Raw genomic sequence first — 46648 nt, 5'->3', positions numbered from 1 at the left:
AGGGCTTAAAAGTCTACAAGACCGTTATAAAATCTTGCGTCAATTATCTTAATTGAACCGCCGTATACGGAACCGTATGTACGGTGGTGTGAGAGGTCGGAGGTTAATCACCCCCTCCTACTCAATTTTGGCTGTTTTCGCAAACATTGATGCTTTCAAAGTGAATTCGTAAAAGTTGATTTCCTCTTCAGGTACTCGCTTTCCGCGGGGTGGGCGCTGAGCCTCCTCGGAGCATCCGCTCCTACGGGGTCTCAGCTGTCCCACACTTCCCGCTGGAGTCTCGCACCTTCCGCTCCAATCAACAACCTTTTTTGTCAACAGTATAACTTTTCACAACCTATACAAAAACAGCAATCTTCAAGAAAAGAGTCTTACTTTTTAATATAACCGCTTTGAATAGCTTTCTTCTAATGCTGCTTTTATGGTTTCGCTGTTGATATCTGGCATATTGATGTGGTCAGCTAGAATTTTTGGCGGATAGGGCAGGGCAGATTGTTGAAGCCAAGAATCAGGCTGCCATAGTTTGGAACGCTTAAATGCTTTTGCACAATGGATGTAGCATTCTTCGGCTTTTATAGCGATACCAAGTAAGGGCGTTTTTCCATGAGAGGTCATTTTTTCTAGGATATCAGCATCTTTGATAATCTGTGCCGTTCCGTTAATTCTCAAGGTTTCTTCTAGTCCTGGAATGACGAAAAGAAGGCCAATATGCGGATTAGCTACGATATTTCTTAGTGAGTCCATTCGTTTATTCCCAGGTCTTTCAGGAATGACAAAGTGATGATCATCGATGATATGTATGAAGCCAGGTTCATCTCCGCGTGGTGAAGTGTCGCATTGTCCGGTTGTGTCTGATGTGGAAATGAATACGATAGGAGACTTTGAAATAAATTCTTTACAGTGAACGTCTAAATGATGAATGGTTTTATTCGCTGCTGTTTTTCCAGGTGTGCCTAGTAATGAGCGAAGTTCGTCCTCGGAAGTAACTATCTGTTTAAAATGCATGGTTATTTCTCCTTTCATATGAATTAATGGATTTTTTTGCAAAAATTATTGCTAATGATTTGTGGTAGAAGTTGATTTCTGGGAAACTATTTCTTTATTACCTTATCATAAGAAAAAGTCAGTGACAAAATTCACTGACTTTTTCCTTAATTTCTATTATTCTCCTAAGTAGGCATTTAACATCCAAATATGCGTATCTAGTTTCACCAATAGTCCAACTGCAAGGTCATTGATGACGTCATTTTCATTTTGTTCCGCAAGCTCAGCTAGTTCTTTTAATTCTGCTTTTAGGTGCTTGTAGTCAGTGATCAGGCTTGCGACCATTTCATTCGCATTTGTTTCACCTTTTGTTTCTTCAATAGTTGCGATACTTAGATATTCTTTCATTGTTGCAACTGGCTCACCGCCAATAGCTAATAGTCGTTCTGCTACTTCATCTACGACACCTGCAGATTCATTATATAATTCCTCGAATTTTTCATGAAGTGTAAAGAATAATGGACCTTTTACAAACCAGTGATATCGATGCAATTTTGTATAAAGGACGCTCCAGTTAGCAACTTGTACATTTAATGCTGAATATAATTTTTCCATTCCTAATTCCTCCTCATATTATCTTTCTATCTCTATTATAACAAATATAATATTAAAATCAATACTTAATTATAATTATTATAATTAAGTATTTAATATAAAATAGATATTATAAATAATTTAATAATAAAAGCAGAGTAGAGAAAAATATCTTACAATAGAAAGAAAATGTACCAGGTTAGGAGTCCTTATGGAATTGATTTTATTTTTCTTATTGGGTGGATGTATAAGTGTCTTATCAGGCTTCTTTGGTGTTGGTGGGGGGTTCATTCTCACACCTATTCTAATGTTAATCGGCTTTTCACCGCTTGAAGCGATTACGACAAGCTTGTTATTTACAATAGGTACATCATTGTCTGGAATCATAGCGCATATTCGGATGAAAAATATCCTTTGGAAGGAAGGGCTTGTTCTTGGATTAAGTGGGATGGCAGCTACACAAATTGCCCGGCCATTTGTGCTTTTTCTAGAGAAGAATGGGTGGGATGAGTTAGCGATTCCGATCTTCTATATTCTTCTGCTTTCCTATTTTGCTGTAACAATGCTTAAGCAAGGAAAAAGAATGCACGCAAATGAACAGGCTTCAGAAAACTCGCCATCAATTTTTAAGATGATTCTTATTGGCCTGTCTGCAGGATTGATATCCACGACACTTGGGGTAGGCGGCGGTTTCATCATTGTGCCCCTTTCCATTGCCTTTTTAGGGATTATGCCTAGGAAAGCTGTTGGTACAAGCCTGTTTGCTGTATTACTAATTGTTTCTGTTGGCTTTCTTTCTTATATTTCTACAGTTACAATCGATTTCCGAATTGGCTTATTATTAGTGTTTGGGGGATTAATTGGCTCACAATTTGGGGCAAGGTTAATAAACTTTTATGAAAACAAGGAGATCAGCCTGCTGCTTGGTGGATTGTATATCGCAACATTAACAAGTGTAGCATTGAAACTAGTTGGTTTAAATTATGTAGGGCTCAGTCTCCTAGCTATTTTTATCGGGGTCTTTTTTATAAGGTCAATAATGAAAATCAGGGTAAAAAAAGCAGCAAAAAGTTAATCATTAAAAGGGGGCATCCGGTAGTCTATTTTAGACTATCGAATGCCCCTTTCCCTTTTGGGACAGGCTCTTTCTTAGCTAGACTTTTTTGCAACATAGTTAGCTTCGGAAGAAAACATATAGTTTTTCTGATGATATTTAATCCCAAATACTAGACCCATTGCCATCATATTTCCCATCAGGGAGCTGCCTCCATAGCTGATAAAGGGAAGTGGTATCCCAGTTATCGGCAATACTTGTATGGTCATCCCGATATTTTGGAAAACGTGGAAGGTGACCATGCTTATGATCCCAACACAAATATATGTGCTAAAGGGATCCTTCGTATCAAGAGCTGTTCTTGTTAAATGATAAATAAGCAGGAAGTACAAACTAATCACAATGCTGGCACCGATAAAACCATATTCTTCACCAATTACGCTGAAAATAAAGTCGGTATGGCTATCGGGGATATATACTTGCCTATCACCAAATCCTTTCCCAGTAATAAGCCCTGACCCCACAGCTAGTAATGAATTGTATAATTGCATGCCTGCATCCTGTTTATGACCAACCGGATCTAGCCAAGAATAAATCCGTAAGAATTTGTATTGTTCTACGCCTAAATACTTTTCCAAAATCTCTGGGGACCAGATAACTAAGGAAATTAGCGCTCCAGCCAGTACGCCTCCAAGTCCATAAATAGGGACAATAATTTTCCACGAGATCCCTGAAGCAAAAATCATTCCAGTTAGAATAGCAATAATAACCATAGCTGTACCTAAATCATCGACAATGATAAGACCTAGTGGAACGGAGGTTACGATCCCGAGTTTCAGTAATAAAAATAAATCGGATGAAGTTGTTTTTTGGACAAGTTTTTCATGATGATCCACAATTATTTTGCTAAGAGCGATAATAAGAAAAACTTTAACAAATTCAGAAGGCTGAATTTGTCCGAGTTTAGGAATGACATACCAAAGGGCGGCTCCCTTTTTAATTGGAACGATGCTTTCTGGCAGAACAAATAATCCAATTAATAAAAGGACACCCAAACCGTATAAAATCCAAGAAAGCCTTTTTATTTGCTCACTATCAAAATAAATCACAACAATAATAATAAAAATCCCGACAGCATAGTTTTTTATTTGACCTAATACGAAGTTTCCTTCGTATTGTCCAGAGGCTTGGCCACTATATATGGCAATACAACTAATAAGAAAAAATAAAAATAAAAGCAGACATAATGTCCAATCAAATCGTTCTGCAACTTTTTTGGGTTTATTCATTGACCATGCACCTATTTCTGTTCAATTCCTTTGTGTTTTCATCGTAACAAAGAAAAATTACCCTTTCAATGTATTTTCATCATCCTTTTAATTGCAAATATTTACACCTTATAAGACGTATAAAGCGGGTGAATGGTTTCTAAAAAAGCACGGATCATACATCCGTGCGTGCGTTACATTAAGTGGTTAATAAAAATAGTGGCAATGCCAAAATAGGTGACAAGGGAGAAAATATCATTCAATGTCGTAATAAGTGGTCCTGAGGCAACTGCAGGATCAATATTCAGGCGGTATAATATGAGTGGAATAATCGTTCCAGCAAGAGTCCCGATGATCAGGGTCAGAAAAAGGGAAAGGCCGACAACTGCACCTAAAACGGCATTTCCTTGCCAAAAGAAGGCAATAAGAGAAATGAGAATTCCGCAAACAAATCCAATTATTAAACTTACTCCAAATTCCCTCATTACTAGTCGCATGATCACTTTTTTATCAATATCATTGGAGACCAGTCCCCTGACAACGACGGCAAGCGACTGTGTACCTGTATTTCCAGTCATCCCTGAGATCATTGGCATAAAGAAGGCAAGTGCAACAACTTTTTCTAGCGTTCTTGAATAGCCGCTAATTATACTCCCAGATAAAATGCCGATGAATAAGAGTAAAATGAGCCATGGAAGTCTTCGGTAAGCTGCAACAAAAGCCTTCGTTTCAAAGTCAATGGATTTTCCTGTAGCTGAAAGCTTCTCAATATCTTCGTTCGCTTCTTGAATGACAACATCAATAATATCATCAACGGTAGCAATTCCCATTAAAACATTCTCTTCATTAACAACAGGGATAGCGAGAAAGTCATATTTCTCAACAAGTCTTGCAACCTCTTCTTGGTCTGTGGTTACAGTTACGGCAATAACACGTTCATACATGACATTTCTGATCTCTTCACCCGGTTCAGCTATCAAGAGGTCCCGATAAGAAACAACCCCTACAAGCTTTCGATCCTGGTCAATGACATACAAATAATTGATTGTTTCTGCAAATTCGGCAAAAGACTTCAACTTTCCAACGGCGTCGCTCACTGTAAAGTAATCCCTTATCCATACGAAACGGTTTGTCATGATTCTTCCTGCCGTTTCAGGCGGATAATTCATGATATCTTGTACAATAGCAGATTCGCTTTTCTTCATTCCGGAGAGGAGGGAAGTAATTTTCTCAGGTGATAGATCATCTAAGAGAACAGCTAAATCATCATTGTCCATTAAATCAAGGACTTTACCTGTTTTTTCAATCCCAAGTTTATTTAACACATCAAGCTGTATTTCTTTGTTCAGCTCTTCCAGCAAGTCTGCGAGCCGATCAGTATTCATAAAGAGCAGAAAGCGGGTTTTATGCTTTTCTGGCAGGTTTTCGTAAATATGAGCGATATCGTAGGGCTGCAATTCATCAAGAATTAGTTCAAAGTCAGTTTTTTTATTTTCTTTTAATGTTTTTATGATGTGAAGAGTAATCTGATTTTCGGTCATGCTTTGAATCAAACTTCTCACACTCCTTCCATCGGACTCTATATCTATATTATAATGCCACGATAATGATAAAAAATTTTGTGGCTGAACGAAATGTGTTATGGTTAATGTAAATGAAATAAACAGGAAAAGCTAGCAATACTTTGATATGATTGAAATAAAAGAACCAAACCAGTTATCTAATGTTCGGAGGTTTCACCATTGAAAAAAAGGAACCAAGTTATTCGTGATATTATTTATATTTATATAAATGAACGTGAGCACTATACGATCACATACGGAATTGAATTTGAAGAGTTTGCTCAAGCCTTATTCCAATCATTAAATCATCTTCTATTGTTGAAGCATCATTTTGAGGATGGTGATTTTAATAGGCATACATTGCATGAGTTTGTATCAAATGACAAGCTGAAGAAGCTTATGGATGATGATGTGTATGGATATGGTGATTTCTGCTGGATTGATTTTGAAGAGGAAGAGGCTTTAAATGAATTGCCAAGCCAGGCAATCGCGGAGCTGCTTTACTTAGGCCATTTGAAAGAGCACCTAAAGCTGCCTTTTTATAATCATCTAAGCAACAGGTATGTCTATTTGGCACATGATGATGGTTGGTTTAATAAGACATACTATCGTGATTTCAGTGATTTTTACCGGATGATGGGAGAGGTCATTCCAGGGAAATTGAGTCAGACAAAAGTTGAAAAGTCATTGCTTGGGATGAAGAAGAAGAGGACATATCCATCCATTTCAAGTGATATTCTTCGTCAGTTAAAACCATTGCTGAGGGAAGGCGTTATTCTCTCAATTAAAGATATTGAACAAAGCCGTACAAATATTGAAATCCCAATTTGGACGATTGGGGACTTTTCGAATATGGATGATATGTATGAGGAATACTTGAATATTATCAAAGAACCATGTGATGCGAAGCTTGTTATTGATAAAAAGTCACGAGAATGGAAAGTTTACGGCCGGTAAATGATAAATTATCGGCTCTTTTTTTATTTAATCCCCTTGCTATCAGCTGAATGATCAACTAAATTCACTAAGGATTACATACGTCCTCAGGTAGTATTGGACAAAATCTACATTTATACGTCAATCCGGAAAATATTAAATATGAATACTCCATTTTGAACATAATCGTGTATAATCGGAATTAGCGGAAAATTTCATACATATAAAGATTAGGTGTCTGACAAAAAGTATTTTTTTGAAGACTTAAAAAGGGAAGTTGGTGTAATTCCAACGCGGTCCCGCCACTGTAAATGGGAGCTAACTGCATTTGCCACTGTACAAGCATGTATGGGAAGGCGCAGGAAGGCAATGACCATAAGCCAGGAAACCTGCCAATCTTTACGCACCATAAACCTACGAGGATAGGAGGTGTTTGACTGGATTCATATTTTTTTTTCGAGCGTATGACTATTCAAACATCTCCATTTCAACTGTGGGGATGTTTTTTTAATTTAGGGAGGAAAGATAAGATGAAAAAATTATATTCATTATTATTCGCAATGCTTCTAGCTGTCGGTGTATTGGCAGGCTGTGGTGGAAATACGGAAGAGCCAAATGAAAATGCGAATACCAAAGATAAAGAAACGCAACAAGTCAAGGAAGAGTCTGCCTTTCCCGTTACAATAAAGGACGCTCTCGATAATGAGGTTATCATCGATGCAAAACCGGAGAAAATTGTTTCTCTTATTCCAAGTAACACGGAGATTGCATTCGAATTGGGATTAGGTGAGCAAATTGTCGGTGTAAATGATTTTGATAATTATCCTGCAGAAGCAGCTGACAAGGAAAAAGTCGGCGGACAGGAATTTAATGTTGAGAAAGTGATTTCATTAAGCCCGAATCTTGTTCTTGCACATGAATCAACTGCTGATGCTGTGGAAGTAGGGCTGCAGCAGTTAAGAGATGCAGGAATTGCTGTGTTCATCGTAAATGATGCGGAAAACTTTGATCAAGTATTTGAAACAATTATTACGATTGGTACGGCAACAGGAAAGAAAGAGGAGGCTGAGAAGCTAGCAGCGAACATGAAAGAAAAGCTTGAAGCAATTATAGCCAAAGCAGCAGATATTACAACAGAAGAACGTAAAAAGGTTTTTGTTGAAGTATCACCAGCACCAGAAATCTTTTCAGTTGGATCTGACACTTTTATGAACGAAATGCTCCACATCATTCATGCTGATAACATTGTGACTGAAGAAGGATGGGTGCAACTGGACTCAGAAGCAGTTATTGAGCGGAATCCAGATGTTATTATTACGACTCATGGGTTTTATACAGAAGATCCTATTGGAAATGTTCTGGGCAGAGATGGATGGCAAGACATCACTGCTGTGAAAAATAAGCAAGTGGTCGATGTAGACTCTGATATGGTTACCCGTACAGGCCCAAGGCTTGTTGAAGGAGTAGAGGAACTTGCAAAAGCTATTTACCCTGAAATATTTAAATAATAAAGGGATCGCCTATTTAATTGCAGCTATCTTTCTATTGGTTGCGATGCTGCTCGGGATATCAATTGGAACGGTTTCCGTTTCTGTTATAGATATTCTGAAAATAATTGGCGCAGAAATTTTCCGCCTGTCACCAAATGAACAGATTGATCCCATGTATACGAATATTGTCTTAAATATTCGGCTGCCAAGGGTTATTTTAGCAGGGTTAGTTGGGGCGTCTCTCGCAATTGCAGGAGCCGCCTTTCAAGGTTTATTAAGGAATCCGCTCGCAGATCCCTATACACTAGGTGTCTCTTCTGGTGCATCAGTTGGTGCGGTATTAACGATGTTTTTTGGTATTTCGATTCCTTTTGTTGGGCTGTTAACCTTACCATTGCTTAGTATCTTATTTGCTTTTATTACGATCTTTGTCGTTATGCTATTTGCCCGTCAAATCGATCGATCGATGAAAGTGGAAACGATCATACTAACAGGGATCATCTTTAGTTCCTTTTTAGGATCAATTATATCGATGATGATTGCGCTTACAGGAGAGGAGCTAAGACTAATTATTGGCTGGCTTCTCGGCAGTGTTTCAATGAGGGGCTGGGCATATATTAAAATTATTCTTCCATTCTTTATCATTGGCTCCTTTCTTCTTCTTATAAACACGAGAGAATTAAATGCGATGTCTTTTGGTGAAGAAAGAGCACAGCATATCGGTGTGAATGTCCAAAAGAGAAAGAAGATCATTCTAATTGCTGGTTCAATTTTGACGGGGGCGGCGGTTGCTGTATCAGGAACAATTGGCTTTGTCGGGCTCGTTATCCCACATTTAACAAGACTTCTATGGGGACCGGATCATAAGCATTTATTGCCGCTTTCCATACTAACAGGAGGAGGCTTTCTCATTTTGGCTGACCTAGTAGCCCGTACGCTTATTTCTCCTTCAGAATTGCCGATTGGTGTGATCACAGCCTTAATTGGTGCACCGGTATTCGGGATTATTTTAATGAATAGAAGAAAGGAAAGAAGAGGATAGATGATGCTAAGTGTACAGGGATTAACAGGCGGATATTCCGGGGATGCCATTGTAAAGAATGTCTCCTTTGAATTAGAAAAGGGTGAATTGTTCGGAATCTTAGGGCCGAATGGCAGTGGGAAAACAACCTTATTAAAAATGCTTAGTGGGATTCTTCCTTTTTCAAGTGGAGATGTTTTCTTAAAAGGAAAATCCCTGAAGATGTATACACCGAAGGAATTGGCGACAATCATCGCAGTTCTATCTCAGCACTCTTCACAATCATTTTCTTATACAGTTAAGGAGACCGTTTCGCTTGGTCGGTATGCCCATCAGAAAGGCTGGTTTCAAACATGGTCTGATGAAGATGACAGCATAGTCATGCAGGCAATGGAACAAACAGGGGTCGCTCACTTTAAAAATCATTATATTCATGAATTGTCTGGTGGAGAAAGGCAGCGGGTTTTTCTTGCACAGGCACTTGCACAGGAACCGGAAATCTTGCTGCTTGATGAGCCGACAAACCATCTGGATCTATCTTTTCAGAAAGAGCTGCTCGATTTATTGAAAAGCTGGACAAGGGGAAGAGGGCTGACCGTTATCTCCATTTTTCATGATTTGAATTTAGCAGGGCTGTATTGTGATCGGCTGCTTCTTTTGGAAAATGGCAAGATCAACATCAATCATATTCCGAATGAAGTCCTGCGCGAGGAAAGAATTAAGAAGGTCTATCATACGAAAATACAAAAGCAGCCACATCCAAAAGTGCCGGCGCCACAGATGGTTCTCCTCCCAGAGGCATTTGATGAAGAAACAGGGAGTCCTATGATTGATGAATCCCTTTTAACATTTACTGATGAGTATATTGCCCTCCAATGCCCGATTCCACTTCGTACAATGTCCTCAGGCGTTGTTGGTCCTGGAACAGGCTGGCATCAGATTTTTGTCAATCGGCATGTAAATAAGGATTATGATTGCAGCGACCATCGCAAGGAAATGGTGGACTATTTAAAAGATCACGGCTTTGAACCAGGTGAAACGGTCGGAATGATGACAGCGGTTGTGCTTGAGGATGTAAGCTTTCAACTTTATAAAGAGGAGGATTTCTCTGTCTTTATTGTTGTAACAGCTGGTGTAGGAAATGCGATTGATGCTTCTAGAAGTGAGGAGCATTCCTTTCAGATGACGCCTGGGACAATTAACACATGGGTGTTTATTAGTGGAGAATTAAATGAAGAGTCCTTCATTCAGAGTATTATGACTGCTACTGAAGCTAAGACAAAGGCTATGTACGACCTTGAAGTTAAGGATGCGGTCACGGGAACGATTGCAACAGGTACTTCCACTGATAGCATTCTAATAGCAGCTACTCAAAAAGGACAAAAGCTTGATTATGCCGGAACGATTACTCCACTCGGAAAAGTAATCGGCAAAGGGGTTTATGAATGTACGAGGGAATCGATCCAAAAGTCTAGAAAAAGGATAAAGAAATGATCATTCATCATCTTATTGCCATCACACTTGCCTATGTACTAGATCAAATGATTGGAGACCCTGAGAATTGGCCGCATCCTGTTCGATGGATGGGTTCATTGATTTACAAGCTTGAAAAAAGCTGGAATAAAGGAAGTTCTAAGAAAATTAAGGGAATAGGTATGCTTCTAGCCGTATTAGCTGTAGTCGGAGGAATTTCTGTACTAATTGTTGTTCTATTTTACCTGATTCATCCAGTGGCTGGGATTTTGGCAGAGGGGATTTTGATCTCGACAGCAATTGCACAGAAAAGCTTAAAGGAAGCAGGGATTACTGTTTATGTTCCATTAGAGAAGGGGGACATGGAAGAGGCTAGAAGAAAGCTATCTTATATCGTTGGAAGAGATACAGATCAGCTGGATGAACCGGAAATGGTCAGAGGAACGGTTGAAACAGTCGCTGAGAATACAAGCGATGGGATTACTGCTCCATTATTCTGGGCGCTGATTGGCGGAGCTCCTTTTGCCATGATGTATCGAGTGATTAATACTTGTGATTCAATTGTTGGTTATCGTAATGAGAGATATGAAGACTTTGGCTGGGCCTCTGCCCGTCTCGATGATATCGTGAATTGGATTCCCAGCAGATTGACATCCCTCTGTATGCTGGCAGGGAATCGACCTGAATATATACATATGTCTCAGGCATGGAGAGTTGTTTGGCGTGACGCGAAGAAGCATCCAAGTCCGAACAGCGGCTGGGGAGAAGCAGCTGTAGCAGCCATCCTCGGTGTGCAGCTTGGTGGAATTAATTACTATAAAGGCATCATTTCTAACCGGGCGACGATGGGTGACCCGCTCGTTCGTTTAGAAAAAGGTCATATCCTTAAAACCAATAAAATTGTGACTCGCACGATACCTATTTTTCTATTATTGCTATGGTTAGGAGGAATGCTCATTGAAATGGCCAGCACATGGATCAAATCCGCAATATTTATATGAGGCGATGGAAGTCACGATGCCAGACAATAAGGTTGATTTCAGTGCGAATATCAACCCGTTAGGTCCTCCGCCATTATTAAAAAAGAATTGGCATCAGCTTATGGAAGTAATCTCAGATTATCCAGACCCGAAAGGCGAACGATTAAAGCAAAAGCTTGCTAAAAGGGAGGGGATCTCTAAAGATCAAATCCTTATTGGAAACGGCGGGGCAGAGCTCATTTCCCTGCTAGGCAGAATGCTTGCTGGAAAAAAGGTCTTGATAGTCCAGCCAGCCTTTTCAGAATATGAAGAAGCGTGCTGGATCAACGGTTGTACAATCGATTATCATCAACTAGAGCCTGATAGCTGGGAATGGGAGGATGATGGCTTTTTAACCAAGCTTCAAAAGGCAGATGCCCTATTTTTCTGCAATCCGAGCAATCCAACAGGTGTTTTTTACGATCAATCTTTAGTCTTCCATCTCCTGCAAGCGTGTAAGGAAAATGATTGCCTTATTATCATAGACGAGGCTTTTTATGATTTTCTTATCGAATATGAATCAATCGTTCCATACATAGAGAAATGCTCCCAATTGGTTATTATTCGATCAATGACAAAAATGTTTGCCATTCCAGGCTTGCGGCTTGGCTATATAATGGCTCATCCGTCAATTATTGAACAGATGTCAGCACTCCAGCCGCATTGGAGTATTAATGCCCTTGCATTAAAGGCTGGTGAATGGTGTCTCGAAAGCAAAACATATATAGATGAAACAAGGAAACTTATTCAATCAGAAAGAGAAAGGTTATTTATTTTCTATAAAGAGTGGAATTTTCAAGTTTCTCCATCCCAGATTAACTTTTATTTATTAAAGGACCCATCTTTAAAAGATCAGCTGCCATTGTTTCAATTTTTAATCGAAAGGGGCATCATCCCTAGACATACGATGAACTTCAGGGGACTTGAAGGCGGATGGCTGCGCTTTGCAATTAAGGGGCCAGAGGACAATGATCAATTGATGGAGGCGATGACGGAATGGCGAAAGATCAGTCGTCTCTCATCTTTATAAGTGGGGGCGTTCGCAGCGGGAAAAGCAGTTTTGCGGAAAAGCTTGCTGCAGATATGGCAAGGCAGACGTCAGGAAATCTTCATTATATAGCTGCTGGTCAAGCAAGTGATACTGAAATGAAGGAAAGAATTGTCCGTCATCAAAAGGATCGCTTGACGAGTGGCCTTCGTTGGAAAACATGGGAACAGCCTACAGATATCATGGCGCTTTCTGAGGCTTTTGGCAGGCAGGATATTGTTTTGCTAGATTGTTTAACGACACTATTAAACAATGAATTTTTCGCTGTGGATGGACAGTGGAAGATGGCTAGCTTTCAGGAGCAGGTTATGTGCTCAATTATGAAGGGAATAGAACAAATAACTAGGTGCTGCCAAGCCTTAATTGTAGTAAGTAATGAAGTCCTTTATGAATCAATTGGGGAGAATGAGCTTGTATTTACATACAGCAGAATGCTGGGGCAGCTTCATCAGCATGCAGTAGCAAATGCAAAGCAAGCTTATCTCGTTGAAGCTGGGATTCCTATATTAATGAAAGAAGTGGATGTTATATGTTAGGAATCATGATACAAGGGACGGCATCCGATGTAGGGAAAAGCTTGGTTGCGACCGCCATTTGCCGGGCTTTTGCCAATGAAGGAATTCGGGTTGCGCCGTTCAAGTCACAAAATATGTCCAACAACTCCTATGTCACTGTAGATGGAAAGGAAATTGGCCGAGCACAAGGCATTCAAGCAGAAGCGGCAAAAACAGCAGCAACTGTTTGGATGAATCCGATTTTGCTAAAGCCAAGGTCTGATCAGCATGCAGAGGTTGTTTTATTCGGCAAAGCGACTGAGACACTGTCTGGAAAAGGGTACCGGGATTCGTTTTATGAAAAGGGGCTGGATGCGATTCAATCGGCCCTCGATCAATTAAGTCAGGAATTTGATGTTGTTGTCATGGAAGGTGCCGGGAGTCCGGTAGAGATTAATTTGAAAGATAAAGAGCTTGTGAATATGAAGGTCGCCCAAATGGCGGATATTCCTGTTATTCTAGTAGCGGATATTGACAGAGGCGGCGTGTTTGCTAGTATTGTTGGCACATTGGAGCTAATGACCCCTGAGGAAAAGTCACGAGTAAAGGGGCTAATCATTAATAAATTTCGAGGGGATCTTTCTCTGTTTGAGGATGGGATTAAGTGGATTGAGGAGAGAACGGGAATTCCGGTGCTTGGCGTCCTTCCTTATATCGATAACCATATGATTGACGGAGAGGATTCATTATCCATGCCTGCCTCTTCAAGAAAAAGGGGAGAGAATCTTCTTGATCTTGTTGTCATTAAACCGCCCTACATATCGAATTATAGCGATATTGAGCCTTTTTACTATGAACAGGATGTCTCCGTTCGGTGGGTTAGCCATCTATCAGAAATGGGAGAGCCAGATGCCGTGATCTTGCCTGGTACAAAAAGTACGATTAAAGATCTGCAGTTCTTTAAAAAGGCTGGATTGGCTGAATGGCTGCACACATTTGCTGATAAAGGCGGTCATATTGTCGGGATATGTGGCGGGTACCAAATGCTTGGCCAGTTATTAATTGATCGAGAAGGCTTTGATACTGGTATTTGTCATACAGAAGAAATAGGTCTCGGTCTCATCCCAGGAACAACTACGTTTTTGCGAGAAAAGGTTACAGTTCGGGTTGAAGGTAGCTTGCATCCAAGAACCGGCAGTCAAAAGCCTGTTAGCGGCTATGAAATTCACTTAGGTGAAACGGCTCTGGATGAAGGGAGAGAAAGTAGTTTTCTTCTTTTAAATAACGGCGATGAGGAAGGCTATTTTGGAGAGGGCGGCAAAATTATCGGTACGTATTTGCATCATCTTTTTCATAATGATGAGTGGAGAAGCGAGTGGTTGAACGGATTACGGCAAACAAGAGGACTTCCCTTACAGGAAACTGTCCATATTAGCCGTTTGAAAGATCAGAAATATGATGAATTGGCTGCACATCTGCTTGCACATCTTGATTGGGGAAAGCTGAAGGAGATTACGTTTAACTGGGGAGCACATCATGAAATGGCTTAAAGGTTTATTAATTAATCTGCAGTTTTTCACTGCAATCCCAGTGCCAATGGCTTTGCCAATGGATAAAGTACATCTTGAAAAGGCAATTAAGACCTTTCCGCTCTTAGGCTTGCTGCAAGGTGGAATATACGCGTTTCTCTTTTATGCGTTCCTTCATTGGACTCCATTCTCTGCCTTAACGGCTGCTTTCGTGCTATGGCTGGCAGGAATTATTTTAACGGGCGGGATTCATCTTGACGGCTGGATGGATGCAAGTGATGCCTTTTTCTCTTATCAGGATCAGGAAAAAAGGCTTGAAATTATGAAGGATCCGCGAGCAGGTGCTTTTGGTGTTCTCTCAGTCATTGTATTGCTAGGTACGAAGTTTTTCTTTATATATGAAATCACTCAAATGGTTCATTCAACTACTCTTCTTTTTATTGCGGTTATTCCTTTTTTTAGCAAAATGATTATGGGTGTTCTGCTGTTAAGGGTAAAGGCGGCTAGAAAAGAAGGGCTAGGTACATTATTTAAAAACGCATCGAATGAGCGAACGCTTATTATTTATCCCGTTTATGTGATCTTACTTCTTGCTGCAGCTGGCATATGGTGGAATCAAATGCTAGCAGGGGTGATTGTTTTTATTATCGTTTCTGTATGTGCCCTATTTATTTTGCCGAGAAAAATCATCAGCTGGTTTGGCGGCATGACAGGGGATGTACTTGGTGCGAGTGTTGAAGGGATGGAGCTCTTGCTATGGATGACACTGTGGTTATTGCATTATTTCGCCATGGGCTGACAGAGGCTAATAAGCGTCATGCCTATCTCGGCTGGACGGATTCACCGCTTTGTTCTCATGAAAAAAAGAATGTCGTTACGTCAGAGAGCTATAAACGTATCTTTTCAAGTGATTTAGGCAGATGCCTTGAAACGGCCAAAATCCTTTTCCAAAATGATGAACCAGAACAATTAAGTGAGCTGCGTGAGATGCATTTTGGTGAATGGGAAGGGAAAACCTTTGATCAATTGAAGGGGGATACACTCTATCAGAGTTGGCTAGCTGCTCCCTTTGCAGTTAAACCGCCAATGGGGGAGTCCTTTTCGGAGTTTTCACGGAGAGTGGATAGCGGATGGGAAAAGGTCGTAGCAAGAATGGCAGAAGTAAATATCCGGAGTGCAGCAGTTTTGTCCCATGGAGGGGTTATTCGTTATCTATTAACAAGATATGCCTCTCATGTGAAAGACTTCTGGGATTGGAAGACTCCACATGACAAAGGCTATGAGCTGGTTTGGCATTGGGATGGATGGAGGAGGGGTGAGCGATGCACTTTGTTACGGGAGGTGCCTTTAATGGCAAATCCAGATGGGTTAAAGAATACTACGAACTAAATGAAACTCCATATTTATGGATTTCTGCCTATAAGGGGGATTCTGTTCCCGAGCATACAGATAACTGGATGGACGTCATGATTCTTGAAGGGCTTGAAAAATGGGTTCAAGAGTGGAGCAGTCAATTAGATAGTCATGAGATAAGGGAAAAGTGGCGCAGATTGTTGTGTAGTTGGCTAAAGTGGGAGAAAGAAGCAGGGCATAGAAAATTAATTTTAATTGGAACGGATCTATCAAAAGGAATTGTGCCGATGCGTGCCGAAGAACGTAAGTGGCGGGATATAACTGGCTGGACCTATCAGGATGTGGCAGGCATGGCAGAGAAGGTTGACTTAATCTGGTATGGAATCAGCCAAAAAATAAAATAAAAGGGGATAAGACAAATGAAAATTTATACACGAACTGGAGATAAAGGAAAAACAAGTATTATTGGGGGAAGAGTGGATAAGGATGATATTCGTGTTGAAGCATACGGGACAGTTGATGAAGCAAACTGTTTTGTTGGGCAAGCGATGACACAATTAGATCCAGCAACTTTTCAAGATGTTCTTGAGGATTTGGAGAAAATCCAGCATGAGCTTTTTGATTGTGGCGGCGATTTAGCGAATGTAACAAAAAATCGTCAACTGAAGTTAACGACGGAAGCAGTGGAGTATTTAGAGAAGAGAATTGATCTTTTTACTGAAGAGGCTCCAAAGATTGAAAGATTTATTCTTCCAGGTGGGACTCCAGCATCTGCTTCTATTCATATTGCCCGAACAGTGACTAGAAGAGCGGAAAGATTGATTGTTTCCCTAGTAAAGGCTGATCCTGAAGTTTCTGAAACATCGTTAAAGTATATTAATCGCTTATCTGATTACTTCTTTGCTCTAGCGCGAGTGATTAACTTCCGTATGAATCAAAAAGATGTTGAGTATATCCGCAGTGCTAAGGTTTTTCGTGAGGAGAAGCGTAAGGAGGATAAATAAATGAAATCAAAGAAAATGGCTTTTATCAGCCTGCTCGTTGCGCTGACAGCCATTGGAGCTGCGATAAAAATTCCGTCTAACATCGGAAGTGTGGCATTAGATGCGTTCCCAGCTTTGCTTGCGGCTGCTTTATTAGGAAGCCAAGCCGGGGCAATTGTCGGGGGAATGGGGCATTTGCTGTCTGCACTTCTAGGCGGCATGCCGCTCGGTCCGCTTCATTTTGTAGTAGCCATTGAAATGGCGTTTTTAGCTGTTGTCTTTGCTCTTCTCTATCGAAACGGGAAAAAGTGGCAAGCGGGGCTTCTTTTTGTGCTGGGGAATACATTCGCTGCACCACTGCCATTTTTATTTTTGATGGGGAAAGCCTTTTATTTGTCGATTGTTCCATCGCTTTTTGTTGGTTCAGTTATAAATACGATCATTGCTTTAGTTATTATTCCGCGTCTATCATCAGTTGTAGAATTAATGATTTCTAAGAAGAAGGCGAGCCGATGAGGGATGTCCTTCATATCCCTTTTAATAGGGAGGAATCCATTGTCATTGCGAGTGATAATAGCGGGGCAATCGGATTGAAAGCTGAAGATGTTGTAAGGGTGCCATATGAAATGGTTTCTTATTACTCTTTTCGAGTGGCAGTAATGGAATGTATGGCAGCGGGAGCGGAGCCGTTTGCAGTTACATTGCAGAATTTTTGCGGGGAAGAGGCCTGGCAGGCGTTGATAGATGGGATTGAGAATGGACTGGCTGAACTCGGACTGGATGCGGTTTCTATTACTGGGAGTACAGAAAGTAATTTTTCATTGAAGCAGTCAGCGATGGGGATTACAGTTCTCGGGAAAACTAGGGGGAAAATGAGTGAGCCTAAGTACTCAGATCAAACGAAGATAGCTGTAATCGGTGTTCCATTAGTAGGGAATGAATTAGTTGAAAGAGAAGAGGAAGCTGCGCCATTGTCGTTGTTTAAGCAAATTTGTTCACTGACAGATGTTGTTACAATACCTGTCGGGTCAAAGGGAATCTTATCCGAATTGAATGGTTTATTTTTGAATAAAGTGTTTAGTGCTTCTGAAATTCATACGAGCTTGGACCTTCTTAAATCGTCTGGTCCATCTACTTGTTTTATTGCAGTTTATCCTGATGGGAAAAAAGATAAAGTGATGTCTCTAGCGGGTCGACACTTTTACGAGTTAAGAGGTTAGTATGCTACATTTATATATCATTAGGCATGGCGAAACAGAATGGAATACAGAAAAAAGAATGCAAGGGCGTCTCGATTCGGATTTGACGGAGAAGGGCAGGAATGCTGCGCTGTTATTGGGCGAAAGGCTGAAGGATACGGTCTTCGATCGGATTATTTCATCGCCTAGTCAGCGAACGATGGATACAGCACAGCTTGTTCGTGGGAAAAGGCCCATTTCGTTCGAAACGGATGAGCGGTTAATGGAAATTGCTTTGGGTGATTGGCAAGGAAAAACCGAAGATGAAATTAAGGCACTATTTCCTTCTCAGTATGATCTTTATTGGAACCATCCAACTTTGTATGAAAATCCTGAAGGCGAGCGATTTATAGACGTGATGGAACGGGTTGCTAGCTTTTTAGAAGAACTAGTAAACACAACTCCATCAGGCAATGTGCTGGTGGTTACACATGGAGTTGTGCTTAAAACACTCTATCTCCTCTGCCGGAATGCGCCGATTGATCAGCTCTGGGATCCGCCTTTTATGCATGGAACAAGTCTTACTATAGTTAAGCTTCATGAAGGAAGGAAAGAGCTTGTTCTGGAAGGGTGCATGGCTCATTGTCGTTAGACTCCTCGTTAGTAAGGCGAGTCTTTTTTTTTATAAAAACTGTTGGCGACCGGCGAAAGGTAGAGAAGGGAGTTGCGGTAGCCAATAGAGTAGATTGCCTCCCGTAAAAGTAGAAAAAGAGAAGATGCGGTAGACAATAGGGTGGATTGCCTCCCGTAAAGGTAGGAAAAGAGAAGATGCGGTAGCCAATAGAGTAGATTGCCTCCTGTAAAAGTAGGAAAAGAGAAGTTAAGGTCGCCAATAGAGTAAATTGGCGACCTTAAAAGTAGAAAAGAGAAAAAGCCTTATCTAATGCAGGAATTTAGTTTGATGTCTGCAGTGTTCATTGGAAAAGGTAATTATCTCTTTTCTATATGCAAAAACAATCTATTCAATCAATTGTGTTACTCTTCCCATTCCTCTCTCAAAATCCCCATTCGAATAGAATCATAGTATTCTCCATCATACAAACGGCATTTTCTCAGGCGGGCTTCAAGCTTCATCCCGATTTTTTCAGCTGCGCTCATCATTCTTTTGTTGCCTGACCATGTCGTAAGCCCAACCCTTACAAGTGGAAGTGAAGCAAAGAGGTGCTGAACCCAGAGGGTTAGGGCATCCGTTCCGTAGCCGCCATTCCAATACTGTGGATCATAAATAACAATTCCTACCTCCAGCCAATTTGATTCACGATGCTCCCAATAGTAGCCAATTGTTCCAATCAATTTTCCACTGGCCTCTATCACCATTCTTGATACTGGATCATCATTGTCAGGATGCTTAACAAAATCCTTTTTAAAAACTTCAAATTCTTTAAAATCTAGAGGGAAATAGGGGGCATCCCACTTTTTCCATTCTGGATTCTTTGTTCCATAAATATAATCCCATATTTGCTTTAGATCATCATCCAAAATAGGACGAATCGTTACTTTGTTTCCTGTAAGCATTTTTGTCATGTAATCTCTCCTATTATTTTGTTTGTAAACCTATTATATCAACATTTATTTGAATGTTATAAATATTTATATCAACTTCTCTTTACCGAACATACATTCCTATGGTAGTATAGAGAGTATACATAGACATAGGAGGAGTTTTTATGAGCTCTTTAAAAGAAGTTGACTTGCAGCTTTATAAATCTGAGTACCTTGAATCATTAAGTAGATTTGAGTTGCCTGAAGATCAGGAACAATTTACTGCATTGCCTATTCATTCGCTAGAAATGACACATGAAAGGCATCCGATTGTTATTTTAAGCAATAATGAACCAGTTGGATTTTTTGTACTCCATTCAAGTGAACGGGTAGAAGAGTACTCTGATAACTCGAATGCCATGTTACTTACGGCATTATCAATTAATTATTCGCAACAAGGAAAAGGGTTTGCGAAAAAGGGAATGGCGCAAATAAAGGATTTTGTAATTGAGACTTTTCCGGAATGTAATGAGATTGTACTAGCAGTAAATAAAAGAAATATTGCTGCCCAAAAGCTGTATGAAAAGGTTGGTTACAAAGACACTGGCCGCAGGAAGATGGGGCGGATGGGAGAGCAATTCATTTTCAGCTTTCCGGTTATGAGGTGACAGTGTGAATGTAAAAGGATTGAACCATTTACTATTTTCCGTTTCCAATTTGGAGCATTCAATCAAATTTTATCAAAGTATTTTTGATGCAAAGCTATTGGTAAAGGGAAGAAGTACAGCCTATTTTGATCTGAATGGAATGTGGCTTGCACTGAATGAAGAAAAAGACATTCCGCGTAATGAAATTAGCTATTCCTATACTCATATCGCTTTTTCAATAGAGGAAGATGAATTTGAGAGGGTGTATGAAAGATTAAAACGATTACATGTACATATTCTTACCGGTCGTGAAAGAGATATAAAAGATAAAAAATCGATTTATTTTACCGATCCAGATGGTCATAAATTTGAATTCCATACAGGTACATTACAGGATAGACTGGCCTATTATCAGCAAGAGAAAAAGCACATGGAGTTTTTCGATTAAAACTGTCCTAACAAAGCATAAATTGACAGGAAGCAATACAGTACGGTTGTTATTATTTCTATAGGGAGTGAACGTATGGGCTGGGTTGAATCGTTGCAAAAGGCTATTGACTATATGGAAGAGTTCATATTGGAGGACATTACAATAGAAGGTATTGCGAAGCAGGCAAATACTTCTGAATTCCACTTTCAACGGACTTTCACTATTTTAACTGATGTCTCTGTTGGTGAATATCTTCGACGAAGACGATTGTCTTTAGCCGCACAAGAACTATCTGATACGGATCACAAAATCATCGATCTAGCTTTTAAGTACGGCTATGATACTCCCGAGGCTTTTAGTAAGGCATTTCGCAGGCAGCATGGAATAACACCTAGTGAGGCAAGAAAGAATATTGGAAAGCTGAATTGTTATAACCGCCTGGTCATACAGGTGAATCTGAAAGGAGCGGAACCGATGAGGTATAAAATTGTAGAAAGAGACAGTTTTAAGGTAGCAGGGATTAAAAAAGAGTTTTCCCTTAAGAACGAGGAGAATTTAAAGGGAATTCCTAAAATGTGGGATGAAGTGAATGGGGATGGGACGGTAGACAAAATAGCTCGGTTAAATAATGGAGAGATTAAAGGTATTCTAGGGGTTTGCGTGGATAAAAGGTTAACACACTCTGAACAATCTATTGATTATTGGGTGGCTGCAGAATATAAAGGAGAAGCACCGGATAGTTTTTTAACTCTTGAAATCCCTGCATCGAAATGGGGCGTATTTGAGGTTCATGGACCAATGCCAGATGCAATGCAAAAAGCATGGAAGCAAATTTTCTCAGAGTGGTTCCCTTCCAATCAATATGAACCAGCTGGGACGCCTGAATTGGAAGTTTATTCTGATGAAGATCCTTCAAGTGCAGATCTTTATTCCGAGATTTGGATTCCATTAAAATAATCGCTGCTTTTTGAATCTGCGGATGTAATGAAATGATTCTGGTTGAAGAATTTTGCGGACTGTTGTTCCGCTATTTCATAAAAAGGGTTTATTTCTTAGAATTTGCGGACTCTGGTTCCGTTATTAGGGTTTGAGAGAATAAATTTTGTATGATTATGATCAATTAACGGAACTGTTGTCCGCTTGCGTTGCAAAAATAGTAGATATTATCTAAATAGCGGAATGGTTGTCCGTTAGATTTCTGGGCGGACCAGGGTTCCGTTATTGTCACCTATCCTAGAATGGGAGAGTATATTTTATTAATTATATAGTATTAAGGAAATAGACGGAGAAAAATGTAGTAAGGGGATTAAATAAGCGTTTTCATTCCGCCTTGCCATTCTCATTAAATATGTTATGATTTTATATGTTTTTAACGGCCCCGACTTTGATGCGAGTTCAAAGTCCTTTTTTTTTGAAAAAAATTAAAACGAGGTGTTTATTTGAAGGTATTAACAATGAAAGAACAGTGGTTTGGCAATATTAGAGGAGATATTCTTGCAGGGATTGTTGTGGCGTTAGCTCTTATTCCAGAAGCGATTGCTTTTTCCATCATTGCTGGTGTAGATCCAATGGTGGGATTGTATGCCTCTTTCTGTATTGCTGTTACTATTGCCATCGTAGGCGGAAGACCTGGAATGATATCGGCTGCAACTGGAGCAATGGCCTTGTTAATGGTTACATTAGTTGCCGATCACGGGATGCAATATTTATTTGCTGCAACGATTTTGACAGGTGTTCTACAAATCTTATTCGGTGTTTTTAAATTAGCCAGATTCATGAAGTTTATTCCTAGGTCAGTCATGATCGGCTTTGTTAATGCATTAGCGATTTTAATTTTTATGGCCCAGCTTGAGCAATTTGTTGGTGCAACTTGGGTTATGTACGCAATGGTTGCCGGAGCATTAGCAATTATTTATCTTTTTCCGAGAATAACGAAAGCAGTTCCATCTCCATTAGTGGCCATTATTGTTATCACTATTATTGCCATAATGACGAAGAGTGATGTGAAGACAGTTGGGGATATGGGAAATTTAACTTCAGCACTTCCAACATTTTTCATTCCGGATGTGCCATTTAATTTAGAAACTTTGAAGATTATCTTTCCTTACTCAATTGCTCTTTCTATTGTAGGCTTGTTGGAGTCATTATTAACTGCATCTATTGTAGATGACATGACAGACACGGCAAGTGATAAACATCGTGAAACCCGCGGTCAGGGAATGGCGAATATTGTTGCCGGATTATTCGGCGGGATGGCTGGCTGTGCAATGATTGGTCAATCGGTTATTAATGTAAAATCTGGTGGAAGAGGAAGATTATCTACTATTGTCGCTGGATTATTCCTGATGTTTTTGATTCTTGTATTAGGAAATATTGTGGTTCAGATTCCGATGGCTGCACTAGTTGGTGTGATGGTTATGGTTTCTATTGGAACGTTTGATTGGGCTTCAATTAAAGGTTTAGCCAAAACGCCTGTCACAGATTCTATTGTCATGATTGTGACAACAGTAACCACTGTGTTCACTCATGATCTATCAAAGGGTGTATTTGCCGGAATTATTTTAAGTGCTATTTTCTTTGTAGCAAAAATCTCAAAGGTTCATGTAAGCACTCAAATGGAAGGCGATAAGAAAATATATGCGGTTAAAGGCCAAGTATTTTTTGCTTCAGTCGAGGAGCTTGTTGCGGCTTTCGATTATAACGGAGATGTAAAGGAAGTAGATATCGATTTCACCCATGCACATATTTGGGATGACTCAGGGGTTGCGGCAATTGATAAAATCGTATTAAAGCTAAGAGATCAGGGAGTGTCGGTTCATTTATCCGGTTTAAACAAACCAAGCTCTCATTTAATCGAGCGACTAGCTGTTCATCCTAAAGCTGGTGCAAAGGTTTCAGGTCATTAGAAATTGTATCCATCCATTTGGTTTTCTAAGTGAATTTGGATATTTATTTCATATCTAGGGCATAGATGTAAATTGATCAAAATGGTTCATTTTTTTAGTGAAACATGATATATTGTTTATCGCGGTTAAAATGATAAATAAACATAATTAATATATAACCTTTCTTTGAGTTTACGGTTTATTAATCTCAGTCACATTCGTATGACAAAGGCAAAGAATAGGAGAAGGTGTAAAAATGAATAAACGATTTTATAAAGATCAAAATGTGCTTAATAAATTTGTGATCTTTTTCTTTTTAACAGTAGTCCTTCTTTGGATGAAAACATATATTGTTCAATCAACACAGTTTGACTTAGGGCTAGAAAATTCCCTGCAAAGGTTTCTATTATTCTTAAATCCATTAGGGTCGTCTTTATTATTCTTGGGACTAGCATTCTTCTTTAAAGGCAGAAAAAAATATATTTGGCTGATGATTATTGATTTTCTTTTATCATTTCTTTTGTTTGCCAATGTTTTATTTTACCGATTCTTTAATGATTTTATTACATTGCCAACTTTAACACAGACGCAAAATTTTGGAGATGTTAGTGGAAGCATTAGCTCTCTGTTAAAACCATATGATTTCTTATTCTTTATTGATCTCATTCTTTTGATCGGCTTGCTTTCTTTCAAATTTGTAAAAATTGAAGTGAAAGATATTGGCCGCAGACAGGTAGCTGCTTTATTATGTTTAGCTTTAGGGATTTCAAGTTTAAATCTTGCTTTAGCAGAAGCAGACCGTCCGCAGTTATTGACAAGAGGTTTTGATCGTAATTATATTGTGAAATATTTGGGTATGTATAATTACACAATCTATGATGCCGTTCAAAGTACGAAGGCATCAGCACAAAGGGTTATGGCAGACAGCAATGATATTACTGAAGTCATTAACTTTACTCAATCCAATTATGCTGAGTCAAACCCAGCATATTTCGGAAAAGGTGAAGGAATGAATGTGATCTATTTGCATCTTGAATCGATGCAGAACTTCCTAATTAATTATAAGCTGAATGGGGAAGAGGTCACACCGTTCCTGAATTCCTTGACAAGTGAAGAAAACACGCTTTACTTTGATAATTTCTTCCATCAAACAGGACAAGGTAAAACGGCTGATGCGGAGTTTATGCTAGAAAACTCATTGTATGGATTGCCTTCAGGTTCAGCGTTTACAACAAAAGGATTGAATACATTCCAAGCTGCACCAGCAATACTTGGTCAACAAGGCTATACATCAGCAGTATTTCATGGGAATTCCGGAAGCTTCTGGAATCGAAATGAAATTTATAAATCATTTGGCTTTAACAAGTTTTTTGATTCGAGCTATTATGATATGAAACCTGAAGATTTAGCGGATTATGGTTTAATGGATAAGCCGTTCTTTGAGCAATCGGTGCCGCTTTTGGAATCATTGCCACAGCCGTTTTATACAAAGTTTATGACGGTTACTCATCATTATCCTTACCCGATTAAAGAGGAAGATGCAACGATTGCCCCACATACAACAGGGGATAAATCAGTTGATCGTTATTTCCAAACAGCTCGTTATGCAGATGAAGCACTAAAGCAATTTTTCGAGGACTTGAAGGAATCAGGCCTGTATGATAATTCAATTATTATCATGTATGGGGATCATTATGGAATCTCGGAAAATCACAATAAAGCGATGGAAAAAGTACTTGGAAAAGAAATTACGTCTTTTGAGAGTACTGGTTTACAACGAGTTCCATTTTTCATTCGCGTGCCTGGCATGGAGGGCGGAGTGAACCATGAGTACGGTGGACAAATGGATATTCTTCCAACTCTGCTTCATTTACTAGGGACTGAAACAAAGGATTACGTACAATTAGGAACAGACCTATTATCTGAACAGCATGATGATCTTGTACCTTTCCGAAATGGCAACTTTGTAAGTTCAACGATTACTTCTATTGATGGCAAATTCTATGATTCTAAGACAGGATTGCTGTTAGAAGAGGAAAGAATGCCTGAAGCAGAAAAATTACAGGAAAGTGCAAGCCATAAACTGTCTCTATCTGATAAGGTTGTGAATGGGGATTTATTGCGATTCTATACGCCAGAGGGCTTTACTCCGGTTGACCGTTCACAATATAAATATAATGAAACAGAACCAGATGAATCGGAGAAATAAATAGTTAACAGGCTGTCTGAGAAATCAGGCGGCTTTTTTCTTGAAATTGTTTAGCTATGTAGCCATATATTAAATAAGGAAATTAGAAATAATATGAAGAAAAGTTTCCTTTCTCCCAAATGATTCATACATATATAAATATGGGCGAAGACAGTTAGAAAAAAATTCCTTAATAATCGTACATGTAACACTCCCTTTCTTAATTAAGGAAGTGGTAAAATAGGTAGGTGCAATTTCAATTGGAGGTTTATTTAAATGATGAAAACAAAAATTGGTCTTTTATATGGCGGGAAATCCGCAGAGCATGATGTTTCAATGCAGACGGCAATGGCCGTAATAAAAGCATTAGATCTAGAGAAATTTGAAATTCATCCAATATATATTTCAAAAAGTGGAGAATGGATAAAAGGGCAGCAATTATTAGGACCTGTAGAAAATGTAAAAGAATTAGCATTTTCAAATACTGAAGCATTGCCACAAGCAGCTTTAGCACCTACCTTATTCCAAGCATCTGAAAAGAGCGGTCCATTTGATGTGATTTTTCCATTATTACATGGCCCTAATGGGGAAGATGGTACAGTACAAGGATTACTGGAGTTAATGAACCTGCCTTATGTAGGTAATGGTGTTCTTTCTTCTTCAGCAGGCATGGATAAGGTCATTATGAAAAACGTCTTTGCACAAGCAGGTTTACCTCAAGTAAAGTATACGTGGCTAATCCGCAGTGAATGGGAAAATGCAAAAGACGATGCCTATATTAAAGTGGAAAATGAGCTTGGCTATCCTTGCTTTGTTAAGCCTGCTAATCTTGGTTCAAGTGTTGGGATTAGTAAATGTACAAACCGTTCAGAGCTTGAGCGGGCATTTAAAGAGGCCTTTCAATTTGATCGTAAAATTATTATTGAAGAAGGAGTCACTGCAAGAGAAATCGAAGCGGGAGTTCTTGGAAATGATTATCCTGAATGCTCCGTTGCAGGTGAAATTGTTCCGAAAAAGGAATTTTACGATTACAAGGCAAAATATGAGGATGGCAATACCGCATTAATTATCCCAGCTGAAATTACTGAGACACAATATAATGAGTTGAAGGATATGGCGATTAAAGCCTTTAAAGCACTTGATTGCTCTGGGCTAGTGAGAGCGGACTTCTTCCTTACTAGAGAAGGCAAGTGGTATATTAACGAAATTAATACAATGCCAGGCTTTACGCCGTTCAGTATGTTCCCATTGCTTTGGAAGCATACGGGCGTTGAATACCCGCAGCTGATCGAAAAACTAGTCAATCTTGCAACAGAAAGACATGCAGAAAAACAAAATATTAAACATACGATGGAATAACGAAAAGCGGAGGCGGCTTGATCATCGCCGTACAAACTGGAAGGGCCGCGACTGAGATATAGGAAACACGAAGAGCGATAGCGATTCGATGTTGACTTATCGTGGGGAGGGGACCTGAAGTTTGATAGGCGATAGCCGCCGCAGCTAGACAAATCGAAAAGCGGAGGCGACTGATCAGTCCCGACAAGCATAAGACGAACTGGATGGAAGGTTGTACTTTAACCATCTAGCCAGTTTGACTTATGACCTCGAGGGACTAGGAGCCGCAGCTAGACAAAGAAAAGCGGAGGGGGCTTGCCCAGCCCCCGCAGCTAGACATTACAAAGAGACACGGCGATCATTTCGTCGTGCTCTCTTTATACATATAGACACATCAGGTTCTAAATGAATGCTGTCTGAAAAGGAGGTAAATCGATGATTAAGCGAACGTTTCATGAGATTACACAGATGATAACAGTCGAGAATGATGTTACAGCATTTAAAGATACAGCCATTAGCGGTGTCAGTATCGATTCTAGAAAAATAACGAAAGGTAACCTGTTTGTCCCTTTTAAGGGGGAAAATTCTGACGGGCATCGATTTGTTGAAGATGCCATTAAAAAAGGGGCAGCAGCAGCCTTTTGGCAAAAGGATGTTCCAAATCCTCCACTGCATTTGCCGATTCTAGTTGTAGAGGATCCTTTAATCGCTTTACAAGAACTGGCACGTAAATACCGCGATGAATTAGATGTCAAAGTAGTTGGAATTACTGGCAGCAATGGAAAGACGACGACAAAGGATATAACAGCAAATCTTCTATCTTTGAAATATAAAGTTCAAAAAACAGAAGGAAATTTTAATAATGAGATTGGTCTTCCTTTAACAATACTTGGACTAGAAGAAGATACGGAAATGGCTGTACTAGAAATGGGGATGAGCAGCAGGGGGGAGATTGACTTCCTTACTCGCTTAGCACGTCCAGAGGCAGCTATTATTACAAACATCGGTGAATCCCATCTCCTTGACTTAGGTTCAAGAGAAGGAATTGCGGAAGCAAAGCTTGAGATTGTTAATGGCCTGCAAGAAAACGGGTTACTCACTTATTATGGAGATGAACCTTTATTAACGCAGCAATTGGAAAGAAGCACGGGGAAGATAGTTAAAAAGACATTCGGAAGAAATCCGAAAAATGATCTTTTTCCAGTGGAAATTGAACAAAATGATACAGGCAGCTCATTTGCCATCAATGCTTCAAAAGCAACATTCTTTCTTCCTGTCTTAGGAACACATAATGTATTAAATGCGATGGCAGCCATGACTGTTGCCAACTTCTTTGGTATTCCATTTGAAGAGATGAATGCCGGCTTTGCTGGACTAAAATTAACAAATATGAGAACCGAGCTTCTTGAAGGAAAAATGGGCGAAAAAATTATTAATGATGCATATAATGCAAGTCCAACCTCGATGCATGCAGCAATTGAATTAATTGCTCAGCTTCCTGGTTATAAGAATAAGATCCTTGTTCTTGGTGACATGCTTGAATTAGGTCCAGAAGAAGAGTCGTTTCATCTGAAAATGGGAGAGTCTATTGATTCAAGGGAAATTGATTATGTCCTTACATTCGGTAAGCTTGGGAAATGGATTGCTGAAGGAGCGAAAGTCTCATTACCTGCAGACCGAATCCTTGCTTTTACTGAAAAGCAGCCACTTATAGAAGCATTGCAAAAGCTTGTAAATGAAGAAACAATCGTCTTAGTCAAAGCTTCAAGAGGAATGAAGCTTGAGGAAGTCGTTTCGGCATTACAATAGAATTTTAAAAAGCCCCCTGTTTCAGTGTATGCGATGAAAACAAGGGGTTTTTTATTTTGAGTTTCTATCAATGGTATTGAAAAAGGCAGTTGGTGTAAAATAAAACTAAATAAACTTAATTTGGCGGTGAATAAGAATGATTGGCTGCATGTGTATACATGGATTTACAGGTGCACCTTTTGAGGTGGAGCCCTTAGCTAGCTATTTAAAGGACCGTACGGATTGGGAAATTGTTGTGCCAACTCTGCCGGGGCATGGCGACAAACTTGAATTAAAAGGAATTGAATATAATAAATGGATTCAACATGCAGAAAATGAACTGCAAAGGCTGATCGAAAAATGTGAAACAGTATATGTTGTTGGTTTTTCTATGGGAGGATTAATTGCTAGTTATTTGTCTGTTCATTATCCCGTTGCAAAATTAGTCCTGCTAAGCGCGGCAGCCTATTATGTAAACCCGAAACAACTATTCAAGGATATTGGTGAAATGTTCAGGGATGGTGTAAAGGGAAGATTAGCGGAAAATGAAATGTTTGTCAGATATAAGAGAAAAATCAAAGCTACACCTATCACAGCTACCATTCAGTTTCGAAGGCTAGTAGCTGTGATTCGGCCAATCTTACATCAAGTTACGATCCCGACTTTAATTGCTCAAGGTGAAATTGATGGAGTTGTTCCTCCGAAAAGCGCACAATATTTGTACAATCGGATTGGAACTAATTCCAAAAAGTTAATTTTCCTAAAGAAATCCAAACATTTAATTTGTCATTGTGAGGAACGTGAAGACCTATTTGCGGAAGTGCATCAATTCTTAAAACAGCTGGGAAATTAGCCTTCTCCAATACATGTATCAGATTGCAATTATGTATTGAAAATGTTAAAATTACCAATAAAGAAACATGAGAAACCCGGACATGCTCCAACTGGAGAATGTCTTTTTTCACTTTTATACTGCATTATGCAGGATGCGGACCACTCATTCATTTCGTGAATTTGTATATATAGTTTTGGGGTTGAAAGATACCGTAGCCACATCCTTCCTCTCAAGTGGGTTTCATGTATAGATACACATTATTTAATAGATCGTATCTGCATTACTAGAAAATATTTATTGAAGATTAGAAGGAGAATGAACACATTGACTAAGTTTCAGGATTTGGGCATAAGCCCCGCAACGATGAAGTCTATTAAGAGAATGGGGTTTGAAGAAGCAACTCCTATTCAAGCTCAAACAATTCCCTTGAGCCTAGCACAAAAGGATTTGATTGGACAAGCGCAAACAGGTACAGGGAAAACAGCTGCCTTTGGAATTCCAATGATCGACAAAATTGATTACACCAAAGATGTGATTCAAGGAATTGTCATCGCACCAACTCGTGAACTTGCTATTCAGGTTTCAGAGGAGCTATACAAAATTGGTTTTGGAAAAAGAACGAAAGTGTTAGCGATTTACGGTGGCCAGGACATTAACCGCCAAATTCGTGCTTTAAAGAACCACCCTCATATTATCGTTGGTACACCTGGACGTTTGCTTGACCATATTAATCGGAAAACGCTGCGACTAGAGAATGTAAATACAGTGATTCTTGATGAGGCTGATGAAATGCTAAATATGGGATTCATTGAAGATATTGAGGCGATCCTTGCGCAAATTCCAGAAGAACGCCAAACTCTTTTATTCTCAGCAACCATGCCAGGACCAATCAAAAAAATCGCTGAACGTTTTATGAAAGAGCCACAAATCGTACGTGTGAAGACAAAAGAAGTAACAGTTTCGCAAATTGAACAGTACTATTTAGAGGTACAGGAAAGAAACAAATTCGATATCTTAACAAGATTGCTTGACATTCAATCACCTGAACTGGCGATTATCTTTGGACGAACAAAGCGGCGGGTTGATGAATTAGCAGAAGCGCTGAATCTGAGAGGCTATAATGCAGAAGGAATTCATGGCGACTTAAGCCAAGCAAAACGGATGTCTGTTCTAAGGAAATTTAAAGAAGGCTCTATTGATGTACTTGTTGCGACAGATGTTGCTGCACGTGGATTAGATATTTCTGGTGTAACACATGTATATAACTTCGATATTCCACAAGATCCAGAAAGCTATGTACATCGAATTGGACGTACGGGACGTGCGGGGAAATCAGGAGTAGCCATGACGTTCATTACAGCAAGAGAAAAATCTTATTTACAGGTAGTTGAGCGAACAACGAAAAGAAAAATGGAAAGAATGAACCCGCCTACACTTGATGAGGCCTTAGAAGGACAGCAAAAAGCAGTGATCGAGAGAATTTTACAATCGGTAGAATCGAATAATCTGCAATATTATAAACAGGCGGCTGATGAATTATTAGAGCAGCAAGATGCCGCAACGATTGTTCAGGCAGTATTAAAAATGCTAGTAAAAGAGCCTGACACAACACCAGTTAAGCTTACGGAAGAAAAACCATTGCCACATAAAAGGGATCGCAGACCTGATGACCGGAATAAATCCTATGGCGGACAAAGAGGAAGACAAAATGCTCCTGTAAGATCACGTCAAGGTTCTCATGGGAAACGACCAAGTGGCAGCAACCGTACAGGTTCTAATAGTTATCGCTAAGTTATGAAGAGAGCATGAGATGCTCTCTTTCTTTTTTATATTATGGATTTTACATTCAAATGTCTTTCTTATTAGATTTTTTGAATAATTTTTATCAACATGCTTAAAAAATGAATACATGTCTATTTCTAGTCATGTATACTATGAAGTGTAATTAATGGATCAGGAGGTACTTCATGATTTTGGAACCGCAAAAGAGAATTTCTAAGAAGGGCTTGACCGTTTGGAGAATATCCGGTGCCATTCATTCATTTTTGGTCTTTCTCGTTGCAGGAGGGGCAATCACTCTGACATTTGTCTTCGACTGGCCAAAATGGATTATTATTGTTGCCTTTATGACTTTTGCCTTATATGCGTATCTTTTTATAATCCTCATTCCAACATTACGGTGGAAGCGCTGGCGATATGAAGTGCGAGAGAATGAGATTGAGCTTCAACATGGGGTCTTTGTGATAAAAAGAACATTAGTCCCGATGGTTCGTGTTCAACATGTTGATACCCAACAAGGACCTATTTTGCGTAAATATCAGTTAGCAACAATAACGGTATCAACTGCGGCTACAGTTCATGAGATTCCAGCGCTGGAAATGGATGAAGCGGAAGAACTTCGATTTTTTATTTCGAAATTAGCAAGGGTGGCTGATGAGGATGTCTGAGCCTAAGAGACTTCATCCGATATCGGCAGTCATTAGTTGTTTAAAGCAAATAAAGGATTTAATTATTCCCTTTCTTGTTTTTGTTGTATTTGGAAGTAAGAATGGTATTTTTCAGCTGATTATCTCAGCAGTCATTATTGTCATTGTCTTAGTTATCGGCATACTTACATGGCTAAGGTATACATATCGTTTAGAAGAAGGAGAATTACGAATTGAATATGGCGTTTTTGTGCGCAAGAAACGATATATTCCATTTGAACGAATACAAAGTCTAGATTTGTCTGAAGGCATTTTACAGCGTCCATTTGGTCTTGTAAAGGTGAAGGTGGAAACAGCTGGATCAAGTGGAGAGGCTGAAGCTGTATTAACGGCTATTACGAAAGCTGATGCAAATCTTATTCAACAAACTCTCTCTGCTGCCAAAGCATCTGTTCGTACAGAGAATGTTGAAGAGCCAAAGGAAAATATTATTTATAAGCTATCAACGAAGGAGCTATTGCAGCTTGCCTCCACATCTGGAGGAGTAGGTGTTGTTCTTTCCGCTGTTATTGCGTTTGTATTCCAATTTGAGGAAATTATCCCTTATGAAAGAATTTTCAGCAGCCTAGGGAATTTTATCTCTAGCGGGATAATGACTGTTAGTATTCTGATATTTGTTGGCTTTTTGGCTGCCTGGGCGATTGCACTAATTGGTACAATGGTCAAGTATGCAGGGTTTACGGTGAAGAAAACGGATGATGACTTAGTCATTACGAGAGGTTTATTAGAAAAACGGCAACTTACCCTTCCGCTATATCGAATTCAGGCGATTCGAATAAGCGAAAATCTAATCAGGCAGCCTTTAGGACTCTGTACTGTATATTTAGAGAGTGCAGGGGGATCAGCGAAAGATACTGAAAGTGCACGAGTCATGCTTTTGCCGATTACAAAAAGGGATGCAATCTCTGCTATATTATCACCTTATTTTGAAGATTATCACTTAGAGCCAGCCATTTTGCCTGTACCAAGAAGGGCCATTAGAAGGTATATGTTTAGAGGACTTCTATTTGTTCTGCCTATTATTGCTGTTTCTGTGCTATTTTTTAGACCATGGGGATATTTATCGTTTGTATTAGTCCTACTTTCGCTCTTATGGTCTTACTTAAATTACAAGGACGCAGGCTGGAAAGTAGAAAATCAACAGCTGACACTGAGATATCGTACGATCATAAAGAATACAGTTTTCATGAAAAGAAATCGAATCCAATCCCTTAAGACCCAAGAAAGTTATTTCCAAAATAAAAAAGAATTAGCTTCAATTGAGGCAAAAGTCATGTCTGGTTCAGGTGGAGCTGGCGGGACAGTCGTTGACCTGGCAAAGAAGGATTGTGAAGCCATTTATGAATGGTATTCATACACCAATTGAAGTAAAAAATCGAATATTATCTGATTCTTACTTGAAATGAATAAAAGATTATAAAAAATAGCCGATAGTAATAATGGACTATTCTTTTGAATAAAGGCTGAGTTAAAACTAATTGTTAATTTGCACCCTGTTGATTGGAGCGGAAGGCACGAGACTCCTGCGGGAGAAGTGGGACAGATGAGACCCCACAGGAGCTTATGCTCCGAGGAGGCTCATCGCCCACCCCGCGGAAAGGGAGTGCCTGGAGCGGAAATCAACAGGCCAGTTTGACAGAGCTTAAAATAAAAAGCCCCTCCGAGTGACTTTGTTCAACCCATTTCGGTTTTTGGGGGAAGGACCTTATAACAAATAGATAAACGGTCGAAGTGGAACGAAAATATGGACAATGGAGTGACTATCAATGTTTAAAACAAAGAAAATAACTAATCAGTTACAAGAAGAGAATATAGAATTAAAAAATCGCTTAAAGCTGTTATTTGAAAAATCTCAACAAAATGAGGAGTATCTTAATAGTTTTATTGAAAACTTTAACAAGGAAATCAACATTGCGATCGAACAGCATGAGATGGTAAATGGGCAGCATAATATTCTTGGTGACTTAGTTGGAAAAATTATGGAACGATTTGATAAGGTGAATGTAATTAGCCAAAAATCATATGATAAATCAATTGGATTACATGAAAAGGGTCAAAACTTAATTGAATCCACTATTGACATGGTTAAAATATCAGAAGAAGGAAGAGATTCAGTAAATAAAGTAGAAGGCCTTATTGCAAATCTCGGTGAACAATTGCACGAAACCTCTGTGAAAATGAATCAATTAAATGAAAGATCAAAAGAAATAGAAATGATCGTTAAAGTAATTAAAGAAATTGCTGACCAGACGAACTTGTTGGCGCTTAATGCTTCTATTGAAGCTGCCAGAGCAGGGGAGCATGGAAAGGGTTTTGCAGTTGTTGCTGAGGAAGTAAGGAAACTAGCTGAAAATACAGCTGAAAGCACACATAATATTAGTGTTCTGACTCAGAATATCCAGAAGGATATTGATGGTTCCTTGCAATCTACAAAAATGAGTACAGGCCTAATAGAAGAAGGCATTCATTTAAGTACAAACACAACAAGAACGATTGATTATATTTTATCAGTGATAAATAATGTCCAAACTGAGGTGAAGGACGTTATTAGCACAATTGCAGAACAACGTGATTTCTCGAATGATGTGATGAATGAAATTAAAGAAACAAGATCAACTTTTGATGAAGCAAATGAAATGATCTTAAGACATATTAATGATGCAAGTGTTGTAGATGAGAAGCTAGAAAGCGGAATACGCCAAATTGCAGAATTAAGCAAGCGAGGCAATAAAGACCTTTGGGATGAGAAAGAATAAATATGTAAAGAAAAAGGGCTCAAGTGAAGAGCCCTTTTTCTTATCGAAGGATTTTGCTAAATTATATTGTTGGTGCACAAAACCGCCATTGGTGTACCCGCTCATTAAGTTATTCATTCGAATAAAACCCATTCGCGAATACACCAATAGCTTTTTATCAACAACCTGTACCCTAACATAGCCTATCTAAATAGAAAGCCTAATAAGGCCAAAATGACAATGCTGCCCCAAAGGATTAGTTTTGAAGGAGAAACTCCTTTTAATGAGGGACGTTGTTTTCTAGAATATCCTGAATTTGATTGGTTGATGAATGCAGCCAGCCTTTTTTTATTCGGAAGCAGGCCAACCCCAATTAGAAATCCAGCGAGTAGTCCGAATAAATGGGCGATGACATTAATGTTAGGTTGTAAGAAAGTCATGATGACTCCAATGATAGTAATCGTTAAGATTAGTTGAGAATTTGCATAAGAAATCATGTCCTTTCGGAACATAATGACAGCAGCAAAGAAACCAAATAGACCAAATATTGCTCCGCTTGCTCCTACATGAATATAAGTAAGTGGCTCTAACAGCAATGTGGCTAGATTTGCGGCTATCCCAGCAGTTAAATAGACAAAAAGAAATTTACCCTTTCCTAGCATTTGCTCTAAAGCAGGTCCGAATAGTACAAGTGAAAAACTGTTAAAAAGCATATGTGGGAAACCGTTATGCATAAAAATAGGTGTAATCAGCCGCCAGTACTCACCTTCAATAATATAAAGATTAACCCCAGCGAAATGTTCAAATAGCCATAAATTCGGAAGAAATGGAAGGACCGTAAGAAAATAAAGTACAATATGGATGGAAACGATGATAGAAACGATTGGAAAGTGACGCAGAAATTCTTTGAAGCTCTCCGTTCTTGTAAACATAAGGATCTCCTTTTATTTTTTATTTGATGTGTTGCTTTTGCGACCGCAGTTGCAAATTAATATGTAGTTGGTAAAGGTTGATTTCCGCTCCAGGCTGCTCGCTTTCCGCGGGGTGGGCGGTGAGCCTCCTCGGCGCAGGACGTTGAATAGGCTTCTTGAATTGACACCGCACGAGGAAATGCGGATGCATTTTCGAGGAGTCTCGCACCTTCCGCTCCAATCAACCGACCTTTTTTGTCGACCGTTTTCATGTACATAACTTATTCAAAAACAACAACCTTTTAGAAAAGAGACTTTGTTATCTAGTGTATCTCTAATTTCAATGGATTTATATCAAATTGTGTTATGTTTCTTCTTTATTGTTTATGCAGAGGGAAATTTAAATAGAAGGTGGGTATCTAATGATTTCTGGTATTGGTATAGATATTGTTGAGCTTGATCGGATTAGAAACATTTATGCTAAGCAAAGTAAGTTTGTTGATCGCATTTTAACAGAGAAAGAAAAGGCGGTTTTCTTTACGCTGTCAGAAGAAAGAAAGATCGAATATTTGGCAGGACGGTTTGCTACAAAGGAAGCTTTTTCAAAAGCTATGGGTACAGGATTAGGCAGCCATTTGTCTTTCTTAGATATAGAGACCGAAAAAGATGAGAGTGGAAAGCCTTTTATTGCTAAACCAGTAAAAGAAGGGGTTCACCTTTCAATCTCCCATAGTAAAGAGTATGCAGTTGCACAGGTTGTCATTGAAAAAAAAATTAAATAAGAAAAATAAAAGCATGTCTCTTCCCCTAGCATATTCTTAAAGGTTGTCTCATATATTCATAGTGCAATAGGAGAGACAAGGCTAGACGATGATTATGTCAATCCATATGAAAAGTCTGTCTTCCTCTCCTCCACGTTAAGCGCAATCAAAGTCGATTCTAACGAAAAGGTTTTTTAGTTAGGCAATTGGCTTAGTGCTGTGGCTGGACAATACACTGAATCGAGACTAAAGGGGTTGAAAGAATGAGGAGAAAGTGGTTGATGCTGCTAGCCGGGCTGTTGGTTGTAATTGCATTGTCTGCATGTGGAACGAAGTCCCAAGGCGATGTAACAAAGGAGTTGAGTGAGAAGCTCGAGGAAATAAAGAGCTATAAGTCAAAGGCGAAGATGACTTTGCAGATGGGAACGGAGCCTCAGACGTACGATATTGAGGTTTGGCACAAGGAACCAATGTATTACAGGGTGGATCTCAAGAATGCACAAAAGGATCAAAGTCAAATGATCCTTCGAAATGATGAGGGGGTATTTGTCCTCACACCAGCACTCAATAAGAGCTTCAAGTTTCAAAGCGAGTGGCCGAAAAATAGTAGCCAGGCCTATCTATATGAATCATTAATTAAGGATATTATTGATGATAAAGAGGCTAAATTCCAAGCAACCAAGCAACATTATATTTTTGAAACAAAAACAAAGTACCAAAATAATCAAATGCTTCCTACCCAAGAAATTACACTGAAAAAATCAGATTTATCTCCTGTCAGTGTTAAAGTAATGGATACCGACCGGAATGCACTTGTAACGGTAGAATTTACGGATATGAAATTTAATGCTTCTTTAGATAAAAAGGAATTCGATATGCAAAAGAGCAGGACGAGTGCACAAATAGAGGTTCCTGTTATGACAGAAATAGCGGATGAAGAATTTTCAGTGAAATATCCTGCTGAGATTCAAGGAATCGATTTAATTGACCAGAAAGAGATTAAAACAGAGGATGGGAAACGAGTCGTTCTAACTTTCGGCGGCGAGAAGTCATTCACTCTTATCCAGGAAAAAGCAGAAGTGATGCCTGCTTCTTCATTAACAACAATGAGCGGGGAGCCTGTTGATTTAGGCTTTACGATCGGTGCGCTTTCGAATAATTCAATCACATGGACATACCAGGGGGTTGATTATATGATTGCATCGAATGATTTATCTGAAGAAGAAATGACTTCAATTGCTCGTTCAGTACAAGGGAATATAGTAAAATAAATTCTTTTTCCGAGACTCTGTAACAAGAGTCTTTTTTTTGTTTGCTTTAATATAAAAATATTCCGACAAATACGAAAATCATTTGACAAATTCGGTCTAGGAGTTTGATAATCATAATAATTAACTTAAGGAATTGTTTAAAGGATGGGGAAGTAAGTGGTATGCCAAACGACTTTTTACAGAGATACATGGGTAGAAATAAACTTAGATCATATATCATATAATATCAAGAACATAAAGAAATATATAGGAAATGAAGTAGAGATCTTCGCGGTAGTTAAAGCAAATGGGTATGGCCATGGTGCAGAAGAAGTTGCGAGAGAAGCATTGGAATCCGGTGCTTCCTATTTGGCTGTTGCTTTTTTGGATGAGGCACTTGCGCTTAGATCAAAGGGGATTTTGGCACCAATACTTGTTCTAGGTGTGTGCCGCCCAGAGGATGTGAAAATGGCAGCTGAACATCATATAACGCTAACTGTTTTTCAGGCGGAATGGCTGGAAGAGGCCATAAAGCATCTTCCTTCAGATGCGAAGTTAGCCATCCATTTAAAGCTAGATACAGGAATGGGAAGACTAGGGATCCGCAGCAAGGAGATTGTAAATCAGCTTGAATTAACTGCAAAAGAAGATTCCCGCATACATTTAGAAGGCGTATATACTCATTTTGCGACAGCAGACGAACTGGACCTGACTCACTTTGAACAGCAATTGGATCGTTTTCATGAAATGATTTCCTGGCTTGAAGAAACACCAGAAATCATTCACTCCAGTAATAGTGCAGCGGCATTAAGATTCCCTAAAGTCCATCTTAATGCGGTAAGGACGGGAATATCTATGTATGGATTAACACCATCACAAGAGATCGAATCCATCCTGCCATTTCAGTTGAAACCTGCATTATCTCTTCACACCAAACTTGTTCACGTTAAAAAGATTCAAAAAGGAGAAAAGCTTAGTTACGGAGCTACTTATGAGGCAGAAGAAGATGAATGGATTGGGACCTTGCCTATTGGATATGCTGATGGATGGATACGAAAATTGCAAGGGCAAGAGGTGCTAATAGGTGAACAAAGAGTTCCAATCGTTGGCCGGATTTGTATGGATCAATGTTTGGTAAAGCTTCCAGCTGAATTTTCCATGGGAACAATTGTTACGCTTATCGGGGAGCAAGGAGAGGAACATATTTCTGCAGATGAAATTGCAGAAAAACTTGATACTATTAATTATGAAATTGTTTGTATGATAGCCGGAAGAGTCCCAAGAGTTTATAAAAAAAATGGCAAAGTGACTAGAGTTATTAATAATCTAATTTAGTTCATTGATAAAAATTTAATAATATTATGCATAAAAGTTTATTTTTCTAGCCGATAATACTGAAGAATTGATAAACCCTCTTTGCATAAGTTGTGAATGATGATAATATTAAAATTGGTAGATATAAAATGGTGTGTAGTGATGGTGGAGGTGTTTGTTTGTGGCTGAGTCCAGCGCAACAACTGAGATAATGGTTAAATTACCGCAACATCTATTAACCGAGTTAGATGGATTTGCTAAGCAGGAAAATGTTAACCGAAGTGAGTTCATTTATCAAGCAACCAAAATGTATTTGCGTGAACGGAAAAAAAGACAAATTCGCGAATCCATGCGCCGTGGCTATATGGAGATGGCGAAAATAAACTTGACGATTGCATCTGAAGCATTTCAAGCAGAATTCGAGGCAGAACATACAGTTGAACGTCTAGTAAGCGGAGGGTAACCCCTTGATTGTCAAACGTGGTGACGTTTATTTTGCAGACCTATCCCCAGTTGTTGGTTCAGAACAAGGTGGAGTCCGTCCAGTGCTTGTCATCCAAAACGATATCGGGAATCGGTTTAGTCCCACAGTAATTGTAGCAGCGATCACTGCTCAAATTCAAAAAGCTAAGCTGCCTACTCATGTTGAAATTGATGCGAAGCGTTATGGTTTTGAACGGGATTCGGTCATATTACTAGAGCAGATTCGTACGATTGATAAACAGCGCTTAACCGATAAAATAACCCATCTCGATGACGAAATGATGGAAAAAGTGGATGAAGCCGTGCAAATTAGTCTTGGTCTCATCGAATTTTAAATTGATACACTCTTTTTTGAGTGTTCTTTTATTAAATTGACCGGCTTTATGAAACGAAGATGGCATAGAAAGCCACCATTTTTATAAATAATATTGTCTGCCTTGGGCAAGCACTGGATGCTTGTCTTTTTTTATCGAAATAATATTTTTCACTATTCTGTGAAATAGGAAAGCTCATTTTTAAAAATAGTGACTGAAAATATGTTTAGTTCAACGGAGATACGGGTAATTAATAGGCAAATTGACGTGTAAGAAGGTGGGTCAGTTATGAATATATCAATAGAGATGAAAGAAAATGAGCAAGTAACTAAAGTCCGTATTAGTGGTGAGATTGATGCTTATACTGCACCGAAGCTGCGGGAAAACCTTTTCCAGTTATCTGAGAAGGCGGGAGCTGTCATGGTGATTAACCTTTCAGATGTTACCTATATGGATAGTACGGGATTAGGGGTATTTGTAGGTATTTATAAAAATATTTGTTCAAACAATGGAAAATTGCAGCTGTTAGGCTTGTCTAATCGTTTAATGAGGCTTTTTGAGATTACTGGTCTAACCAACATTATGGATATTTCAAGCGAAGATGAAGGTGAAGCGAAATGACTCAATCGTTTGATTATATTGAATTGAAAATTCCTGCTAAACCAGAATTTGTGAGCGTTATCCGGCTCACATTATCAGGAATAGCGAGCAGAATGGGATTTGCCTATGAGGATATAGAAGATTTGAAAATTGCTACAAGTGAAGCCTGTACAAATGCGGTCCAGCATGCATATAGAGAGAATGAACAGGGTGAAGTAGTCGTAGGATTTGGTTTATACGATAATCGCTTAGAAGTGATGGTAGCTGATAATGGAAAGAGCTTTGATTTCCTGTCAGCTAAGCAAGGAATTGGCCGTTACGAAGAAACAGATTCTGTTGAGTTTTTGCGTGAAGGAGGCTTAGGTCTTTACTTAATTGAATCGTTAATGGATGAAGTTCGAATCCATAACAAAGAGGGTGTGACGGTCTTCATGATCAAATACCTTGAAGGAGAGCGGGTGGAGAGGGATGCCAAAACAATCTCAACCTAAACAGAAAACAGCAGAAGAAATAAATGATTTAATAAAAGCATATCAGCATAATCAGGACGAAGAAGCACAGAGGATTCTTGTCCTTCATTACCGAAACCTTGTTGAATCGATAGCCCGTAAATATTCTCGAGGCAAATCTTTTCATGAAGATATATCACAGGTTGGACTTATCGGTTTATTAGGTGCAATCCGCAGATATGATGAAACATATGGAAGGAATTTTGAAGCTTTCGCAGTTCCAACAATTATTGGGGAAATCAAACGTTTTTTGCGTGATAAAACTTGGAGTGTTCACGTCCCGCGAAGAATCAAGGAACTAGGGCCAAAAATAAAAAAGGCGATTGAGGAGCTCACAACTCAGCTTCAGCGATCCCCGAGGATGGACGAAATTGCTGATGTGGTAGGTGTTTCAGAAGAGGAAGTAATAGAGGCAATGGAAATGGGCAAGAGCTATCATGCACTTTCTGTTGATCATTCGATTGATGCCGATTCTGAAGGAGGCACAATCACGCTACATGATATCGTCGGAAACATTGATGAGGGCTATGAGAAAATAAACCAAGTGCTTGTACTTGAGAAGATCCTGCATGTGTTAACAGAACGAGAAAAGGAAATCATTCAATATACGTATTTAGAGAATATGAGCCAGAAGGAAGCAGGAGAAAGGTTGGCGATCTCTCAAATGCATGTATCACGACTTCAACGAAGAGCCATAAAAAAGTTAAAGGAAGCCATCCATAAGGAAACAATTAATCCGGAATGTCCAACTTGATTGGAAGTAGAATGTTAGAAGCTTATCTTAATCATTAGGTAAGCTTTTTGTTGTATCACAGTATGAAACATCAGCAAAATTTTGATAAGATAAAGATATGACCTAAAAGCTGGAGGGTAAGACTTTGGAAAAAACAATCAATAAACAAGATCAAATTCTAGAGATGATCGCACAAGAACTTTCTATCTCATTAAAGCAAGTGAAAAATACCATCAAGCTTCTTGAAGAAGGGAATACCGTTCCTTTTATTGCCCGTTATCGAAAAGAACTAACAGATGCTCTGGATGAGGTGCAAATTCGCGATATTATGGAGCGCTGGCAATACATACAGAACCTTGAACAACGTAAAGAAGAAATCGTTCGTTTAATAGATGAACAAGGGAAGTTAACAGATGAATTGCAAGTTCAAATTCAAAAAGCAATCAAGCTGCAGGAATTAGAAGATATATACCGCCCTTACAAACAGAAGAGACGTACAAAAGCAACAGTAGCTAAGGAAAAGGGGCTGGAGCCATTTGCTGAGTGGCTGCTTACATTTCCGCTATCAGGATCTCAGGATGAGAAAGCTAAGGAGTTTCTGTCTGAGGAAATGGAAGTACTCACGGTTGATGATGTAGTTGCTGGAGCGAAGGATATTATTGCTGAATGGGTATCAGATGATGCGAATAGCAGAAAGTGGATTCGTGAAGAAACGACAAGGACAGGCACAATCGAGTCCTCTGTTAAAGATGGAAAAAAGGATGAAAAGAAGATTTTTGAAATGTATTACGAATATGAAGAACCCATTTCGAAAATTGTTCCGCATCGTACTTTGGCATTAAACCGCGGTGAAAAGGAAGATGTTTTACGAATAAGCGTGAAACCGAATGTGGATTTTGTATTGCGATATCTTCATAAAAAGTGGGTTAAGGATGAACGATCTTTCGCTGCCTCCATTGTACAAGAAGCATATGAGGATGGTTATAAACGTTTAATTCAGCCATCAATTGAAAGAGAAATTCGTAATGAATTAACAGAGAAAGCAGAAGAACAAGCAATCATGATCTTCTCTGAGAATTTACGAAATTTATTATTGCAGCCACCGTTAAAAGGCAAAGTTGTTCTAGCAGTCGATCCCGCCTATCGAACAGGCTGCAAGCTTGCGGTTGTTGATGAAACGGGTAAAGTTCATAAAATTTCTGTTATTTATCCTCACCCCCCTGTGTCAAAGACAAAAGAAGCAAAGGCTCAAATTATTGATTTATTAAAAACCTTCCAAGTGAAAATGGTGGCAATTGGAAATGGAACAGCTTCTAGGGAAACAGAACAATTTATTGCAGATATCTTAAAGGAGCTTCAGGAAGAGGTTTTCTATCTAATCGTTAATGAGGCTGGTGCTAGTGTGTATTCTGCATCAGATTTAGCGAGAGAGGAATTTCCTGAATTGCAGGTAGAAGAAAGAAGTGCAGTCTCGATTGCGCGCCGTCTGCAAGATCCATTGGCAGAGCTAGTAAAAATTGACCCGAAATCTGTTGGTGTAGGTCAATATCAACATGATGTTTCCCAAAAGAAATTAACAGAATCATTAGGTTTTGTAGTTGAGACTGCCGTTAACCAGGTTGGGGTTAACGTTAACACGGCTTCTTCTTCATTATTACAATATGTTGCAGGTCTATCAAAAACAGTTGCCAACAATATTGTGAAAAAACGTGAGGAAGAAGGGAAATTCACTAATCGCAAGCAGCTTAAAAAGATTCCGCGTCTAGGTGCAAAAACATATGAACAAGCAATCGGTTTCTTGCGGATTGTAGATGGGACAGAACCGCTTGACCGCACGGGGATTCACCCTGAAAGTTATCCAGAAGTAATTAAATTACTAACTAATCTAGGCTTCTCCACAAATGATTTAGGAAGTCCGGCTTTAATGGAGTCCCTCTCAAGCTTAAATATTTCTCAGTTAGCTGAGGAGTTAGGGATGGGCGAATTGACATTAAAGGATATCATTGATGCACTTGTGAGACCTGAAAGGGATCCGCGCGATGATTTACCTAAACCTTTGCTAAAGAAGGATGTCCTTCAGCTAGATGATCTTACTGCTGGTATGGAGCTTCAAGGAACTGTTCGAAACGTAGTTGACTTTGGTGCTTTCGTTGATATCGGAGTAAAACAGGATGGACTCGTTCATATTTCGAAATTAAGCAGAAAATTTGTCAAGCACCCACTAGATATTGTTTCGGTTGGGGATGTTGTTACCGTATGGGTAGACTCCGTTGATAAGAATAAAGGGAGAGTATCTTTGACGATGCTTACGCCTAATGAATAAATAATAATAGGAGCTTGATTTAGATCTGCTCCTAGCATATGAAAGCCCTTGCGAATGGAATTATTTCTTTTGCAAGGGCTGTATTTGTTCTTTGAAGCTTTTCTATTTGTCTAACTCCAGCGCCTAGCCCCTCGAGGTCATAAGGGAAACTGGCTAGAAGGTTAAAGAACAACCTTCCATCCAGTTTCTCTTATGCTTGTCGGGGCTGATCAAGGCGCTTCCGCTTTTCTATTTGTCTAGCTCCGGCTCCTAGTCCCTCGAGGTCATAAGCCAATCTGGCTAGAAGGTTAAAAGACAACCTTCCATCCAGATTGGCTTATGCTTGTCGGGACTAACCAGTCGCCTCCGCTTTTCTATGAGCAGTGTTTTTTTGTGTAAAAAAACCAGCATTGGTTTAATAATTTTATTTGATAACGATCTTTTTCTAAAAAAGCGCGTTGCATTTGGTTTTGGAACCATACAGGCATTTGAATACCTCCCCTGATCAAAAGGTATAGATAATGTATGCTATAATAGGTTGTCATGTTCATAATATTTCTGAGGGGAAAAGATCAAGATGGATGATATGGAATTACAAAGACTGGTTGAGGAGATCTCTATTGAAAGTTTCGGTAAACCATTTCAACATAAGGCATACTTCAATTCAAGGCTTAAAACAACTGGTGGACGTTATATGTTGAATACCCATCATATTGAGATCAACAGAAAGTATTTGGAACAGTTAGGGCTATCCGAGCTATTTGGTATTATTAGACATGAACTCTGCCATTACCATTTGCATATTGAAGGTAAAGGGTATAAACATCGTGATCAAGATTTCAAATTATTAATGAGAGAAGTGGATGCTCCTCGATTTTGCACTCCACTGCCAGATCATGTTAAAAGAAAAACAAGCAGAAAAATAATTATATATATTTGTAAGAAATGTGGTCAGAATTATCAAAGACAAAGAAATATAAATACGCAAAAATACTTTTGCGGAAAATGCGGCGGGAAACTAGCTAAGTTAAAAGAGGGGATTATAAAATAAAGCTCAAAAAATATTCTTGACTTTTTATAGACAGGTTTTTATAATAGGAAGAGTCGAAAAGATGACAAGTGATTCTCTTAAGAAGTTAATGAGTAGAGAGGAACAGTCTTTTCTGAAGTATAAATAAATATTGTTCCGCAGTAGCTCAGTGGTAGAGCTATCGGCTGTTAACCGATCGGTCGTAGGTTCGAGTCCTACCTGCGGAGCCATTATATGGGGAAGTACTCAAGAGGCTGAAGAGGCGCCCCTGCTAAGGGTGTAGGTCGGGTAACCGGCGCGAGGGTTCAAATCCCTCCTTCTCCGCCAGTGTTTTATTTATATGTATATGGCCCCTTGGTCAAGCGGTTAAGACACCGCCCTTTCACGGCGGTAACACGGGTTCGAATCCCGTAGGGGTCACTTGAAATATATTATGGTCCGGTAGTTCAGTTGGTTAGAATGCCTGCCTGTCACGCAGGAGGTCGCGGGTTCGAGTCCCGTCCGGACCGCCATTTTTTCAAAAACATGATATAGAAATGAATTTTTATTCGTTTTTCATATATCATAATTAATCTCGATGGGCTATAGCCAAGCGGTAAGGCATCGCACTTTGACTGCGACATGCGTAGGTTCAAATCCTGCTAGCCCAGCCATTTTTTCGAGCCATTAGCTCAGTCGGTAGAGCAGATTGCAGTCCGGAGCATCGCTTCCTTGAATAGCAATCTGTGACAAAGAACGCAGAGCTTTGGAACATCTGTATCACTGTTATCGAAGTTTAGGAAACAAAACTTCATTTCGAGCCATTAGCTCAGTCGGTAGAGCATCTGACTTTTAATCAGAGGGTCGAAGGTTCGAGTCCTTCATGGCTCACCATTTTAATATTGCGGGTGTGGCGGAATTGGCAGACGCACTAGACTTAGGATCTAGCGCCGCAAGGCGTGGGGGTTCGACTCCCTTCACCCGCACTTATTGATTAGTTAGCTTTTTTACAAATGTTGATACGATTAATTTTGTCTCTTCTTTATGCGGTCGTGGCGGAATGGCAGACGCGCTAGGTTGAGGGCCTAGTGGGGGCAACCCCGTGGAAGTTCGACTCTTCTCGGCCGCATCAAAAAAATGTTGACAATCAAATGAAAATGATTTATATTTATAAAGTTGCTTTAATAAATGCGCCCGTAGCTCAATTGGATAGAGCGTCTGACTACGGATCAGAAGGTTATGGGTTCGACTCCTTTCGGGCGCGCCATTACAATTTTTATCTTATATCTAAGCCGGGAAGTAGCTCAGCTTGGTAGAGCACTTGGTTTGGGACCAAGGGGTCGCAGGTTCGAATCCTGTCTTCCCGACCATTCGATTTTATACATGATAATATTGCGGGTGTAGTTTAGTGGTAAAACCACAGCCTTCCAAGCTGTTGTCGAGGGTTCGATTCCCTTCACCCGCTCCAAAATTGCTCTTTGAAAACTGAACGAACAAAAACGTCAACGTTTTAAATTTTTATTTATGAGCTAATCAACTCTTTATTGGAGAGTTTGATCCTGGCTCAGGACGAACGCTGGCGGCGTGCCTAATACATGCAAG

45 protein-coding genes, 11 tRNA genes, 1 rRNA gene and 1 riboswitch are annotated in these 46648 nt (G+C 39.4%); of the genes, 50 read left to right on the top strand and 7 right to left on the bottom strand.

From position 1 onward, the window contains the following. Positions 1-378 precede the first annotated feature (378 nt). The gene (locus ACFYKT_RS21675; RefSeq protein WP_389224061.1) at positions 379-1005 is read right to left on the bottom strand and encodes a pyridoxamine 5'-phosphate oxidase family protein; all 627 of its coding nucleotides are present in this window, start codon (positions 1003-1005) and stop codon (positions 379-381) included. Positions 1006-1161: 156 nt separating this feature from the next. Then, positions 1162-1599, bottom strand: a complete 438-nt coding sequence (locus tag ACFYKT_RS21670) for a Dps family protein (protein WP_389224058.1) — start codon at positions 1597-1599, stop codon at positions 1162-1164. A gap of 190 nt (positions 1600-1789) precedes the next feature. On the opposite strand from ACFYKT_RS21670, the gene ACFYKT_RS21665 reads away from it, so the two are divergent. Further along, positions 1790-2653, top strand: coding sequence for a sulfite exporter TauE/SafE family protein (locus ACFYKT_RS21665; RefSeq protein ID WP_389224055.1), 864 nt, complete (start codon positions 1790-1792; stop codon positions 2651-2653). Between the two features lie 74 nt (positions 2654-2727). Here ACFYKT_RS21665 and ACFYKT_RS21660 read toward each other — a convergent pair whose 3' ends face one another. Then, positions 2728-3921, bottom strand: a complete 1194-nt coding sequence (locus tag ACFYKT_RS21660; protein WP_389224052.1) for an FtsW/RodA/SpoVE family cell cycle protein — start codon at positions 3919-3921, stop codon at positions 2728-2730. A gap of 173 nt (positions 3922-4094) precedes the next feature. Continuing rightward, entirely contained in the window at positions 4095-5453 is a 1359-nt protein-coding gene (mgtE, locus tag ACFYKT_RS21655; RefSeq protein ID WP_389224049.1) for a magnesium transporter, read from the bottom strand. A 189-nt stretch (positions 5454-5642) separates the two neighbouring features. Between mgtE and ACFYKT_RS21650 the strand changes: the two genes are divergently transcribed. The 15 genes from ACFYKT_RS21650 (at position 5643) to ACFYKT_RS21580 (ending at position 18638) form a co-directional block, all read left to right on the top strand. Further along, positions 5643-6419 carry a hypothetical protein gene (locus tag ACFYKT_RS21650; protein WP_389224046.1) on the top strand — a complete coding sequence of 259 codons (777 nt, stop codon included), beginning with the start codon at positions 5643-5645 and terminating at the stop codon, positions 6417-6419. 193 nt (positions 6420-6612) lie between these two features. Continuing rightward, positions 6613-6809: riboswitch (cobalamin riboswitch) on the top strand. Between the two features lie 119 nt (positions 6810-6928). Beyond that, complete coding sequence (locus tag ACFYKT_RS21645; protein WP_389224043.1) at positions 6929-7906, top strand: ABC transporter substrate-binding protein; 978 nt, start codon at positions 6929-6931, stop codon at positions 7904-7906. Between the two features lie 46 nt (positions 7907-7952). Next, a complete protein-coding gene (locus ACFYKT_RS21640; RefSeq protein WP_389224067.1) occupies positions 7953-8930 on the top strand; it encodes a FecCD family ABC transporter permease in 978 nt (325 codons plus the stop codon). A gap of 3 nt (positions 8931-8933) precedes the next feature. Continuing rightward, on the top strand, positions 8934-10403 hold the full coding sequence (locus ACFYKT_RS21635) for an adenosylcobinamide amidohydrolase (RefSeq protein ID WP_389224040.1): 1470 nt from the start codon (positions 8934-8936) through the stop codon (positions 10401-10403). After that, positions 10400-11383 carry an adenosylcobinamide-phosphate synthase CbiB gene (gene cbiB / locus ACFYKT_RS21630; protein WP_389224037.1) on the top strand — a complete coding sequence of 328 codons (984 nt, stop codon included), beginning with the start codon at positions 10400-10402 and terminating at the stop codon, positions 11381-11383. The genes ACFYKT_RS21635 and cbiB overlap by 4 nt, the downstream gene beginning before the upstream one ends. Continuing rightward, positions 11340-12431, top strand: a complete 1092-nt coding sequence (gene cobD, locus ACFYKT_RS21625) for a threonine-phosphate decarboxylase CobD (protein WP_389224034.1) — start codon at positions 11340-11342, stop codon at positions 12429-12431. Before cbiB ends, cobD begins: the two co-directional genes overlap by 44 nt. Next, positions 12398-12985, top strand: a complete 588-nt coding sequence (locus ACFYKT_RS21620) for a bifunctional adenosylcobinamide kinase/adenosylcobinamide-phosphate guanylyltransferase (RefSeq protein ID WP_389224031.1) — start codon at positions 12398-12400, stop codon at positions 12983-12985. Before cobD ends, ACFYKT_RS21620 begins: the two co-directional genes overlap by 34 nt. Then, on the top strand, positions 12979-14493 hold the full coding sequence (locus tag ACFYKT_RS21615) for a cobyric acid synthase (protein ID WP_389224027.1): 1515 nt from the start codon (positions 12979-12981) through the stop codon (positions 14491-14493). Before ACFYKT_RS21620 ends, ACFYKT_RS21615 begins: the two co-directional genes overlap by 7 nt. Beyond that, positions 14480-15271: an adenosylcobinamide-GDP ribazoletransferase gene (gene cobS / locus ACFYKT_RS21610; RefSeq protein ID WP_389224024.1), complete on the top strand. Its 792-nt coding sequence runs from the start codon at positions 14480-14482 to the stop codon at positions 15269-15271. Before ACFYKT_RS21615 ends, cobS begins: the two co-directional genes overlap by 14 nt. After that, complete coding sequence (locus tag ACFYKT_RS21605) at positions 15229-15861, top strand: histidine phosphatase family protein (protein WP_389224021.1); 633 nt, start codon at positions 15229-15231, stop codon at positions 15859-15861. The genes cobS and ACFYKT_RS21605 overlap by 43 nt, the downstream gene beginning before the upstream one ends. Continuing rightward, on the top strand, positions 15795-16229 hold the full coding sequence (locus tag ACFYKT_RS21600; RefSeq protein WP_389224018.1) for a bifunctional adenosylcobinamide kinase/adenosylcobinamide-phosphate guanylyltransferase: 435 nt from the start codon (positions 15795-15797) through the stop codon (positions 16227-16229). Before ACFYKT_RS21605 ends, ACFYKT_RS21600 begins: the two co-directional genes overlap by 67 nt. Before the next feature lie 15 nt (positions 16230-16244). Further along, positions 16245-16829, top strand: a complete 585-nt coding sequence (locus ACFYKT_RS21595) for a cob(I)yrinic acid a,c-diamide adenosyltransferase (protein ID WP_389224015.1) — start codon at positions 16245-16247, stop codon at positions 16827-16829. Then, positions 16830-17324, top strand: coding sequence for an ECF transporter S component (locus tag ACFYKT_RS21590; protein WP_389224012.1), 495 nt, complete (start codon positions 16830-16832; stop codon positions 17322-17324). Beyond that, positions 17321-18028 carry an ATP-binding protein gene (locus tag ACFYKT_RS21585; protein ID WP_389224009.1) on the top strand — a complete coding sequence of 236 codons (708 nt, stop codon included), beginning with the start codon at positions 17321-17323 and terminating at the stop codon, positions 18026-18028. Before ACFYKT_RS21590 ends, ACFYKT_RS21585 begins: the two co-directional genes overlap by 4 nt. Position 18029: 1 nt before the next feature. Continuing rightward, complete coding sequence (locus ACFYKT_RS21580) at positions 18030-18638, top strand: histidine phosphatase family protein (protein ID WP_389224006.1); 609 nt, start codon at positions 18030-18032, stop codon at positions 18636-18638. A gap of 383 nt (positions 18639-19021) precedes the next feature. On the opposite strand, the gene ACFYKT_RS21575 is transcribed toward ACFYKT_RS21580, so the two are convergent. Beyond that, a complete protein-coding gene (locus tag ACFYKT_RS21575; RefSeq protein ID WP_389224003.1) occupies positions 19022-19570 on the bottom strand; it encodes a GNAT family N-acetyltransferase in 549 nt (182 codons plus the stop codon). 143 nt (positions 19571-19713) lie between these two features. Between ACFYKT_RS21575 and ACFYKT_RS21570 the strand changes: the two genes are divergently transcribed. From ACFYKT_RS21570 to ACFYKT_RS21515, 12 genes are all read left to right on the top strand, one after another. Then, positions 19714-20196: a GNAT family N-acetyltransferase gene (locus ACFYKT_RS21570; protein ID WP_389224000.1), complete on the top strand. Its 483-nt coding sequence runs from the start codon at positions 19714-19716 to the stop codon at positions 20194-20196. Positions 20197-20200: 4 nt separating this feature from the next. After that, entirely contained in the window at positions 20201-20623 is a 423-nt protein-coding gene (gene fosM, locus ACFYKT_RS21565; protein ID WP_389223997.1) for a FosM family fosfomycin resistance protein, read from the top strand. A gap of 75 nt (positions 20624-20698) precedes the next feature. Further along, a complete protein-coding gene (locus ACFYKT_RS21560; RefSeq protein ID WP_389223995.1) occupies positions 20699-21562 on the top strand; it encodes an AraC family transcriptional regulator in 864 nt (287 codons plus the stop codon). Positions 21563-22044: 482 nt separating this feature from the next. After that, positions 22045-23511 (top strand): SulP family inorganic anion transporter, encoded by a 1467-nt coding sequence (locus ACFYKT_RS21555; RefSeq protein WP_389223992.1) that lies wholly within the window; start codon positions 22045-22047, stop codon positions 23509-23511. Positions 23512-23746: 235 nt separating this feature from the next. Next, on the top strand, positions 23747-25699 hold the full coding sequence (locus tag ACFYKT_RS21550; RefSeq protein WP_389223989.1) for an LTA synthase family protein: 1953 nt from the start codon (positions 23747-23749) through the stop codon (positions 25697-25699). A 258-nt stretch (positions 25700-25957) separates the two neighbouring features. Continuing rightward, positions 25958-27037 carry a D-alanine--D-alanine ligase gene (locus tag ACFYKT_RS21545; RefSeq protein WP_389224064.1) on the top strand — a complete coding sequence of 360 codons (1080 nt, stop codon included), beginning with the start codon at positions 25958-25960 and terminating at the stop codon, positions 27035-27037. Positions 27038-27451: 414 nt separating this feature from the next. After that, the gene (locus tag ACFYKT_RS21540) at positions 27452-28825 is read left to right on the top strand and encodes a UDP-N-acetylmuramoyl-tripeptide--D-alanyl-D-alanine ligase (protein ID WP_389223986.1); all 1374 of its coding nucleotides are present in this window, start codon (positions 27452-27454) and stop codon (positions 28823-28825) included. Between the two features lie 136 nt (positions 28826-28961). After that, on the top strand, positions 28962-29657 hold the full coding sequence (locus ACFYKT_RS21535) for an alpha/beta hydrolase (RefSeq protein WP_389223983.1): 696 nt from the start codon (positions 28962-28964) through the stop codon (positions 29655-29657). 306 nt (positions 29658-29963) lie between these two features. Continuing rightward, positions 29964-31430 carry a DEAD/DEAH box helicase gene (locus tag ACFYKT_RS21530; RefSeq protein ID WP_389223980.1) on the top strand — a complete coding sequence of 489 codons (1467 nt, stop codon included), beginning with the start codon at positions 29964-29966 and terminating at the stop codon, positions 31428-31430. A 176-nt stretch (positions 31431-31606) separates the two neighbouring features. Next, the gene (locus ACFYKT_RS21525; RefSeq protein ID WP_389223977.1) at positions 31607-32086 is read left to right on the top strand and encodes a PH domain-containing protein; all 480 of its coding nucleotides are present in this window, start codon (positions 31607-31609) and stop codon (positions 32084-32086) included. Next, positions 32079-33491 (top strand): PH domain-containing protein, encoded by a 1413-nt coding sequence (locus ACFYKT_RS21520; RefSeq protein ID WP_389223974.1) that lies wholly within the window; start codon positions 32079-32081, stop codon positions 33489-33491. The genes ACFYKT_RS21525 and ACFYKT_RS21520 overlap by 8 nt, the downstream gene beginning before the upstream one ends. A 400-nt stretch (positions 33492-33891) precedes the next feature. After that, positions 33892-34881, top strand: a complete 990-nt coding sequence (locus ACFYKT_RS21515) for a methyl-accepting chemotaxis protein (protein ID WP_389223971.1) — start codon at positions 33892-33894, stop codon at positions 34879-34881. Between the two features lie 182 nt (positions 34882-35063). Here the strand turns inward: ACFYKT_RS21515 and ACFYKT_RS21510 are convergent, their stop codons facing one another. Then, on the bottom strand, positions 35064-35792 hold the full coding sequence (locus tag ACFYKT_RS21510) for a rhomboid family intramembrane serine protease (protein ID WP_389223968.1): 729 nt from the start codon (positions 35790-35792) through the stop codon (positions 35064-35066). A gap of 401 nt (positions 35793-36193) precedes the next feature. Between ACFYKT_RS21510 and acpS the strand changes: the two genes are divergently transcribed. From acpS to ACFYKT_RS21465, 9 genes are all read left to right on the top strand, one after another. Continuing rightward, the gene (acpS, locus tag ACFYKT_RS21505) at positions 36194-36553 is read left to right on the top strand and encodes a holo-ACP synthase (RefSeq protein WP_389223965.1); all 360 of its coding nucleotides are present in this window, start codon (positions 36194-36196) and stop codon (positions 36551-36553) included. Positions 36554-36795: 242 nt separating this feature from the next. Then, positions 36796-37803 (top strand): LolA family protein, encoded by a 1008-nt coding sequence (locus ACFYKT_RS21500; RefSeq protein WP_389223962.1) that lies wholly within the window; start codon positions 36796-36798, stop codon positions 37801-37803. A gap of 156 nt (positions 37804-37959) precedes the next feature. Then, positions 37960-39117 carry an alanine racemase gene (alr, locus tag ACFYKT_RS21495; RefSeq protein WP_389223959.1) on the top strand — a complete coding sequence of 386 codons (1158 nt, stop codon included), beginning with the start codon at positions 37960-37962 and terminating at the stop codon, positions 39115-39117. Positions 39118-39277: 160 nt separating this feature from the next. After that, a complete protein-coding gene (locus ACFYKT_RS21490; RefSeq protein WP_053477859.1) occupies positions 39278-39559 on the top strand; it encodes a CopG family ribbon-helix-helix protein in 282 nt (93 codons plus the stop codon). A 4-nt stretch (positions 39560-39563) separates the two neighbouring features. Then, entirely contained in the window at positions 39564-39914 is a 351-nt protein-coding gene (ndoA, locus tag ACFYKT_RS21485) for a type II toxin-antitoxin system endoribonuclease NdoA (RefSeq protein WP_009336311.1), read from the top strand. 267 nt (positions 39915-40181) lie between these two features. Continuing rightward, positions 40182-40514 (top strand): anti-sigma factor antagonist, encoded by a 333-nt coding sequence (locus ACFYKT_RS21480; RefSeq protein WP_389223955.1) that lies wholly within the window; start codon positions 40182-40184, stop codon positions 40512-40514. Continuing rightward, on the top strand, positions 40511-40984 hold the full coding sequence (gene rsbW / locus ACFYKT_RS21475) for an anti-sigma B factor RsbW (protein WP_389223952.1): 474 nt from the start codon (positions 40511-40513) through the stop codon (positions 40982-40984). The genes ACFYKT_RS21480 and rsbW overlap by 4 nt, the downstream gene beginning before the upstream one ends. After that, the gene (sigB, locus tag ACFYKT_RS21470; RefSeq protein WP_389223949.1) at positions 40962-41756 is read left to right on the top strand and encodes an RNA polymerase sigma factor SigB; all 795 of its coding nucleotides are present in this window, start codon (positions 40962-40964) and stop codon (positions 41754-41756) included. Before rsbW ends, sigB begins: the two co-directional genes overlap by 23 nt. Before the next feature lie 124 nt (positions 41757-41880). Then, positions 41881-44058, top strand: a complete 2178-nt coding sequence (locus ACFYKT_RS21465; RefSeq protein WP_389223946.1) for a Tex family protein — start codon at positions 41881-41883, stop codon at positions 44056-44058. 353 nt (positions 44059-44411) lie between these two features. On the opposite strand, the gene cmpA is transcribed toward ACFYKT_RS21465, so the two are convergent. Then, complete coding sequence (gene cmpA, locus ACFYKT_RS21460) at positions 44412-44525, bottom strand: cortex morphogenetic protein CmpA (RefSeq protein ID WP_389223943.1); 114 nt, start codon at positions 44523-44525, stop codon at positions 44412-44414. A gap of 89 nt (positions 44526-44614) precedes the next feature. On the opposite strand from cmpA, the gene ACFYKT_RS21455 reads away from it, so the two are divergent. From ACFYKT_RS21455 to ACFYKT_RS21395, 13 genes are all read left to right on the top strand, one after another. Continuing rightward, positions 44615-45088 carry a SprT family protein gene (locus ACFYKT_RS21455; RefSeq protein WP_389223940.1) on the top strand — a complete coding sequence of 158 codons (474 nt, stop codon included), beginning with the start codon at positions 44615-44617 and terminating at the stop codon, positions 45086-45088. Between the two features lie 134 nt (positions 45089-45222). Then, positions 45223-45297: transfer RNA gene (locus ACFYKT_RS21450), tRNA-Asn, on the top strand. Between the two features lie 6 nt (positions 45298-45303). Continuing rightward, positions 45304-45394 (top strand) — tRNA-Ser (locus ACFYKT_RS21445). Between the two features lie 21 nt (positions 45395-45415). Further along, positions 45416-45487, top strand: a tRNA-Glu gene (locus tag ACFYKT_RS21440). Positions 45488-45502: 15 nt separating this feature from the next. After that, positions 45503-45579: transfer RNA gene (locus ACFYKT_RS21435), tRNA-Asp, on the top strand. A gap of 66 nt (positions 45580-45645) precedes the next feature. After that, a tRNA-Gln gene (locus ACFYKT_RS21430) sits at positions 45646-45720 on the top strand. A 144-nt stretch (positions 45721-45864) separates the two neighbouring features. After that, positions 45865-45940: transfer RNA gene (locus tag ACFYKT_RS21425), tRNA-Lys, on the top strand. A gap of 10 nt (positions 45941-45950) precedes the next feature. Continuing rightward, positions 45951-46032 (top strand) — tRNA-Leu (locus tag ACFYKT_RS21420). 60 nt (positions 46033-46092) lie between these two features. Then, positions 46093-46175 (top strand) — tRNA-Leu (locus ACFYKT_RS21415). A 61-nt stretch (positions 46176-46236) separates the two neighbouring features. Further along, a tRNA-Arg gene (locus ACFYKT_RS21410) sits at positions 46237-46313 on the top strand. 26 nt (positions 46314-46339) lie between these two features. Next, positions 46340-46416: transfer RNA gene (locus tag ACFYKT_RS21405), tRNA-Pro, on the top strand. A gap of 24 nt (positions 46417-46440) precedes the next feature. Further along, positions 46441-46514 (top strand) — tRNA-Gly (locus ACFYKT_RS21400). Positions 46515-46587: 73 nt separating this feature from the next. Continuing rightward, positions 46588-46648: ribosomal RNA gene (locus ACFYKT_RS21395) — 16S ribosomal RNA — on the top strand; the annotation flags it as partial.

It is taken from the genome of Cytobacillus mangrovibacter (assembly GCF_042865275.1).
GTDB lineage: Bacteria > Bacillota > Bacilli > Bacillales > Cytobacillaceae > Cytobacillus > Cytobacillus mangrovibacter.
This window is presented reverse-complemented; position numbering and strand designations above follow the sequence as displayed.

What these genes read in the sequence shown, in the direction of transcription:
- ACFYKT_RS21675 (WP_389224061.1), bottom strand. Translation starts at nt 1,005, where the DNA reads ATGCATTTTAAACAGATAGTTACTTCCGAGGACGAACTTCGCTCATTA.
- ACFYKT_RS21670 (WP_389224058.1), bottom strand. Translation starts at nt 1,599, where the DNA reads ATGGAAAAATTATATTCAGCATTAAATGTACAAGTTGCTAACTGGAGC.
- ACFYKT_RS21665 (WP_389224055.1), top strand. Translation starts at nt 1,790, where the DNA reads ATGGAATTGATTTTATTTTTCTTATTGGGTGGATGTATAAGTGTCTTA.
- ACFYKT_RS21660 (WP_389224052.1), bottom strand. Translation starts at nt 3,921, where the DNA reads ATGAATAAACCCAAAAAAGTTGCAGAACGATTTGATTGGACATTATGT.
- ACFYKT_RS21645 (WP_389224043.1), top strand. Translation starts at nt 6,929, where the DNA reads ATGAAAAAATTATATTCATTATTATTCGCAATGCTTCTAGCTGTCGGT.
- ACFYKT_RS21640 (WP_389224067.1), top strand. Translation starts at nt 7,953, where the DNA reads ATGCTGCTCGGGATATCAATTGGAACGGTTTCCGTTTCTGTTATAGAT.
- ACFYKT_RS21635 (WP_389224040.1), top strand. Translation starts at nt 8,934, where the DNA reads ATGCTAAGTGTACAGGGATTAACAGGCGGATATTCCGGGGATGCCATT.
- cbiB (WP_389224037.1), top strand. Translation starts at nt 10,400, where the DNA reads ATGATCATTCATCATCTTATTGCCATCACACTTGCCTATGTACTAGAT.
- ACFYKT_RS21620 (WP_389224031.1), top strand. Translation starts at nt 12,398, where the DNA reads ATGGCGAAAGATCAGTCGTCTCTCATCTTTATAAGTGGGGGCGTTCGC.
- ACFYKT_RS21615 (WP_389224027.1), top strand. Translation starts at nt 12,979, where the DNA reads ATGTTAGGAATCATGATACAAGGGACGGCATCCGATGTAGGGAAAAGC.
- cobS (WP_389224024.1), top strand. Translation starts at nt 14,480, where the DNA reads ATGAAATGGCTTAAAGGTTTATTAATTAATCTGCAGTTTTTCACTGCA.
- ACFYKT_RS21605 (WP_389224021.1), top strand. Translation starts at nt 15,229, where the DNA reads ATGGATGACACTGTGGTTATTGCATTATTTCGCCATGGGCTGACAGAG.
- ACFYKT_RS21600 (WP_389224018.1), top strand. Translation starts at nt 15,795, where the DNA reads ATGCACTTTGTTACGGGAGGTGCCTTTAATGGCAAATCCAGATGGGTT.
- ACFYKT_RS21595 (WP_389224015.1), top strand. Translation starts at nt 16,245, where the DNA reads ATGAAAATTTATACACGAACTGGAGATAAAGGAAAAACAAGTATTATT.
- ACFYKT_RS21590 (WP_389224012.1), top strand. Translation starts at nt 16,830, where the DNA reads ATGAAATCAAAGAAAATGGCTTTTATCAGCCTGCTCGTTGCGCTGACA.
- ACFYKT_RS21585 (WP_389224009.1), top strand. Translation starts at nt 17,321, where the DNA reads ATGAGGGATGTCCTTCATATCCCTTTTAATAGGGAGGAATCCATTGTC.
- ACFYKT_RS21580 (WP_389224006.1), top strand. Translation starts at nt 18,030, where the DNA reads ATGCTACATTTATATATCATTAGGCATGGCGAAACAGAATGGAATACA.
- ACFYKT_RS21575 (WP_389224003.1), bottom strand. Translation starts at nt 19,570, where the DNA reads ATGACAAAAATGCTTACAGGAAACAAAGTAACGATTCGTCCTATTTTG.
- ACFYKT_RS21570 (WP_389224000.1), top strand. Translation starts at nt 19,714, where the DNA reads ATGAGCTCTTTAAAAGAAGTTGACTTGCAGCTTTATAAATCTGAGTAC.
- ACFYKT_RS21560 (WP_389223995.1), top strand. Translation starts at nt 20,699, where the DNA reads ATGGGCTGGGTTGAATCGTTGCAAAAGGCTATTGACTATATGGAAGAG.
- ACFYKT_RS21550 (WP_389223989.1), top strand. Translation starts at nt 23,747, where the DNA reads ATGAATAAACGATTTTATAAAGATCAAAATGTGCTTAATAAATTTGTG.
- ACFYKT_RS21545 (WP_389224064.1), top strand. Translation starts at nt 25,958, where the DNA reads ATGAAAACAAAAATTGGTCTTTTATATGGCGGGAAATCCGCAGAGCAT.
- ACFYKT_RS21540 (WP_389223986.1), top strand. Translation starts at nt 27,452, where the DNA reads ATGATTAAGCGAACGTTTCATGAGATTACACAGATGATAACAGTCGAG.
- ACFYKT_RS21535 (WP_389223983.1), top strand. Translation starts at nt 28,962, where the DNA reads ATGATTGGCTGCATGTGTATACATGGATTTACAGGTGCACCTTTTGAG.
- ACFYKT_RS21525 (WP_389223977.1), top strand. Translation starts at nt 31,607, where the DNA reads ATGATTTTGGAACCGCAAAAGAGAATTTCTAAGAAGGGCTTGACCGTT.
- ACFYKT_RS21520 (WP_389223974.1), top strand. Translation starts at nt 32,079, where the DNA reads ATGTCTGAGCCTAAGAGACTTCATCCGATATCGGCAGTCATTAGTTGT.
- ACFYKT_RS21515 (WP_389223971.1), top strand. Translation starts at nt 33,892, where the DNA reads ATGTTTAAAACAAAGAAAATAACTAATCAGTTACAAGAAGAGAATATA.
- ACFYKT_RS21510 (WP_389223968.1), bottom strand. Translation starts at nt 35,792, where the DNA reads ATGTTTACAAGAACGGAGAGCTTCAAAGAATTTCTGCGTCACTTTCCA.
- acpS (WP_389223965.1), top strand. Translation starts at nt 36,194, where the DNA reads ATGATTTCTGGTATTGGTATAGATATTGTTGAGCTTGATCGGATTAGA.
- ACFYKT_RS21500 (WP_389223962.1), top strand. Translation starts at nt 36,796, where the DNA reads ATGAGGAGAAAGTGGTTGATGCTGCTAGCCGGGCTGTTGGTTGTAATT.
- ACFYKT_RS21480 (WP_389223955.1), top strand. Translation starts at nt 40,182, where the DNA reads ATGAATATATCAATAGAGATGAAAGAAAATGAGCAAGTAACTAAAGTC.
- rsbW (WP_389223952.1), top strand. Translation starts at nt 40,511, where the DNA reads ATGACTCAATCGTTTGATTATATTGAATTGAAAATTCCTGCTAAACCA.
- sigB (WP_389223949.1), top strand. Translation starts at nt 40,962, where the DNA reads ATGCCAAAACAATCTCAACCTAAACAGAAAACAGCAGAAGAAATAAAT.
- cmpA (WP_389223943.1), bottom strand. Translation starts at nt 44,525, where the DNA reads ATGCCTGTATGGTTCCAAAACCAAATGCAACGCGCTTTTTTAGAAAAA.
- ACFYKT_RS21455 (WP_389223940.1), top strand. Translation starts at nt 44,615, where the DNA reads ATGGATGATATGGAATTACAAAGACTGGTTGAGGAGATCTCTATTGAA.